This is a genomic window from Caulobacter sp. 602-1 (genome assembly GCF_003931565.1).
Classification (GTDB): Bacteria; Pseudomonadota; Alphaproteobacteria; order Caulobacterales; family Caulobacteraceae; genus Caulobacter.
The window spans coordinates 110,977-163,716 of sequence record NZ_RRYI01000009.1 but is presented as its reverse complement, the minus strand read 5'-3'; the positions used below and the strand labels follow the sequence as shown (position 1 = coordinate 163,716).

The following is a 52,740-nucleotide window of genomic DNA, read 5'->3' as shown; positions in this document are numbered from 1 at the left end:
CCGGCACAGTGCCTCCGACGAACGCCCGCGTGGAGATTCCCCGATGCGCATCTTCCAACCGATCATGCTGGTCTGCGCCGTGGCCATGTCCTTCGTGGGGGCCCTCGGCATCCCGGGCTGCGCCCGCGCTATCGGCGAGTGCCTGCGCGACCGCCCCGAATTGGCTTAGCCGGGCCTCTAGGCGCTGAACGCTTTCAGCTCAACGGCCGTTTCGCGCGTCAGCTGACGGCGCGCGGTGACGCGGAACGTCGCCAGGAAGCGTTCCAGAAACAGCCAGGTCGCCTCGTCGTGATCCAGGTGGTGGGTCAGAAGGCCGATCGGTTCGTCCCATTGGCCCGCCTTGCGCCTCTGGGCCATCAGTCGCCGCATCCGTGACAGGAAGCGCCAGGTTCCGCGGAACCGGCCGCCGCCTTTCCAGCGCAGCACGTCCAGGTGCGCGTCGAGACGCATGACGCCGTCCCGCACGCTCTTGGCCTGGTCGAAGCCCGAGACCGCGGCGATCGACGAGTCGGGCAGCACCGCGAGCAACTGCGGCTGCAGGTTGTTCCACGGCGGCACGAACAGCGTCGGCCTCACGCCGGCGCGGTGGAAAAGCATGACGGTGGCGCGCAGCTGGGCGCGGACCCAGTCGATGTCGTCGCTGTCGATGATCTCGCCGAAGCCCTGGCCGTCCGGTTGGCGGTTGACATGCCTGAAGCCGTGGACCGCCAGCTCGACGTGCGGCTCGGTCTCGACGCGGCGCGCCAGCCGCGACAGGCTGGGCCCGGCGACGGCCGCCAGGGTCAATGGGGCGTCGTGACGGCGCGACAGAGCCAGCAGCCGCTCCAACGCTTCGGTCGCCCCGCGGGCGTCGTCGTCCCGCCACCACAGGACCGGCGCGTGACCGGCCTTGGTCCAGAGCGCGAGCTCGGATCCCAGGATCAGGCGGAAGGCGAGCGGCGGTCGGGACATGCTGGCGCCGAGCGTTACTGTCCGTTGGCCTTGGCGCGGCGTAGCGGCAGCGGGGCGGGGGCGGTCACCGGACGTCCGCCCTTGGCCGCCTGGGCGCGGGCGCGGGCGCGCAGGATCTCGCGCGCCCTCAGGTTCGACAAGATCGGATAGAGGCCGGCCATCAGCGAGATCAGGAAGCCCAGGTCGCCTTCCTTGTAGCCCTTGCGTGAGACGTAGCACTTGAAGAACCGGCGCACGCCGCGGAAGGCGTCGTCGCCGACGCCCTTGATCTTGCCGCTGTCGGCCAGGTCCTGGGCTTTCAGGGCGGTGTAGCGGCCTAGACGCGCGAACATGTCGGCGATGTCCTCGTCGACCATGTGGTTCAGGGCCGTGTTCAGGCGGCCGCCATAGACGCCGTCCAGCTTGGCGCCCGGGTGGACGCGCTCGGCCTTCCACGACTTGACGCCGCGACGGAACAGGCGGGCGGCCGACGAGGTGCCGAACGAGCCGCCCCAGCCGTGGCGGACCAGTTGGTCGCCGACATAGTTGTCGATCGGGACCTGGTACCAATCGGCGGCGTCGGCGCGCTCGATCGTTTCGCGGACTTCCTGGGCGAAGGCGGGGTCGACACCCTCGTCGGCGTCCAGCTCCAGGATCCAGTCGCCGGTGCAACGGGCGATGCCGGCGTGCTTGCGCGGGCCTTCGATCGGAAAGATACCCGAAACGACCGTGGCGCCGTAGTGGCGGGCGATGGCTTCGGTGCCGTCGCTGCAACGGTCGGCGACGACGACGATCTCGTCGCAGAACGACAGCGCCGCAAGGGCCGCCGGCAGGCGTTGTTCCTCGTTGTGCACGCAGAGCAGGGCCGAAAGCTTGGCCATTACATGTCCTCGGTCGAATGACCACGCCCCCGCGGTCGCTTCGATAGGAAGACGCCGCCGCGCGACAGCGCCCCCAGCCTCCGGGGATGACAAATAAGTAAGTTTTGCAACAAGCTACCCGCGCGGCCGGGCGCGGGGGCGGCTAGAAGTTGGCCGACAGGGCCAGGCTCCACGTCCTCGGACGTTGCGGCGTCACCTGACGGACCTGGCCGAAGCTGAACGGGTTGCCGTAGGCGAAGGTGTCGCTGGAGCTGTTCCAGGGATTGCTGACGAACACGGCCGCGCGCCAGCGGTCGGTCATCACCTGGGCCGACAGCTTGCCGGTATAGTAGCCGCCCATGGTCGGCGAGAAGCGCGGGTCGAAGGTCAGCCGGGACTCGCCGATGTAGCTGGTCTCGGCCGTCAGCATCAGCGTGGCGGCGGCGATCGGGCGCTGATAGGTCACAAGGCTGCCGAACGAGACATCCGGCACGCCGGGCAGGCTGGCGCTGTCGGTGATGCCGTATCCGGGCGCGATCCGGGTCAGTTTCGGTTCGTTGAAGAGAGCATTGGCCTTCAGGGTCAGGCGCGGCGTCGCCTTCCAGCCCGCCTCGATCTCCAGGCCGCGGTTGCGGCCGTCGCCGATGTTGGCGGTGTAGGACAGGCCCGAGGCGAAGTACTGGTCGGTCTGGATATTACGCCAGTCGTCATAGAACAGCGCCGCCCGCAGGCTCACCCGACCGTCCAACGGATTCAGCGTCGCCCCGACCTCGTAGTTGCGCAGATGGTCGGGCCGGAACACCCGCCGCGCCTCGGACGGCCTTGTCAGGCCCCCTGAGTTGAAGCCGCCGGCGCGATAGCCCTCCGAGCTCAGGGCGTAGATCATGCCGCCACGCGCCAGGTCGCGCTGGATCGAGATCTTCGGCGAAAAGCCGCTGAACGAAGCCGCGCGGTCCAGGTCGCGCGTCTGGCCCGGTGGGGGCGCCAGGACGTAGGAGCGGGTGTGGACGGTGGTCTTGAACGCCCGCCCGCCCAGCGCGACCTTCCAGTCGCCGCCCAGGTCGTAGGTCGCCTCGCCATAAAGGGCGTACTCGTTCAACCGGTCCTTGCGATTCTCGTCATAGTAGCTGCGGCTGACGGCGCCCGAGCGGGCCCGCAGATCGGCGTCGCCTTCCTCGATGCTGGTGGCCAGGAAGCCGCCGATCATCCAGCGCAGTCGGCCGATGGCCGGCGCGGTGTAGATCATGTCCTCGATCGCCATCCGCACACGGGCGGATTCGTCGTAGACGCCCAGCTCGAGAGCCTCTTCCGAAAACTCGCTGAGCGAGACGGTGGCGTCGTAGCGGCTGGCGTAGCGGTGGGTCACGTAGCCGGTCACCGACTCGAACTGGCCCCAGTCGCCCGAGCCGCTGATCTTGACCGAGGTCTGGGACAGGCGGTTGCGGTGGATCTCGCGCACCTGATTGGCGCGGCGCGGGCCGCCGGGGGCCAGGGTGACGTACTGGGTGTCCTTGGACGAGACGCTCTGCAGGGCCGAGCTCAGCTTGAGTTGCCAGTCGCCCAGGGTCGCGCGCCAAGCCGCCCGCCCGCCGCGGCGCGTGGTCTTGTCGACGTTGGACAGGCGCAGGTTGACGTCGTCGAGATAGCCGCCGTCGACGTCGTAATAGACCGCCGCGCGCAGGGCCGAGACCCGGCCGATCGGCGCGTTGATCACACCCTCGGCGCGATAGCTGTTCGAGCCGGATTCGGTGGTGGCGATGGTCGAGCCGACCGAGGCCGAATAGCGTCCCAGTTCCGGCTGGCGCGTGACGATGCGATAGATGCCCGACAGGGACCCGCCGCCGTAGAGCGCGCCTTGCGGCCCGCGCATCACCTCGACCCGGTCGACGTCGATCAGTCTCAAGTCCGGGTCGGGGGCGTTGTAGTTCACCGGGATGTCGTCGAGATAGGTGCCGACCGTCGACTGGGTGCGGCCCGTGAAGGTGCCGTCTGACAGGCCCCGCAGCAGGATCTTATTGCGCGCCGCGCCCAGGTTGGTGGTCATGAAGCCGGCCGTCTGGCGGGCCACCGAGCCGGTTTCGCCCACCCCGGTGTCCTGCAGTTGCGGCGAGCCGATGACGCTGACGCCGCCAGCCAGGGCCCCGAGGCGCGGCGAGCGCTTGCCGGCGTTGATGACCAGCGGAGCCAGGGGCGCGATCGGCTCGGGCGCGACGACGGCCGGCCGGGCGGCGACCACGGGGCGCGGCGCTGGCGGAGCTGGCCGGGCGGCGGAGAAGCGAACCGTGCGGGCGTCGACGAAGCTGTAGGCGCAGCCCTTGCCCTGACTGACGCGATCCAGGGCTTCGCGCAGGCTGAAGGCGCCGACCAGTGGGACGCCGGGGCCCTTGCAGGCCTCGACGCCGCCGATGGTCGCGCCCATGCGGACGCCCAGTTCGATCAGGGTTTCGGCGGCGGTGGGCTCGCGGATGTTGAGTCGGACGCGCGATTCCGCTGCAGCGGCTTCATGCGCGCTGGCGCCCAGACCCAGAAGACTGGCGGCGAGCAGGAGCGAAGCCCGATTCAGGGTCGGGCCCGGTCAAGGACGTCAGTCGGGAGCGGACGGCCTTCCGCGCAGGACAATCGAATCATCGCTCGGCGTCGCCGAAATCGGCATGAGGCTGGTCAGGCGACGGACCATCGCATCCTGACCATCCACGATCAATACGCCGGAGAAACGAAGATTGGCCGTGTTTTCACCTTCAAGGCGAAGCGGGCGGTCGAAATAGTGGTTCATGTCCGCGACGATCCGCGTCAGCGGCTCGTTGCGGTAGATCAGGCGGCCCGAACGCCAGCCCACCTGATCTGCGGCCACGACGCCGCGCACGCTGACGCCCGAAGCGCCCTCGACATGTTCCAGCATCTGGCCCGGGCGCAGCCGCACGGGAGTGTCGCCACTGTCCGTAGAGACCTCGACCAGACCGCGCAGCACGGTGACCGTGAGCTGCCCATCGCGGCGGCGCACGTCGAACTTGGTGCCGAGCACGCGCACGGTCTCGTCGCCGGCGGTGATCAGGAATGGGCGGGCGGCGTCGTGCGCCACATCGAACAGGGCCTGGCCTTCGTGCACGGTCACGCGACGCGCGTCCTTCTCGAGGCGCACGGACAGGTGCGAGTCGGTGTTCAGGTCGATGTGGCTGCCGTCGGCCAGCGCGATGGCGCGGTTCTCGCCCTTGGCCGTGGTGTAGAGCGTGTCGGACGCCGGCAGGATCTCGCCCCACGGCGCGACGACAAGGGCGACGGCGGCCGCGGCGCCCGCGGCGCCCAGACCACCCAGCCAACGCCAGTCGATCATGAACGCACGCTTCGCCGCGGCGCGCTTCGGCTCGGCCAATTCCCCCCGGACGGCCGCGCCTCGCTGGAAGATCTCCTCGTCGACGGCCTGGATGGCGTCATACGCCTCCCGCGCACCGGGTTCGTTGAGCCAGGCGTCAAACGCCAGCCAGTCGGTCTCTTCGACCTCCGGCCGCTGCAGTCGGGTCAGCCAATCGGCCGCCTCTTGCAGATGTTGCGCTGACCGGCTCATCCGGTGGTGCTCCGACGAGGATCCATCATCCCCCTGCGAATAGACGGCGCCGTGCAGGCCCGGCCCCCATGTGACCCTGCATAAATCAACGGAGCCGCCTCGTCAGGGTCTTCAAGGCGGAGCTTATGTGCTTTTCCACCGTACTGACGCTGATGCCCATGCGTCGTGCGGTTTCCACGTGGCTGTGCCCCTCTAGTTTGTGCAGCCGGAAGGCCTGACGGGTCTTTTCAGGCAAGTCCTCGACGGCCTCGACCAAGGCCTTGAGCCGCTGACGGCTGGCGACAACCTCGTCGGCGGAAGGTTCGTCGGCGACCTCGTGACCGGCCACGACGGTCGTGGTGACGTCGCGCCAGTCGCTGTCGCGCGTCCCCGAACGCTTCTGGCTGCGCAGGCGGTCAAGCATCAGGTTCGAGCCGATCCGGTGCAGCAGGGCCGAGGGATTGTCGACCGGGCCGACCGCTTCCATGCCGCTGATGCGGAGATAGAGATCCTGGACCAGGTCCTCGGCCTCGGCGCGGGAGCCCAGGCGCGCAGAGAAGAAACGCACCAGATTGGCGCGTTTTTCCTCGTACAGGCCCAGCAGCGCGACCTTGTGCGAGTCCGTCACGGCCAAAAGATCACCCACGTCCGCCAAAAACCACCCCCTTCACGGCGCAGCACTATCCATCTTTTTGGCGGAATGACGATCGTTTGTTGCGAGCGATCCTCAAGTCAGGATTTGGCGGTACGAGGACCTTCGAAGCCGTCTAAGTCCAACAAAAAGCTCAAATATCAGCGGTTTTCATGGTTAAGCCTCGCGGCCTGAACGACGCCGTCTCCGACGACCGGCGGAAATGCCTGGATTTATGTGGCGAAATGTCGCGGCGCGGGCGGGGCGAGGCGGCGCCGTCTCTGGCGTATCGAGATCCTGGAGCGAGATGGGCCCGCCTTACTCCTTGTCCGGTCTCAGCAGCTGGGGGAGGACGGCGTCGAAGACCCCCATGCGCCTCCGGCTCCGGGAAAGCTGGACGGGACGGCCGGTCTCTGTGGCGGCGCGCGGGGGCCTCCCAATGCGACCAACGTCGGCAATGTTATCCATTGTAAAATCAGAGCCAGGATTCCTGGCCGGCGCCGAGTTCTTGCCGTCTAAGTACAAAAAATGATGGGGGGAGCGCGGAGCATGGAGCAGTCCAGCATGACGGCGCCGACGGCCGCGACCGTCGGCCACCGGTTCCGATCGCGTCGCCTTCGCCTCGGCCGGTTCGTCGTAGCCGTGGTCTTGGCGGTGCTGAGCTGGGCGGTGATCATCCTGGTCTGGTGCGCCCTGAGCGCTTGGCTCGCGTGACCTTCGGGGCGCGCGGCGCTATCATTCTCCATCTGAACCACCGGGGGCGAACGACCATGCGCGCAAGCGGTTTTCTGCTGGCCGGAGTCTGTCTGACGCTGCTCGGCGCTTGCGCCTCGCCCCGGGCCGTGGGGCAGGGCGACGTCACCGGGTTGAAGGGCCTGGCCCCCTATTCCAGTTCGGCCGACGGCGCCGATGCGGCCTTCGCCAAGGCGGTCCAAGCGCGGGCGATCGACGCCTTGGGCGGAAGCGGCGGCGGCAAGCCTGCCTACCTCGTCCAGGTCGGCGTGGCGGTGGCGCCTTTGAGCGTCGGCGTCTCCAGCGCCGCCGGACCCCTCGACGACAAGGCCTGGCGCAGCCCGGCCGAGGACCGTCCCTGGTGGCGGCCGTGGCGGGGCAAGGGGCCGGCCCGCACGGTCACCCTGGCGGTGGTCGAGGCTGGCACGGGCAAGACCGTCGCCTGGTCCTCCATCCGCGTGCGTAAGGACGAGCCTGCGGCCGTCGCGGACCTGCTGGTCGCGGCCCTGCGGCCCTCCACCAAGGGTTAGTTCGCCGGCCCAACGGTATGACGCGGCAGGCGGACGGTGAACTCCGCCCCGACGCCCGGCGCGCTGCGGCACGAGACCTCGCCGCCGTGGCGGGTGACGGCCGCCTGTACGAAGGCCAGGCCCAGGCCCACGCCATTGACCGCGAAGTCGTGACCCGGCCGCTCGAAACGCTGGAAGGGCCTGAAGGCGGTGGTCGCCTCCTCGCGCGAGAACCCCGGACCCTGGTCGGCGATGGCGACATTGGCGGTCGGGCCGCTCGCCGAAGGCTGTTCCGAAAGACTTACGGTGATGGTCGAGCCTTCGGGGCTGTACTTCACCGCGTTTCCCAGCAGGTTGACCAGGGTGCGGGCTAGAACGCCGCGATCGCCCAGCACGGTCAGCGGCGTGTCGCCGCCGACCTGCTCGATCCGGATCTTGCGCTGCAGCGATTGCGGCCAGACCTCGTCGATGGCCTCGACGGCGATGTCGGCCAGGTCGACCGGCTCCAGATGAACCGGGGTCACCTCGGCCCGCGCCAGCTGCACGAAGCCGTCGGCCAGGGCCAGGGTGCGCTTGGCATAGGCGGCGATGCGGTCGGACAGTTCGGTCGGGACGCCGGGCGTCGTGGCCAGCAGGGCCAGGATCGAGGTCTGCGGCGAGCGCATGTCATGGGTCAGGAGTTGCAGGGCCTGCTCGCGTTGGCGCATGGCGGCGGTGAGGATCGAGATATCGGCCAGGCGGACGATCCAGCCGGCCGGCGCGTCGGTCTCGTCCCTGCGGAACACGGTCTGCAGCTGGAAGGCGCGGCCGTCGGGCAGGTGCAGGTCGATCGGCTCGTGCCGCTCGGTGGCCAAATGGTGCGGGTTGGGGGGCCAGTCCAGCTCGAAGCGATGACCCAGCGGCTCCAGAGCGTTGATCAGGTCGGCCAGGGACGAGCCCGTCAGCTGAATCTGGCTGGGCTTGAACAGGGCCTGGGCGGCGGCGTTGGCGGCGATCACCCGGCCGTGGGCGTCGGCGACCAGGGTGGCGTCGGGCAGGCTGAACAGGGCGTCGGCCGAGAAGCGGCGCAGGTCGTCCATGCGCGTGATCGCCTCGCCCAGGTTCGAGGCCTGACGCGACACGACATCGCTTTCGAAGTCGGCTGGAGCGGTTCCGCGCCCGCGTCCGCGCACGATGCCACGCACGCGCGCCAGTTCGCGGCTTAGCAGGTCGTTGACGCGACCTAGCTGTCCCCAGCCCCAGAGCAGGGCGATGATCTGCAGGCCCAGCACGGTGGCGATCGGCGACAGCCAGATCTGGCCCAGCCAGAACATCGCCGCCGAATAGGCCAGACCGACCAGGCAGAGGCCGATCGTCAGCGCCAGGTTGGCGCGCGGCGGCAGGACCAGGAACCCGACCATCAGCAGCCACAGCAGGGTGAGCGTGAAGGCCGCGCGGCTCCACGGGCCCGCCGGCTTGACCATCAGCCCGCTGCGCAGGCCGTCCAGGATGCTGGCCTGCAACTGCACGCCGGTCATGCTGGCGGCGTCGGGCGTCACCGGCGTCGGGAACGCGGGACCCAGGCCCGGAGCGGTCAGGCCCACGAACACCGTGTGGCCGGCGATCAGCGACGGCGGCGCCTCGCCGGCCAGCACGCTGGAAAAGCTGACGTGGCGATAGATCGACGGCGGGCCGGCGAACGGGATCAGCAGGGTCTCGTCGAAGCCGCGCGTGACGTCGCGCGCCCCGACCGGACGGGTGGCGCGGTGGACAACGGTGACGAGATCGGGACTGAGGCTGACGCCGCTGATTTCGAACGGGGCCATGCGGCGCACGACGCCGTCGTCGTCGAAGCGAACATGGGCCAAGCCGACGCCGGCCGCGCCCTGGGCGATGGCGGGCACCGAGCCCACGACTCGCGGCGGGGCGCCCGCGCCCGCGTCGGCCAGAAACTGCGGCAGGTAGACCCGACCTGAACGCTTGATGGCCTCGCCCAGCGCCTGATCTTGGGCTGGGTCGCCAGCTTCGCTGAACAGGACGTCGTAGACGATGGTCCGCGCGCCGGCCTCGGTCAGCCGGTCGACCATTCTGGCGTGGATATCGCGCGACCAGGGCCAGGCGCCCAGCTGGGCCAGGCTGCGATCGTCGATGTCGACGATCAGGATCGAGGGATCGGCCGGCCGGCCGTTGGCGCGGGCCAGGATGTCGTAAAGCACGTTGTCCAGCCGCTTGGGCGGCATGACGGCGAAAGCCACCATGACCAGGCTGGAGACGATGGCCAGCAGCAGCCAGGACAGCAGCCGCCCGCTCGGGCGCGGCGCGCGGGGCGCGGCGTGCGTCACTTCCCGATCTGCAGCTGCTGCAGCGTCCCGACCTTCTCGGTCACCGCGCCATCCTTGAAGCGCACGGCGGCCACGCGCCAGGAATAGCTCCCGGGCGGCAGGTCGGTCAGGGTCAGCTGGGGCTCGGTCAGGCCGGGCTGGTCCACGACCGCGACCTTGGCCTCGGCGTCGGAAAACAGCTGGAAGCGATAGTTGCGCACGCCGTCGCCCGCCGCGCTCCAGCGGAACAGGAACTTGCGATGCTTGCCCTCGCGGCTGTCGGACGGCGCGCCGGCTTCCAGCGTGTTGAGGTCGCGGTCGAAGCTGTAGTCGGACGGGAAGCCTTCCAGGCCGCCCGGGTCGATCGCGGTCAGGCGGACGAAATAGGTGCCGTTCTCCAGTTGGCTGAAGTCGGCGGTGGGGCGCTCGCGGGTCGTGGTCTGAGTTCTGGCCTCGGCGAAGATGTCCACGAAGCCGGCGTCGCGGGCCAGCAGCAGACGATAGGCGGCCGCGCCCGGGACAGGTTCGACGGTGAAGCGGACGATCGCCTCGTTCTGGGTCTGGCCGCCGGGACCCATCTTCGGTCCGGGCAGGAGCTCGACAGGCCCGCCGACACCGCTGGCCGAAGCGCTGACGCCGAAGCCCGCCGCCACCGGCGGTCCGCCGGTCGCTACCTGGCCAGCGTCGACGCCGACCGCGCCTTTCAGGACTTCCGTCTGAGCCCCATCCCCATTGACTCCGACCCGAAACTCGGTGCCGCGCACCGCCGAGACCGAGACTGGGGTGCGCACCTCGAACCGGGCCCCCGGCGTCTCGGTCGGCGTCGCCGAGATCGTGCTCTTGCCCTGGTCCAGCTGGAACACCCGCTGGGGCGCGTTGTTGATCATCACCTGGCGCAGCTTGGAGATCCGCACGCGGGTGTTCGACGGAAGGGTGACGCGCGAGGCGTCCTCCAGCTCGAAGGTGGCGAAGGCTCCGGGGCCGGTGCTGATCACCTGGCCCTCAGACAGCGGCATGCCGACCCGCGCCGGTGCGCGCTGGCCGTTGGTCTCGACGGTGACGGGGCCGGTGAACGCCGACAGGCTGGCGGCGATCGGCGTCGACTTCAAAAGGTTCGGGTCGATGTTCAGCTGCGAGCCGGGCCGCAGGCGGGTGGGCTGGGCCACCCGATTGGCCTTCTGCACCGCGCGGTAGTCGCCAGGTCGGTTCATGTAGCGGCTCGCGAGCCCGATCAGCGTATCGCCCGGCTTGACCACATAGGCCACCGGCGGCTCCGGCGCGGCGGTTTGGGCGTTGGCCGCGCTCGCAAGCATCAGCCCGGCCAGAAAAAGGACGCCCGCCCCCGCAGCCCTGGTCATGTCTACTCTCCCCCGCCCGCCGCCTCGGGATCACAGGCCTCCAGACGATAGCCGAAACCGTAGACCGTGCTGAGTCTGAAACCGTTGGTTGGCCGCAGATGCAGCTTGGCGCGCAGGCGCGAGACGTGCGCGTCCAGGGTGCGGGTCTCCAGATCGGGCCGCTGACCCCAGATGCGCCGCAGCAGGTACTCGCGCGACAGGGGGCGGGACAGGTTGTTGAAGAGCAAGGACGCCAGCTGGAATTCCTTGGGCGTCAGGGCCTCGACATGGCCCGCCCAACTGGCCGTCTGGGCGCCTGGGTCCAGGCGATAGGGGCCATGCTGCTCGACCTGGGGCGAGACCGGCGGCCGGTGGATGCGACGGGCCACGGCGTTGACGCGGGCCAGCAGCACCTGGGGCTGCAGCGGCTTGACGATGTAGTCGTCGGCGCCGGCGTTCAGGCCTTCGACGAGGTCCGCCTCGACCGAGCGGCTGGTCAGCAGCAGGACCGGCGGGGCGGTGGTCGGATCCTCGCGCAGCAGGCGCAGGGTCTCGACACCGGACAGCTCCGGCATGTTCCAGTCGAGAATGATCAGGTCGAACGTCTGCTTGCGCAGCTCGGCCAGAAGACGCGAGGGCGTCGTGAAACTGGTGCAGACAAAGCCTGCAGGATCCAGAACCGAAGCGACAAGCGCATTATGGCTTTGGTCGTCGTCGAGCAGGGCGACTTTCATGCGCTCACTTATACTGGGAAGTGGCGCGTCCCGCGGGGGAGCGGAACGCGCCGCGGGACGCCCGATGTCGGTGGGGTGACGAACAGGCGACCAGCTATTCATTGTTATCGCGCCCCGCCCCCGGTTGCTCGCCTTCAGGCGGCATTTTTACAATGCTTTACAGTCGGGTCGAGCGAGCATTCATGCGGCGACCCGGATGATCGAACCCAACTTGGGCGCGAGATCGCCCGTGGGGCGAACCTCGACGCCGGAAAGCCCCAGCCAGGACGCCATCAGCGCCAGCTCCCCGGCGAGCCGTTCCGCGGTCGCGTCATCGGCGTCAGGCTCGGCGTGGGCGGCCAGGACCAGCAGCTTGCCGGCCTTGCGATCGGCCTTCAGGTCGACGCGCGCGGTGATCGCCTCGTCCTGCAGGAACGGCAGCACGTAGTAGCCGTGGGTGCGCTTGTGGGCGGGGGTATAGATCTCCAGCCGCACGCGGACGCCGAACATCCGCTCGGTGCGCTCGCGGAACCAGATCAGGTTGTCGAACGGCGAGAGCAGGGCGGCGGTCTTCACCGCCCGCGGCCGCCGCGCCTGCGGCCACAGATAGGCCGGCTGCTCCCAGCCCTTCACGGCGACCGGGATCAGGGTCCCGTCGCCGACCAGCGCGGCCACGCCGTCGCGAGCATCGGTCACGCCGAGCCGGAAGTAGTCGCGCAGGTCCCGCTCGGTGGCCACGCCCATGGCGCGGGCCGAGATCTTCAAGAGTTCGCGGCAAGCCTCGGCGCGGCTGGGCGTGGGAGTCTCGGTGATCGCCTTGGGCAGCACCTTCTCGGGCAGGCCGTAGACGCGCTCGAAGCTGTTGCGGCGCGTGGCGGTGGTCAGGCGGCCGGTCCAGAACAGGCATTCCATGGCCCGCTTGCCTTCGCTCCAGCCCCACCAGCCGCCTTCGCCCTTGGCGCCCAGCTCCAGTTCGGAGGCCGCCAGAGGGCCGCGTTCGGCGACGGCGGCCAGGGCCTGGTCGAGGAAGTCCGCGTGGCTGCGCAGGAAGGCGGCGACGTTCTTCCAGACCCCGACGCCGTCGAGGGCGTCCTGCATCCGCCAGCGTAGCAGGGGGTGGGTCGAGAGCGGCGTCAGCGAGGCCTCGTGCGCCCAGTATTCGGCGAGGTCCGGCGTCTTGCCCCAGGCCATCGCCTCCAGCAGCGACCGGTCATAGGCCCCCAGGCGCGAGAACAGCGGCAGATAGTGCGAGCGCGAGACGACATTGACCGAGTCGATCTGCACGACGCCCAGGCTCTCGATCGTCGAGAGCAGGCGGCGCCTGTCTGGATTGGCGGGACGGGGCCGCGCGAAGCCCTGAGCCGCCAGCGCGATGCGTCGCGCGTCCTTCGCGGAGAGGGTCTCGACCATGGCGCCAGTTGAACTTGCGTCGGGACCGGGCGCAAGGCAGTGAGACCGCTAACACTCTAGGGAGCGGCCTTCATGACCGTCATCGAAAGGGGCTCGGCCCGCCTGGCGCTCGCGCCAGAGGTCGGCGGTGCGATCGCCAGCTTCACGATCGGCGACCGCCACGTGCTGCGGCCGATGGCGGCCGGCGCGACCGACGCCCTGGCCTCGGCCTGCTTTCCGCTGGTCCCGTTCTGCAACCGCATCCCGAACGGACGCTTCACCTTCGAAGGGCGTGAGGTCGTGCTGCCTCCGAACCTCGGGACCCATCCGCATCCGCTGCACGGCCAGGGTTGGCGCAATGCCTGGACGGTTGAGAAGGCTGAAGGCGGCGAGGCGCTGCTCTCCTACGAGCACGCGGCGGACGCCTGGCCCTGGGCCTACCGCGCCGAGCAGCGGTTCGCGGTTGGCGAGACCGGTCTGCGCCTGGAACTGTCGGTCACGAACACCGGCCCCGACGCCATGCCGGCGGGCCTGGGTTTCCATCCCTACTTCCCGGCGCGCGACGCTGAGACCCTGACGGCGACCAATGATGGCGTCTGGATGATCGACGAGGACGTCTTGCCGACCGTGCGTCACGCCGGCGTCTGGGGACCGGACTGGGCGAAGGGGGCGAGCGTGGCGGGTCACGACCTGATCGACCACTGCTACACGGGCTGGGACCAGCGCGCGGCGCTGCGAGCTCCCGGCCAGCCCGACACGACCATCACCGCCTCTCCGGAGTGCCGCTGGCTTCACGTCTATGTTCCGCCGGACCAGGGCTTTCTGTGCGTCGAGCCCTGCGCCAGCCGCCCCAACCCGTTTGGGGCCGGGGAGACCGGCATGGTGACGCTTCAGCCCGGCGAGAGCCGGTCGATCTGGATGGAAGTGGCTAAGGCGTGATCCCGGCCTGGGCTTTCAGCCTGCTCACCATGTCGTTCGACATGTAGCCGTCGGCCGGCAGCTGCTGGCTCTGCTGCCAGGCGCGCAGGGCCTTGCGGGTGCCGGCGCCGATGACGCCGTCGGCCGGGCCTGGGTTGAAGCCGACCCGGGCCAGGGCGATCTGGGCGGCCATGCGGTCCGACATCGACAGCGGGGTCTCGACTGGCCACGGCGTGACCGGGGGCGCGCCACCGCCGAAGCGATCGGCCAGCAGGCCGATGCCCAGGGCGTACGAGGTCGAGTTGTTGTAGGTGCGGATCGCGAAATGGTTGGGCAGGGCCAGGAAGGCCGGTCCCGCCGCGCCCGCAGGCAGAAGCAGCATGGCCGGCGAGGCCGCGTCCGCCGCCGTCCAGGGCAGGCCGTCCGCGCGGCGCACGCCGCGGGCTTCCCACCAGGCGGGAATCTGTTTCTCGACCTCGGTCACCGAATAGTCGAAGCCGGCCGGCAGGATCACTTCCTTGGCCCAGCCCGCACCGGGTTTCCAGCCGCCCTTGGCCAGGAGGTTGGCGGCCGAGGCCAGGCTATCGGCGTCCGAGCCCCAGATGTCGCGGCGGCCGTCGCCGTCGAAGTCGACGGCGGTCGAGCGGTAGCTGGAGGGGAGGAACTGGGTCTGGCCCATCGCCCCGGCCCACGAGCCGCGCAGCTGGGCGCGGGTGACCTCGCCCGAATCGATGATCTTCAGGGCGGCGATCAGTTCGCCCTCGGCCCAGGCGCGGCGGCGGCCATCGGCGGCCAGGCTGACCATCGAGCGGACGACGTCGAAATTGCCCTGCAACTGGCCGAACGCCGACTCCATGGCCCAGACGGCCAGCAGGATGTCGCGCGGCACGCCGTAGCGGGCCTCGATGGTCGGCAGGTAGGTCAGCTCTTCACGCTTGCGGCGGCCCACGGCCACGCGGTCGTCGCTGATCACGCCCTTGATGTAGTCGCCCACCGGCTTGGAGAACTCCGGCTGGCGGCTGTCCAGGCTGATGACCTTGGGATCGGGCGTCACGCCAGCCAGCTCGCGGTCCAGCAGGGCGGGCGACAGGCCCTGGGCGATGGCGCGGCCCCGGAAGTCCCGCAGCCAGGTGTCGAAGGCCAGCTCGCCCGCGGGCACGGGCGTCGCCGGAACCGGCTGCGGCGCGGCCGGAGTCTGGGGCTTGGGCGCGGGTTGCGGCGGGGTGATCGCCGTCAGCGGACCTTGTGGAGAGGTGTCCGCGCAACCGGCGAGCAGGAGAACGAGAAAGACGCGACGATCGATGGCCATGCGGGGGAAGCTACCGGGGTTCGAGTAAAGCCTTCAATCACAAGCGCGCCAGACGGGTGAAGTTCCCGCGAAATCCCCACGCGCATTTGGGCGAAAGGGCGTCGAGCGCATTGACTCCGGTCCGCGTCCTGCTTATACGCACCGCCTCCGAAACACCCGGAAGTTCTGGCCGTATTCTGCGCGCCCGAACCTCTCCGCCGCAGTACAGAGACCGGTCATGAAGGTTCGCAGCTCGCTGAAGTCGCTGAAGGGTCGCCACCGCGACTGCAAGATGGTGCGTCGCAAGGGCGTCATCTACATCATCAACAAGACCGACCCGCGCTTCAAAGCCAAGCAAGGCTAATGACTTTGTCGCGTCCCAGAGCCGTTCTCTGGGATGTCGGCAACGTCATCGTGCGCTGGGATCCCCGCGCACTGTACGCGAAAATGTTCAAGGAACCGGCCGATCTCGACCGGTTCCTTTCGCATGTCTGCACGCTGGATTGGCATGTCGAGCACGACAAGGGCGTTGGCTTTCCTGAGAACGCCGCGCCACTGATCGCGCGCTTCCCCGAGCATGAGGCCGAGATCCGGGCCTGGGACGAGCGGTTCCACGAGATGCTGTCGGGGCCGATTCCCGAAACGGCATCCGTGATCGAAGCCCTGGCCGCCCGTGACGTGCCGCAGTTCGCCCTGACCAACATGCCCCAGAGCAAGTGGCCTGCGGTCCAGGCCATGTCGCCGGTCCACTTCGGTCATTTCCGCGACGCGATCGTTTCGGGCGACGAGCAGGTGATCAAGCCGGATCGTCGCATTTACGAGATCGTGCTGGAGCGCACGGGGCTGCGGGCCTCCGACCTGCTGTTCATCGACGACAGCGCCGCCAATATCGCGGCGGCCATGGACATCGGCTTCCACACCCACCACTTCACCGATCCGGCGCAGCTGCGCGCCGCCGTCGAGCGGCACGGCCTGCTCTAGTTCCCAAGTCAGGGAGATCTCGCATGAACGTCGGTTTCGTCGGTCTCGGCGCCATGGGCGCGGCCATGGTCCGCAACCTGTTGGGCAAGGGCGTCCAGGTGACGGTGTGGAACCGCTCGCGCGGCGTCGTCGACGAATTGGCCGCCGAGGGCGCCACGCCGGCCGCCAGCGTCGATGAGGCCTTCGCCGCCGACATCGTCCTGACCATGCTGGCCCACGATCAGGCCATGCGCGAGGTGCTGCTGGACAGCGGCGCGCTGGCCAAGGTCCGCAAGGGCGTCGTCCACGTCAACCTGGCCACCATCTCGACCGCCCTGGCCGCCGAGCTCTCGACCCTGCACGCCGAGCTGGGCCTTGGCTATGTCGCCTCGCCCGTGTTCGGCCGTCCGCCCGTCGCCCAGGCGGGGGGCTTGAACGTCCTGGCCGCTGGCGCGCCCGAGGCCGTGGCCGTGGCCATGCCGGTGCTGGAACTGCTGGCCGCCAAGGTCTGGCCGCTGGGCGAGGATCCTGTCCGCGCCAACGCCCTGAAGCTGGCCGGCAATTTCATGATCGTCTCGGCCATCGAGAGCATGGGGGAGGCCGTGGCGCTGGGCGAGGCCTATGGCGTCGAGGCGCCCGAGCTTCTGGACATGCTGTCCAGCACCCTGTTCGCCGCCCCGATCTACAAGATCTACGGCGCCATGATCGCCGAGCGCCGCTACACCCCGCCGGGCTTCGCCGCCGAGCTCGGCCTCAAGGACGTGCGCCTCGTCCTGGACGCCGCCGAGGCCAAGGGCCTGTCCATGCCGCTGGCCGATCTGGCCGAGGCCAGCCTGGAATCCCTGCTGGGCGGCGAGGAGAAGAACCTCGATCTGGCGGCCCTGGCCGAGATCGCGCGCGGACGTGTGGAAGGCCGCTGAATCGCGCTTCCCAGCGGCGCGCGTTCGCACTAGGTTCCGCGCCTCCTGAATTCCAGCCTCTCGCGAGACCTGAGCATGGCCGACGACGCCGTTCCCCACGCAGACGTTCTGAACTCGACCGCCCAGGGTCAGCTGAAGTCGATCATCGATCGCGTCGAGCGCCTCGAGGTCGAAAAGACCGAGATCATGGAACAGATGAAGGAGGTCTATGCCGAGGCCAAGGGCAATGGCTTCGACGTGAAGATCCTCAAGAAGGTGGTCCGCCTGCGCAAGCAGGACCGCGCCAAGCGCCAGGAAGAGGACGCGATCCTCGACCTGTACCTCTCGGCCATCGGCGAGATCTAAGTTTTTCAGGTGCGCTGGCGCGCGGGGTCGGGAATAGTCCTGGCGACATGCGCGCCAAGCCGCCCGATCCGAAAGAACAGGCCAAGAAGGCCGCGCTGAACGCCCTCAAGCGGGCGCGCCGCGCGGCCGAGAAGTCCGGTGTCGAGCTCTCCGAGTGGGAGGGCGAGTTCCTGACCAGCGTCGCCCAGCGCGTCGAGACCTATGGCCGGGCCTTCGCCGACCCCGAAAAAGGCGCGCGCGGCCAGGCCCTGTCGGGCAACCAGGCCATCAAGCTCAAGGAAATCGTCCGCAAGGCGAAGGGCGAAGCCAAGCCCATGAAGCGCGGCAAAGGCTTCGCGCGGCGCGGCCGTCCCGAGCCTGAAAGCGACGAAGGCTGATCCCGGCCCGATCAAGCCAGGGATTATCGCACGCATTCCGAGCGTAGCGGTGTCACGAGAACAGATGACAAAAACAGCCTGAAGTTTGTCTCAAAGACTTACCAAAAACTACTGTTCGTCGAACCGCGTTAAGGTCCTGGTAAGGATCTCGGTCGAAAATGTGAATAATTGTAAAGAGTTAAATACTCATCGCTGTGAGGGTTCTGGGTCGCGGGCGGGTCGCGGCTCCAGCCTCGACGCACGCGGGCGATAGCCTGGATCGGCGTCGAGCGAACCCCACGGCTTCGTGGATCAAGGACAATGGCGACGACCTATCAATATCTGCTACGCCGCAAGGCGGAGCTGGAAACCCGCATGGTTGAGGCTCAGAAGCGCGCCCAGGCGCCGTTCGAGGGCGAGCTACGAGCGATCATCGTGGCGCTGGACGCCCTCAAACAGGCCGGAATGTCCGAGCGGCTGTCCGCCGGCGAGCCGGCGCCGTTCGCGCCGCCCGCTCCGGGCAAGCGCGGCCGACGGGGGCGCTCCACCCGCGACATGATCCTGATAATCTTGACCCAGGCGCCGGGCTTGAATGAGGCGGAGATCGCCCGTCAGCTGGATCACCGCTGGAGCCGGCCGGTGACCCCGACCCAGGTCGGACGAGAGCTGGAGCAGATGGAGATCGAGGGTATGGCCCGGCGGTCCGGCGCGGGATGGATCCGCATCGAGGAGGCGCCCCAGAACGCCGAAGAGCGGCCAAGCTTCAGCCTGGCCGCTCCCGGACACTAGTTCGGTCTTGAACGCCTCAGGCGCGCGCCGGCTTCGCCGACATGGCCGGGCGCGCCGGCTTCAGCAGCGCCTTCAGGCGCTGTTCGCGCGAGACGGGGCGGAAGATCATCAGAGTCGCCATCAGCCAGCCTCCTTCATGTCGACCTCGATGCCCTGCTCGCGAACCTTGCGATAGAGGGTCGAGCGACCGATGCCGAGGCGGCGGGCGACTTCGCTCATGTGGCCGGCATAGACGTCGATGGCGTGCTGAATAAGGTCGCGCTCGATGTCTTCCAGCGTCCGCAGGTGACCGCGGTCGTCGAGAATCCGCACGGGCGCCTCGGCCGCGCCCGTCGGGGCGGCCATGGCCGCGTGAGCGGCTTGCAGCAGGGCGGCAGGCGGCGGCGCGGGCGGGGTCGAAACAGCCTCGACCGGCGCGGCCAGACCCGAGATGGCGGGGAAGTCGTAGGGCTGCAGATAAGGCGCGTCGGCCAGCACGATGGCGCGATAGACCGTGTTCTCCAGCTGGCGGACATTGCCCGGCCAGTCAAAGGCGGTCAGCAGTTGCAAGGTCTCGGGCGAGGCGCCGATGACGCGCTTGCCTTCCTCCACGTTGAAGCGGCGGATGAACGCCTCGACCAGGGCCGGGATATCCTCGCGACGCTCGCGCAGGGACGGAGCCTCCAGCGGGAAGACGTTCAGGCGGTAATAGAGATCCTCGCGGAAATGCCCGGCCGAAACGGCCTGCTGCAGATCGCGATTGGTGGCCGAGACGATGCGGACATCGACCTTCAGCGAGCGCTTGGAGCCGATCGGATCGATCTCGCCCTCCTGCAGCGCGCGCAGCAGCTTGACCTGGACGTCCAGCGGCAGTTCGCCGACCTCGTCCAGGAACAGGGTGCCGCCGTCGGCTTCCTTGAACTTGCCCAGATGCTTGTCGCTGGCGCCGGTGAACGAGCCCTTCTCGTGGCCGAACAGGATCGACTCGACGAGGTTTTCGGGAATGGCGCCGCAGTTGACGGCCACGAACGGCTTGCCGGCGCGATCCGAGGAGCCGTGCACCGCGCGGGCGATCAGCTCCTTGCCGACGCCGCTTTCGCCGGTGATCAGCACGGGGATGGCGCTCTTGGCCGCCCGCTCGCCCATGCGCTTGACCATGGTCATGACCGGCGAGGCGCCGATCAGATCCGCGAAGGTGGTTTTGCCGCCGGCCCGCTTGGTCAGGCGCTCGACCTCGCCCTTGAGGTCGCCGATCGACAGGACGTTGCGGATCGAGACGGTGATGCGCTCAGGGCTCGCCGGCTTGATGAAGAAGTCGGCCGCCCCGGCCTGCATGGCCTTGACCACGGTGTCGACGCCGCCGCTGGCGGTCAGCACGATCACGGGCTGGGTGAAGCCGCGGGCGCGCATCTCCTTCAGCGTCTCCTGGCCGGTCAGGCCAGGCATGACGAGATCGAGCAGGATGACGTCGGCCGGCGCGCCCGATGTCAGGTGCGCGATCGCCGCGTCGCCGCCTTCGGCGTGTGCGACCGCGAACCCGTCGCGTTCGAGCACCGCCTGGATCAACCGACGTTGTGTCGGGTCGTCATCGACGACTAGGACCGTTTTGGTCATAGGGCATATCCACCAGAACCGGCCATGCCCACATGGAGCACGGCTCTTGTTGGTTCAGAGTGATACAGCCCGCGGGTAAACACCGGCTTTCGCAGACGTGTCGCGAAGCTTAAGGTTTAGCCTTAACAGGACCTTACCGGGGAGCGGGGCGTGGCGGGCGCCGAACGGCCGCGGGCGCCGGCCCCGGCCCCGGCCTTGCCGGAAGTCCGCGGCGCGACGGGCGAGCACGGACGGTGCGCGTTCGAGGTCGACGAACTGGCTGGACTTTTGCGACAGGCCTGGAGGATCGTGGTCCCCAGGTGATCGCCAGGTAGTACGAGGTCTAGGGGCATGTTCGTTGGACACTACGCGGCGGCCCTGGCCGCCCGGGCGGCCGAACCGCGCGTCCCACTGTGGACCTATGTCCTGGGCTGCCAGGCCATCGACATCGCCTGGAGCGGGCTGATCCTGGCCGGCGTCGAAAGGGCGAGCGTCGATCCCAGCCTGCCGGGCAGCACCCTGGTGCTGAGTCACATGCCCTATACCCACAGCCTGCCGGCGGCGGTGCTGTGGTCGGTCGCGGTCGGGGCGGGGCTGATGGCGCTGCTGAAGCTGCCCAGGCGCGCCGGCGTGTTCATCGGCCTGACGGTGTTCTCGCACTGGGTGCTCGACTTCCTGGTCCATCGTCCGGACCTGCCGCTTCTGTGGAATGGGCCGATGGTCGGCTTGGGTCTCTGGAACCATCCGCTCCCCGAGGAGGTGCTGGAGATGGGCCTACTGGCGCTGGCGGGCGCGGCCTGGGGCTGGCGGCGCGGCCAGGAGGGCCAGGGCTGGAAGCCGGCCTTGGCCTTCCTCGCCTTCCTGCTGTGCCTGCAGGTCGTGCCGATGCTCTCGCCGCTGGGCGAGGGGCGGTTGTCCCTGGGCGGCTCGCCCCTGGTCGCCTACCTCGTCGCCTGCGTCGCGGCCTGGATGGCCGAACCGACCGTGGCCAAGCCAGGCGTCGGCAGGGCCTGACGCCCGAAGCCTGACGTCCTCGTGCATTGCGCGGACGGGGGCGCAGCGCCTATCTGCTAGGCCATGAACGCCCCTTTCAAGCCCGACGCCCCGCCCGAATGGAACCTGGCCGACCTCTATGTCGGCCGCGACGACCCCCGGATCGAGACCGACCTCGCCGCCGCCAAGGCCGCCAATGACGAGCTCGCCACGCTGGAGGGGATGTTCCTCGAGGCTCGCAAGGAGCCGGCGCGCCTGGGCGTGCTGCTGGATCGCGGGATCACGCTCTACGAAGCGGCCACCAACGGCCTCTGGAGCGTCGGCGCCTATGCCAGCCTCGAAGCGGCCGTCGCCCGCGACGATCCCGCCTGGGCCAAGTTCGAATCCGACCTGCGAGCCCGCTCCTCGCAGATCGCCGCCGAGAGCCTGTTCTTCACGCTGGAGCTGAACCAGCTGGAAGACACCGAGATCGCCAAGGCGCTAGAGGCCCATCCCGACGCGGCTCGCTGGGCGCCGTGGCTGCGCCGTGTGCGTCTGTCGCGGCCGCACGAGCTGTCGCCGGAACTGGAGCGCTTCATTGTCGACAAGAGCCCGGCCGTCGCCAGCTGGGTGCGACTGTGGGACGAGACGCTGGCCAAGCTCGTGGCGAAAGCCGGCGACGAGACCCTGACCCTGCCCGAGGCCCTGAACCGCCTGTCGGACCCCGACGTCACGCGGCGCAAGGCCGCCGCGGACGGACTGGCCAAGGCGTTGGAAGAGCGCGCCTCCACCCAGGCCCTGGCGCTGAACACCTTGGCCTTCGAGAAGCAGGTCGAGGACCGCTGGCGCCGCTATGACACCCCCGCCCAGTCGCGCCACTTGGCCAACGAGGTCGACGGCGACGCGGTCGACGCCCTGGAACAGGCGGTGGTAGAGGCCTATCCGCGTCTGTCGCACCGTTACTACGCCCTGAAGGCCAAGGTCATGGGTCGCGACAGCCTGGACTACTGGGACCGCAACGCCCCGCTGACCGCCGCCGCCCCGCGCGCCTACGCCTGGGACGAGGCGCGAGGCATGGTGCTGGAGAGCTTCCAGGACCTGGCGCCGAAGTTCGCCGACGTCGCCCGGGTGTTCTTCGACAAGCCGTGGATCGACGCCCGGCCGCGTTCCGGCAAGCAGTCCGGCGCCTTCGCCCACCCCGTGACCGCCGACCGCCATCCGTTCGTGTTCATGAACTATATGGGCGAGCGGCGGGACGTCCTGACCCTGGCCCACGAGCTGGGCCACGCCGTCCACCAGACCCTGTGCCAGCCGCTGGGCACCCTGCTGGCCGATACGCCCCTGACCCTGGCCGAGACGGCCTCGATCTTCGGCGAGGGCCTGGTGTTCGATCGTCTTCTCGCCGAGGCCACGCCCGAGGACCGCAGGAGCCTGCTGGCCGGCAAGATCGAGGACGGGCTCAACACCGTGGTTCGCCAAATCGCCTTCCACCGCTTCGAACGCCGCTTCCACGAGGCCCGCCAGGAGGGCGAGCTGTCGCCCGACCAGATCGGCGGCCTGTGGCTGGAGGTGATGGGCGAAAGCCTAGGCCCGGCCGTGAAGCTGAACGCGGGCTACGAGCACTACTGGGCCTATGTCAGCCACTTCTGCCACGCGCCGTTCTATGTCTACGCCTATGCGTTCGGCGACCTGCTGGTGCGCGGCCTGATGGAAAAACGCCGCGAAAATCCCGTGAAATTCGCGCCGCTCTATGAGGATCTGCTCTCGGCTGGCGGTACGCGGACCTATGTCGAGGCGCTGAAGCCGTTCGGCCTGAACCCGCGCGACAAGGCGTTCTGGGCCGCCGGCTGCGCGCAACTGGAGCGGCTGGTGGACGAGTTCGAGGCGCTGGTGACCTGATGGGGGATGACGCCCGCGACCCCGAACGCGACCGCCTCTCCGGCCGGATCTCCCGCTTCGCCAAGGTGGGCGCGGGGCTGTCCGGCGCGGCGGTGTCCTACGGCGCCAACCGCGTTTTCGCCGGCGACGACGCCAACGCTCGCAACGCCAAGGCGCTGAAGGCGGCGCTGGGCGGGCTGAAAGGGCCGCTGATGAAGGCGGCCCAGATGTTCGCCACGGTGCCGGACCTGTTGCCGCCCGAGTTCGCCAAGGAATTCGCCGAGCTTCAGACCAACGCGCCCGCCATGGGCTGGCCGTTCGTGCGCCGGCGCATGGCGGCCGAGCTGGGGCCGGACTGGCAGGGCCGGTTCGCGAGCTTCGAGCACGAGGCCGCCGCCGCCGCCTCGCTGGGCCAGGTCCACCGCGCCACGACTCACGACGGCCGGGCCATCGCCGTGAAGCTGCAATATCCCGACATGCAGAGCGCGGTCGAAAGCGATCTGGGCCAACTGCGGGCGCTGATCGGCCTGTTCAAGCGCATGGACGGCTCGATCGACCCGTCGGAGATGATCGTCGAGATCGGCGACCGCCTGCGCGAGGAGCTGGACTACGAGCGCGAAGCCAGGATGATGTCCGTGTACGGAAACTTCTTCGCCGCGCGCGAAAACATCCGCACGCCGACGCCCGTTCCGGAGCTGTCGACCGGCCGCCTGCTGTCGATGACCTGGCTGGACGGCCAGGGCCTGCTGGCCTTCAAGAGCGCCCCGCAGGAGACCCGCGACCGCATCGCCGCCCTGTTGTTCGAGGCGTGGTGGAGCCCGATGACCCATCTGGGGATCATTCATGGCGACCCGCACCTGGGGAACTACAGCTTCGGCGGCGAGGAGGCGGCGCATCTGAACCTGCTCGACTTCGGCTGCATCCGCGTGTTCCCGCCGACCTTCGTGGCCGGGGTGGTGCGGCTGTATCGCGCCCTCTCCAACGACGACCGCGCCGAGCAGGTCGAGGCCTATCGCACCTGGGGCTTCCAGGGGCTGACGGACGAACTGGTCGACACGCTGAACGTCTGGGCGCGTTTCATCTATGGTCCATTGCTGGACGACCGGGTCCGCACGGTGGCCGACGATGTCCCGCCTGGCGAGTACGGCCGCCGGGAGGCCTTCAAGGTGCGCCAGGCCCTGAAGGCGGTGGGCGGGATCACCATTCCGCGCGAGTTCGTGTTCATGGACCGCGCGGCGATCGGACTGGGCGCTGCCTTCCTGCACCTGGGGGCCCGCCACAACTGGCGGGCGCTGTTCGAGGCGTCGCTGGAAGGGTTCTCGGAGGACGGCGTCGCCGAGCGGCAGGCGAAGGCGCTCTCCGAGGTCGGCCTCTAATTCTTGTCCTCCCGGACAGCCTCTGCGAGGCTTCCGGGAGGACAAGATTAGTGTTCGTATTCCTGGAGCAACGCCTCCAGTCGCCGCTGCTCGGGCTTCATCACCCAGTAGAACCGCAGGGTGTTCCAGCCGAAGCTGGCCGCCAGCGCGCCGCCGCACAGGGCCAGGGCCTGCATTCCATTCGCGCTGTCCATCTTGCCGTCGCGTTGCAGGCGCTCGATGGCGAACCACATCGGCAGGATGAACACCGGCGCCATCATCCAGAACACGTGATAATTCCGCCGCGCCGCCTGATTGCGGGCCAGCAGGCCGGCCAGGGTGTCGCGCATCGGCTGGCCGGTGTCGCGGGTGCGGGCCCGGAAGCCGTTCCAGAACACCGCGATCATCACGATCCAGCACACGCCCAGCATCGCCACGCCAGCCCAGCCGTGAAAGTCGTCGCCGCCGCGCAGAACGGCCGCGCCGGCGACGAGCGTGAACACGGCCATGGCCGCGAACGGTATGGCGCTCAGCAGGAATTCCGTCCTGCGACGGGTCTTCAAGGTGGTCATCAACGCCTCCATCAGTCGGGCCTGCTGCTCTTCGGAGGGGCGGTTGGCCTCGGACCGCCAGACCTGTTCGAGGCGCTCAAAGTCCATCGGCGTCCTCCTTCACTTGGGTCGCGAGCCGTTGGCGCAGGCGGGTCAGCCGCGCGCCGACATTGCTCTCCGTCAGCCCGTGCAGCCGGGCGATCTCGCCATAGGCCACGCCGTCCAGCGACAGCAGGATCAGCGAGCGCTCGACCGGCGCCAGGGTGCGGATGGCCGCGTAGAGCCGCTCCAGCAGGGGACCTTGGGGGTCATCGCCGGAGTCGCGGATCAGCAGTTCGGCTTCGATCGACACCCCGCGCAGTCGTCGCCGGGTCTCGCTCCGTCGCCAGGTGAGGGCGGCGTTGTGGGCCACCCGATGGGCGAAGGTTCCGGCCGCGCTCTGCTCCCGAAAGCTCGGCCGCGCCTTCCACAGCGCCACCGTCAGTTCCTGCAGCAGGTCATGCTGGTCGCGGGGGGCGGCGAACGCCCGCGCCGTCCGGCGCAGCATCGGCAGATGCGGCCCCAGCCAAGCGGCGAAGTCCCTGTCGATGTCGTGGTCGCTCGCCATCCCCTTGGCCATTCGTCTCCCCGTTTCGGAAGGTTAGATGCCGGCCAGGGTGTCGTCCTTACGGAAGGCTTTTCTTTTTTCAAACGCTCGTTAGCCTGACCTTATGTCCGACGACCTGACAGACGCCCAGACCGCCGCGATCCCCGAAGGCTTCAGCCAGCTGAACTGGTCGCGCGGCTTCGGCCGCCAGATCGGGCCGCTGTTCGAACATCGCGAAGGCCCCGGCCAGGCGCGCCTGGCGTTCCGGGTCGAGGAGCACCACACCAATGGCCTCGGCAACTGCCACGGCGGCATGTTGATGAGCTTCGCCGACATGGCCTGGGGGCGGATCATCTCGCTGCAGAAGTCCTACAGCTGGGTGACGGTGCGGCTGATGTGCGACTTCCTCTCGGGCGCCAAGCTGGGCGACTGGGTGGAGGGCGAGGGCGAGCTGATCGGCGAGGAGGACCTGCTGTTCACGGTGCGCGGCCGCATCTGGGCCGGCGACCGCACGCTCATCACCGGTACGGGCGTCTTCAAGGCGCTCAGTCCCCGCAAGCCGCGCCCCGGCGAACTGGCCTATACGGAAAGCGCCGATGGCTGACGATCAACCCTCGCCAGCCTCGCTGCTGGCCCCCTACCACGGCGAGGCGCCGACCGCCCCGGCCTGGTTCAAGGCCGCCATCGCTCAAGCCCCAGAGCGCTCGACCATCGCGGTCGAGGGCGCGAACATCGAGCTGCTGACCTGGGGCGAGATCGGCAAGCCGGGCCTGCTGTTCCTGCACGGCAACGGCGCCCACGCCGACTGGTGGAGCTTCATCGCGCCGTTCTTCGCCCAGGATTGGCGGGTGGCGGCCATCTCGTGGTCGGGCATGGGCGAGAGCGACTGGCGCGAGGCCTACAGCGCCGAACTGTTCGCGACCGAAATCTTCGCCGCCGTCGAGGCGGCTGGCCTCGAGGCCAGCGGCGTGAAGCCGATCGTGGTCGGTCACTCCTTCGGCGGGTTTCCGACCCTCTATTGCGCCGCGCGCCATCCCGAGCGTCTGCGCGGGGCGATCATGGCCGACAGCAGCATCCAGCCGCCGGAAAAGCGCTGGAAGGGCCCGCCGCCGCGCTCGGGGCAGGGCAGCCGAGTCTACGCCACGCTGGAAGAGGGGCTGAATCGCTTTCGCCTGGCCCCGCCGCAGCCGTGCGAAAATCTCTACATCGCCGACTTCATCGCCCGTCGCTCGCTGAAGGCGGTGGAGGGCGGCTGGACCTGGAAGTTCGATCCGGATCTCTGGCACAATTTCCGGATGCCCGATCTTGGGCAGCTTCTGCCTCAGATCGCTTGTCCGGCGGCCCTGATGTGGGGCGAGCGATCTAACCTGATGCATGCAGAGACGCTCGACTATATGGTGGCGCAAATGCCCAAGGACGTGCTGCTGCTCCCGCTGCCCGACGCCGATCATCACGTGATGATCGACCAGCCCCTGGCCTTCGTGGCCGGGCTCCGTGGACTGCTGGCGAACTGGTCCTGAGCGAGGCGTCGGGGCCCGTTCTCGTCTATGCGCCCGATCGCGGGATCGGCGATCTGATGTGGCATTTGCCGACGATCCGGGCGATCGCGGCCACGACGCCCGAGGGCCGGGTCGTGCTGGTCGCGCGACCGTCCAGCCGCGCCGCCGAGGTCCTGACCGTCGAGCCCAGCGTCGCGCGCGTGCTGTACGCGCCCCACTACAAGGGCAAGCTGAAGGGCGTGCGCGAAGTCATCGACTTCTATCGCATCTGCCGCGCCGAGAGGCCGCGCGCGGTATGGATTCTGGAGAAGATCGACCGTCCGGCCATCGCCGCCGCGCTCGCTGGCGCGCCCGAGCGACGGGGCTTTGGCCTTGGGCACGGACAGGAACGGTTCCTGACCACGGGCCCCTACCTGCCCAAGTCGATGCGCTCCGCCCACCGGCTCGACAAGCTAGCGGCGTTCGAGGCGGCCCACGGCCTGGTCGTCGACAGTCGGGAGCCGGAGCTGAGGCTGGATCCCGAGGCGCTGGCGGCCGTGAAGACCAGGTACGCCGACAAGCCTGGTCCCTGGCTGACCCTGGGCATTGGCGCCAGCGAGCCCGCGCGCACCTGGCCGGCCGAGAGGTTCGCCCAGACGGCGTCGCGGCTCTCGGACCTGTTCGGCACGGTGTTTTGGGTCGGCGGTCCGCACGAGGCGCGGGTCGCCACGGCCGCGATCGGCGATCTTCCCAACAACGTGGTGGCCTGCGACCTGACGCTGGACAAGTCAGCGGCCCTGATCGCGCTGTCGGCCGGGTTCCTTGGCAACGATTCGGGCGCGCTCAACGTGGCCGCCGCCGTCGGCACGCCGTGCGTGGGCCTGATGGGCACCGCGCCGGTGCCGGCCTATTCCCGCTGGCTCTCGCGCCTGGACGGCGGCGAGGGGCGAATCTCCGACATCACGGTCGGCCAGGCTGTCGACGCCGTGCGCGCCCGCTTCGTATCGGAAGCCTGGGGCAATACGCACGCTTGAGCCTTAGCGCCCCCCGTTGTATCGGGCGGGCTCGGTATTCTCTCTTTGCTTCCAAGGACGACACATGGCCGGCGATTATCACCGCGGTGAGATGGACATTCACGAACAAGTCGCGACCTTCGCGGCGTTCAACAACATGACGAAGTGGGGCTCGCTGGCCGTCGCCACCCTGCTGCTTTTCATCACCCTGCTGTTCTGCACTGCGGCTGGCTTCATCGGCAGCGCCATCGCCGCCGCGCTGCTGCTGGCCGCCGGGATCTTCTTCCTGCGCGACAAGCCGGCCTCGACCCACTGACACCGGTGGACATCGGCATATTTTCTCCCTGAGCTGCGTCTTGAGCCTCGACAAGAGGCAAGACTATCCCCTACAGAGCGCCTCATGCTGCTGAGCAAACAGCGCTCTGGGGAGGGGTATGCCGATGGCCGTTATCGCCGTCACGAAAGAGACCCGCGCGAACGAAACGCGGGTCGCGGCCACGCCTGAAACCGTCAAGAAGCTCGGCGCCGCCGGCTTCTCGGTGGTGGTCCAGGCGGGGGCGGGGACGGCCGCGTCCTATCCGGACGCCGACTACGAGGCGGCCGGCGCCAAGATCGCCAAGACGGCCAAGGACGCCCTCAAGGACGCCGACGTTCTGTTCAAGGTGCGCGCGCCCGAGGCCGCCGAGATCGCGGCCCTGAAGAGCGGCGCGATCGTCGCCGCCGCGCTCAATCCCTACCAGGACAAGGAAACGCTGGACGCCCTGGCCAAGGCCGGCGCGACCGCGATCGCCATGGAATTCATTCCGCGCATCACCCGCGCGCAGGTGATGGACATGTTGTCGTCCCAGGCCAACCTCGCCGGCTATCGCGCTGTGATCGAGGGCGCGGAGGCCTACGGCAAGGCCCTGCCGATGATGATGACCGCCGCGGGCACCGTCGCCGCGGCCAAGGTCTTCATCATGGGGGTCGGCGTCGCCGGCCTGCAGGCCATCGCCACGGCCCGCCGCCTGGGCGCGGTGGTCACCGCCACCGACGTGCGTCCGGCCACCAAGGAACAGGTCGAGTCGCTGGGCGCCAAGTTCCTGGCCGTCGAGGACGAAGAGTTCAAGAACGCCCAGACCGCCGGCGGCTACGCCAAGGAGATGTCCAAGGAATACCAGGCCAAGCAGGCTGAACTGGTTTCCAGCCACATCGCCAAGCAGGACATCGTCATCACCACGGCCCTGATTCCCGGCCGTCCCGCGCCGCAGTTGGTCAGCGCCGCCCAGGTGGCGTCGATGAAGCCGGGCTCCATCCTGGTCGACCTGGCCATCGAGCAGGGCGGCAATGTCGAGGGCGCCAAGCTGAACGAGGTCGTCGTCACGTCGAACGGCGTGAAGATCCTCGGCCACGCCAACCTGCCCGGCCGCATCGCCACGGACGCCAGCGCGCTCTACGCCCGCAATCTGGTGGCGCTGGCGACCCTGTTCACGACGAAGGAGGGCGCGTTCGAGCCCAATTTCGAGGACGAGATCCTGCGGGCCGCCGTCGTCACCCGCGGCGGCGCGATCGTCCACCCGAACCTGAAGACCGCCTAAGCGCACAGCAACAGAAGGGAGGCTCCCATGGAAGCCGTCGACCCCACCGTGTTCCGTCTGGCGATCTTCGTGCTCGCCATCTTCGTGGGCTACTACGTCGTCTGGAGCGTGACGCCCGCGCTGCACACGCCGCTGATGGCCGTCACCAACGCCATCTCGTCGGTGATCATCGTCGGCGCCCTGCTGGCCGCCGCGGCCCACGGCGCCAACAGCGACCTGGCCGGCGGCGCCGTCGCCGGCTCGACCTGGATCTCCAAGGGGGCCGGCACGCTCGCCGCGGCCTTCGCGGCGGTCAACATCTTCGGCGGCTTCTTGGTCACCCAGCGCATGCTGGCGATGTACAAGAAGAAAGAGAAGAAGTGAGCGGACGGGATCAGGGGGAAATCACATCATGAACGCCAATCTCGCCGCCATTCTCTACATCGTCTCCGGGGTGCTGTTCATCCTCGCGCTGCGTGGCCTTTCCAGTCCCGTGACCAGCCAGACGGGCAACCGTAACGGCATGATCGGCATGGCCATCGCCGTTGGCACCACCCTGGCCACCCTGTGGAGCCAGGGCGCGCTGGACGTCGTGACCCTGGGCCTGATCCTGGGCGGCGTCGCCGTCGGGGGCGCCGTTGGGGCGGTCATCGCCCGCAAGGTCGCCATGACCTCGATGCCGCAGCTGGTCGCCGCCTTCCACTCGCTGGTCGGCATGGCCGCCTGCCTCGTGGCTGTGGCCGCCATCTATACGCCCGCCGCCTACGGCATCGTGGGCGAGGACGGCGCCATCCACTTGAACAGCCTGATCGAGCTTTCGCTGGGCCTGGCGATCGGCGCCATCACCTTCACCGGTTCGGTCATCGCCTTCGCCAAGCTGAACGGCAACATGGGCGGCGCGCCGATCCTGCTGCCGGCCCGTCACCTGCTGAACATCGTCATCGCCCTGGCCATCGTGGCCCTGGTCGTGGTGCTGGTGGTCAGCGGCGGCGCGGCCATCTGGGCCTTCTGGGGCATCTTCGCCCTGTCCCTGCTGATCGGCGTCACCCTGATCATCCCGATCGGCGGCGCGGACATGCCCGTCGTCGTGTCGATGCTGAACAGCTACTCGGGCTGGGCGGCGGCGGCCCTGGGCTTCACGCTGGAAAACACCACCCTGATCATCACCGGCGCGCTCGTCGGGTCGTCGGGCGCGATCCTGTCCTACATCATGTGCAAGGGCATGAACCGCTCGTTCGTCTCGGTGATCCTGGGCGGCTTCGGCGCCGACGCCGCGGCGGCCGGCCCGGGCGGCAAGGTCGAGAGCCGTCCCGTCAAGCAGGGCAGCGCCGACGACGCGGCCTTCATCATGAAGAACGCCAGCAAGGTCATCATCGTCCCGGGCTACGGCATGGCCGTCTCCCAGGCCCAGCACGCCCTGCGCGAAATGGCCGACAAGCTGAAGGAGGAGGGCGTCGAGGTGAAGTACGCCATCCACCCCGTCGCGGGTCGGATGCCGGGCCACATGAACGTGCTGCTGGCCGAGGCCAATGTCCCCTATGACGAGGTCTTCGAACTGGAGGACATCAACAGTGAGTTCTCGACGGCCGACGTGGCCTTCGTGATCGGCGCGAACGACGTCACCAATCCGGCCGCCAAGACCGACCCGACCAGCGCCATCTTCGGGATGCCGATCCTGGACGTCGAGAAGGCCCGCACCGTCCTCTTCGTCAAGCGCGGCATGGCCTCGGGCTATGCCGGCGTCGAGAACGAACTGTTCTTCCGCGACAACACCATGATGCTGTTCGGCGACGCCAAGAAGATGGTCGAAGGCATCGTGAAGGGGCTTTAGGCTTCTCACCGTTGGAAACGACGAAGGCCCTGGCGGTGACGCTGGGGCCTTTTTCGTGCGCGCTCTTTCCGGTTTCCGAACGAAACAAAGGCCCCAGGGTTACCTGGAGCCTCTGTCGCGGGGTGTGGGGGAGTGGGTGTTTTGGTTGGTCGTGCTCAAGCTCACTTGGCGGCCAGCTCGACCGCGTTGCTGCGGGCGGCGAAGGCCAGGGCCTTGCGTTGCTGCTTGGGCAGTTGAGCGTTCACTTCGCGATGGACGTCGGCGACACAGGCGCCCAGCGAAACCTCCAGGCCTTGGCTGCTGCGTTGCTTGGCGTGGCACAGGGCCTGACCGGCGGTGTCGATGCGGGCCTTGAAGATCGCGGCTTGCGACGGGCTCGACAGGTCCAGGTCGGCGAACGAGACGGTGACGACCGGTTCGCGCTCGGCGGCGTTGGCGGCTTGGGTCAGGCCCAGCACCGGCACGGCGGCGAGGCTCAGGCTGGCGACGGTGGTCAGGCTCATGATGAACTTGCGCATTTGAAGTATTCCCTCTGGCTGGGCGCTATTCGCTGCGCCGATGAATACTGTTTATTGCCGAGGGCTCGCGAAGTCTCGTTACGTCTCATTCATGACGTGCAATTAAAGAAGTGTCCTGAGTTTAATGAAATGAAGTTTCTGTAATATTTTACGATTACATGACGCTTGTTGATTGAATGTCGATGCGATCGCGGCATGGTAAGCGAATGGTTAAGCCGCGCCCTGTTTTCGCCCCATGCGACATTCATACACCCCGGCCATTCACCATCCCGAAAGGTCAAGCATGAGAGCTAGACGCGCGAGGCGCGGTCCTCTTCTTGACCGAATGTCCGAGAGGAAAGCGGTTTGATCCCCAAGAGCCTGGTTGTTCAGTCGCCGCACGCGCGCGTCGCCTTCTTCACCATGCTGGGCGTCGCGGCGATGGCGGGGGCGCTGAACGGCGCGGCGGCGCTGGGCGAGTGGGTGTCCCGTGCGGCCCCCGTCTCGAATCCGAAGCCCGCCATCGTTCCCACCGCGCCGACCGTCGAGGAGGAGCCGGCAGCAGAACCCCCTCCGCCAGCCTACCGGTTCGACGCGCCGCTGCCCGGCCGGGTCGTCAACTCGCCGTTCGGCCTGCGCCAACTGCCCTGGGAAGAGAATGGTCGCCTGCATCAGGGCGTCGATATCGCCGCTCCCAGCGGCGCGGCGGTCAAGGTCGCGGCCGACGGCGTGGTCAAGGCCACGGGCCTGTCGCCGACCTACGGCCGTTATGTCCAGGTCATGCACAAGGGCGGGCTGACCACGATGTACGCCCACCTCGCCGGCCCGGCGAAGGGCGTCAAGCGCGGCGTCTATCTGCGTCGCGGCGAGACCGTCGCCTATGTCGGCAATTCGGGCCGCTCCACCGGTTCGCACCTGCATTTCGAGATCCGCAACGGCGACAAGGCTCTCAACCCCAGCTTCTTCCTGGGACGCAGCTTCGCTGAGGCTGACGACCTGCCGCTGAAGGCCGCCAGTCGGGTGTCCAGGAAAGTGCGCCTCGCCACCGTCTCCAAGTGGCCGAAGGGCGTGACCCAGGCCGGCAAGAACGGGATCACCGTCACCCGCGTCAAGGGCGGGCGCGTGCGCGCCACGATCCCGGTGGTCGGCGGCTCGATTCCCAGCGTCGCGGGATAAAACTCCGCTCAGAGAGCATCGTGTTCTCGACGCGTCACAAAGCGTTACTACATAGAACGCCATGATCCAGTTTCTCGGCCGTGGCGTCGCGGGCTTCGCGCTCCTGCTCTTATCCTATGTCGCGGTCGGCGGGCTGATGAGCGCCTCGGGGGCGACCAAGCCGCGCGGCCAACTGGTCGAGATCGAGCCTGGACGCAAGCTGCGGCTGGTCTGCGAGGGGCCTCGAAGCGACCGCCCGGTGGTCTGGCTGGAGGCCGGCGCCTTCGGCTTCGCCGCCGACTGGGGCGCCGCGCAGGAGGCCCTGACCGCCGCTGGCTGGCGGTCATGCGCCTATGACCGCGCCGGCATGGGCTATTCGCCGAAGGGCCCCAGCCCGCGCGACGGCATCGCCATTGTCGCCGACTTCGAGAAGCTGGTCGCCGCCTCGGGCGAGCCGGGCCCCTACATCCTGGTCGGCCACTCGATGGCCGGCCTGCGCCTGCGCCAGTACGCCGGGCGCAATCCGGACAAGATCGCCGGCCTCGTGCTGATCGACGCCGCTACGCCCGAGGCCGCCCAGAACCCACGCATGAAGGGCTTCATCGAGGCCTTCGCCAGCATCTCCAAATGGGCCGCGCGCGGCGCTTCGATCGGCCTCTACAAGCCGCTGGTGCACACCCGCCTGGGCGACAAGATCGACCTGCCTCCAGCCGCCAAGGCCGAGAAGGGCTGGGCCTTCGCCAATGGCCGCCACAACCGCACCTCCGCCGAGGAGGTCGGACTGTGGCATGAGGCCTCGCAGCAGGCCGGCGAGCAGCCGGCCTATGATCCGAAGTGGCCGGTCGCCGTGCTGACCGCCGGACCTGTGAAGGGGCGTGAAAGCTGGAAGGACCTGCAGGCCGCCCCGGCCCGCGCCTCCCAGCATGGCATGATCGACCACGTCGAGGCCGCCACCCACACCCTGCTGATCGGCCGCCGCTTCGCCGACCATATCGTCCGGGCCGTCGCCTTCGTGGCCGACGCTCGCCAGAAGGGCTGATACAACTTCCACGAAGTCGATTCGGGGAGGTCGTCATCATGGTCAGCGCCGTCAGCCTGGAGGGCGTCAGCAAGACCTATGACGATTTCCACGCTGTCCAGGACGTCAGTTTCGAGGTCCCCGCCGGCCGGATCACCGGCTTCCTGGGCCCCAATGGCGCGGGCAAGACCTCGACCATTCGCATGATCCTGGGCCTGTTGCCGGTCAGCGCGGGCAGGATCACGGTGCTGGGCGCCGGCGACGCCACCAAGGTCCATGAGCGGATCGGATTCCTCCCCGAGGAGCGCGGCCTCTACAAGCGGATGACCCCGATCGATGCGATCGCCTTCTTCGCGGGGCTGAAGGGCGTGCCGGAGGCCGAGGGCCGCAAGCGGGCCAGGGCGATGCTGGAGGCGCAGGGCCTGGGCTTCGCCATGAAGCGGCCGATCAAGGACCTGTCAAAGGGCATGGCCCAGAAGGTCCAACTGATCTCGGCCCTGGCCCACGAGCCCGAACTGGTGGTGCTGGACGAGCCGTTCTCGGGTCTCGATCCCGTCAACCAGCAGGCCCTGGAGACGATGATCCGCGACATCGCCGCGCGCGGAGCCACGGTGCTGTTTTCCACCCACGTCATGCAGCACGCCGAGCGCCTTTGCGACAAGGTCGTGCTGATGGCGCGGGGGCGCAAGGTGTTCGACGGCGACGTGGCGACGGCCCGCCGCGCCGCGCCCCGGGCGCTGGTCCTCGAGGGTGAGCTGTCGGCCGAGCAGGTCATGGCCTTGCCGGGGCTGGGCGCGGTGACGTCCGAGCCGCTGCCGGACGGCGGGTGGCGTCACGTGGCGGTTCTGCCGGAGACGAGCGCCGGCCAGGACGCCCTGAAAGCCGCCTTCGCCCGGGACCTGGCCCTGCGCCGGTTCGAGCTCAAGGAGCCCAGCCTGCATGACGCCTTCATCGTCCTGACGGGAGACCGGGCATGAGCCGCCTGCTGAAGATCGCCCGCCGGGAATACCTGGCCTATGTCCGCACCGTCGGCTTCTGGCTGTCGATCATCGCCCTGCCGCTGGTCATCGGCGTCAGCGCCACCGCGCCCCTGATGATGATGAAGACCGCCAAGCCCGAACGACTGGCCATCATCGATCTGACGGGCCAGAACCTGGGGCCCGCCGTCGCCAAGGCGATCGTCGAGGACCAGAGCCGCGCCTCGGCCCGCGCCCTCCGCGCGGCGGCCCTGTCGGCGGCCGGTCCCAAGGCCCAGGAGGCGGTCGGCAAGGCCCAGGCCAAGGGCGGCGAGGCGGCGGGACGGGAGGCCCTGGCCGCCTTCAACCCAACCGCCGCGGCGCGCTTCAAGCCGCCGCGCGCCAAGGCGATCGTCCTGCCGGCGTCTCCCCAGGCCCAGGCCGCAGCGACGCCGCGTGAGGCGGGGCTGGTCGCGCGTCGCGACGTCGCCGACAAGCGTCTCGATTCGGTGCTGATCCTCAGCGGTCGCGACGACGCCGTCGTCATGGACCTGTGGAGCCGCAATCTAGGCGCGCCAGTGCTGGAGAACGACCTGCGCCAGGCCGTGAGCGGACTCATGCGCGAGCGCGCCCTGGCCCGCGCCGGGGTCTCGGCCCAGGTTCTGAAGGCCGCGGACGGTCTCAAGCCGGCCTTCAACAGCCTGTCGCCCAAGGCCGCTTCGGGCGAGAAGGTCAGTCTGCGCGACCGTCTGCCAGCCATTGTCGGCTTCGCGGCCGGGATGCTGCTGTGGTCGATGGTGCTGACCGGGGCCAGCATCCTGCTCAACAGCGTGATCGAGGAAAAGTCATCCAAGATCCTCGAGGTGCTGCTGTCGTCGGCCTCCGTGCCCGAGATCATGGGCGGCAAGATCCTGGGCGTGGCGGGCCTGACCCTGACCGTGCTGGGAATCTGGGCCATGGCCGGCTGGCTGGCCCTGATCAACTTCGCGCCCGGACTGGCCGGAGACCTCGCGGCCGTGCTGCTGGGCAAGGGCCTGGTGTTCTATTTCGGCGCCTATCTGGTCGGCGGCTATCTGATGTACGCGGCGCTGTTCGCGGGCATCGGGGCCTTCTGCGAGAGCCAGCGCGACGCCCAGACCCTGCTGGGGCCGATCATGATGGTGATGACCATTCCGGTGGTGTTCATGAGCCAGGCCATCCGCTCGCCAGACGCGCCGATCCTGAGCGCACTGTCCTGGTTTCCGCCCTTCACGCCGTTCCTGATGCCGGCGCGCATCGCCAGTGATCCGCCGCTGGTCCAGGTGGTCGGGACCACGGTTCTGATGGCCGCGACCGTGGCGGCGATCATCGCCTTCTCGACGCGCGCCTTCCATGTGGGGGCCTTGGCGACGGGAAAGGTGAACCTGAAGACCCTGATCGGCCTGATCCTGAGGAAGCAGGCGGGGTAGGACCTGGACCCCAAAACGACGAAAGCCGCGCGGATCGCCGCGCGGCTTTCGAAATCTTCGAAGCTGAAGAGGCCTGGTCTTAACGACCAGCCGGCTTCTTCGGCATCGGCAGCAGGCCTTCGCGCTGGGCGCGCTTGCGGGCCAGCTTGCGGGCGCGACGGACGGCTTCGGCCTTTTGGCGCGCGCGCTTTTCCGACGGCTTCTCATAGTGCACGTGCCGCTTCATTTCGCGGAACGAGCCTTCGCGTTGCATCTTCTTCTTCAGAGCCTTCAGGGCCTGATCGACGTTGTTGTCGCGGACGAAAATCTGGACCAGGGGTATCTCTCCATTCGACAGCCCGACCAATATTCCCAAGTCCCTCTTGAGGGGCCGGGCGGGCGAACAAAACCGGGTAACCTGAGAGGGGTTCTCCCAGGCGATGAGGCGGGGCTGATAGCAGAGCGAAGGGCCGCTGTCCATGCGCGACGCGGCCTAAACACCGGTATAGACTCGGATTCATGATGCAAACCGCTCAGACCTCCGGCGAGACCGCCGGCCAAGCTTCCGATCAAACGGCTTCTTCGTGGGCCGACGCCGCCGAGCAGCGCGTGCTGGACGAGGCCCTTCGCCTGGCCCCGAGGGCCGGCTGGAACGCCGGTCTGGTCAGTCGCGCCCTTGCGGCGGCGGGTTTCAGCGACGCCGAGGGCCAGCTCCTGCTGCCCGAAGGCCCGCGCGACCTGGCCGCCCTGCTGTCGCGACGCCATGACGCGGTCGCGCTAGGCAAGTTGCGAACGTTCGATCTGGCCGCGTTGAAGATACGCCAGAGGATTCGCGAGGGCGTCATCGCCCGCCTCGACGCGGCCCAGGAGAATGCCGATGTGCTGCGCCCGCTGGCCGCCTTCATGGCTTTTCCCACCAACCTGCCGCTGGCCCTGCGGCTGACCTGGCAGTCGGCCGACGTGATCTGGCGGTGGGCCGGCGATGTGGCGACCGACGAGAACCACTATTCGAAGCGGGCGATTCTCTCGGGCGTCCTGATCTCGACACTGGCGGTCGACATGGCCTCTGGCCGCGCCTCGGCGCTGTCGCACCTGGATGCGCGCATCGACAACGTCATGGCCTTCGAGAAGTGGAAGGCGGGTCTCAAGCCAATGGATCTGGCCAGCGAGATGGTCTCGGCCCTGGCTCGGATGCGATACGGAAAATAGGGGGGCTCAGCCCCCGAACGCCGCCACCAGGCGTTCGAAGTGGGCTTGCACCGGGCGCGGCGCCTCTTCGTTCGGCGATTCCACGTACATGCGACGGTCCAGGTGGCGGACCCGCTCATAAAGGCGCTCGGAGCGCTGCAGCAGGTTCATAAGGCCGAAGGGCAGTTCCTCGACGGCCGGCGGTTCGCCCGCGGCCTCCTCGCCCAGGCGATAGCTTTCGGCGCATGCGGCTTCCGGCGGCATCTCCCCCTCGCGCACCGCGCGCTGCACCAGCAGCCACGAGGCCACCTGCATCAGACGGGTGGTCAGGCGCATGCTCTCGGTGGCGTAGCCCAGGGCGGCGTTGCGGGAGAGGATCTTGCTGTCATGCCGGCCGGCGCCATCGAGATAGGCGGCGGTCTCCTCGACCAGCTGCATGCCTTCCTCGAACGTGCGGTCGAACAGTTCCGATCGCGCGAAGTCCTGGATCACTCCAGCACGCCAAGGCGTGTCCGCGAACGCGTTCACTTCGGTCATAGCTACCCAATGCCCCTCGAAAGGCCGCGAGGACGTCTCGCTTGGCGGAGGGAGTGCAACCCCCGTGCCAGAACGCGCCGTCCCGTTGCGACCCACCCCCTTCGATCGACCATACTCACGAGCGTCAGAAGACGGATGACCGCTTAAGACGTCAGTAACCTCACCGAAACCTTAAAATAAGCCTTAGTCCAGACGACCAAACAGCGCATTGGCGGCGTCGCGGCCGGCCTTTTTCTTGGCGAGCTGGGTCTTGGTGCGCTCAATTTCGGCCTGCAGGGCCGCGATGCGCTCCTCCAGTTCGGCGACGCCGTAGACCTCCAGGTCCTCGTGAGTCGTCTCGCTCAAGGCGTGTCCGTTGAAGGCGCGAGGTTCGGCGGGCTCTTCGAACATCGGCTTATCTCCCTTTTCCGTCGGCCATCTGACGCCTACCTAGGGTCCAAGGCAAGCATGAGAGGGACCCCGGGCATGGCCGGAACGATGACCGCGATCGCGATCGAAGGCGGCAAGGGCGCGGCCGAGGCGCTGAAGCCGGTGGAAGTCCAGCGCCCCGAGGCCGGGGCTGGGCAGATCCTGATCAAGGTCGCGGCCGCGGGCGTGAACCGCCCCGACCTCCTGCAACGCATGGGGTTCTACCCGCCGCCGCCTGGCGCGCCCGAGACCTTGGGTCTGGAGGTCGCGGGCGAGGTCGTGACCGGTTCCGGCCGCTGGAAGGTCGGCGACAAGGTCTGCGCCCTGCTGGGCGGCGGCGGCTATGCCCAATACGCGGTGGTCGATGCTCGCCACGCCCTGCCGATCCCCAAAGGCCTGGATCTCGTCCACGCCGCGGCCCTGCCCGAGACCGTCTTCACCGTCTTCGCCAATGTGTTCGAGCATGGCGCCCTTAAGGCCGGCGAGACGCTGCTGGTTCACGGTGGAACGTCCGGAATCGGAACAACCGCGATCGCCATGGCCAAGGCGGCCGGCGCCAAGGTCATCGCCACGGGACGCGGCGCCGACAAGAAGGCCAAGGCCCTGGAGCTGGGCGCCGATATCGCCATCGACGCCAAGGCCGAGGACTTCGCCGCGATCGTCAAGGCGGCCGGCGGCGCCGACGTGGTGCTCGACATGGTCGGGGCCAGCTATTTCGACAAGAACCTCGAGGCCCTGAACGTGGGCGGCCGCATCGTCTACATCGCCAGCCTCGGCGGCCCCGTGCTGGAAGTGCCGGTGATGAAGATCATGCAGAAGCGGGCGGTGATCACCGGCTCGACCCTGCGGCCCCGCTCGGTCGACGAAAAGGCGCGCCTGGCGGCCGAGGTCGAGCGCGTGGTCTGGCCGTGGATCGAGGCAGGGCAGGTCAGGCCGCTGATCGACGCGACCTTCCCGCTCGCGGACGCCGCCAAGGCGCACGCCCACCTCGAAGCCGGGGAGCACGTGGGCAAGGTCGTGCTGACGGTCTAGCGCCGGAATCTAGACTGCGGATTCACGCAAGGCTCTGGCTTTGCTTTCGTTTGCTTGATCCCCGTTCCCTTTTTCCGAGAACCGGATTATAGCGTTCGTCAACATCCCGCCCGGCCGAAAGGCCGGGCGCCGTCATTTCTGGAGGACCGCATGTCCGACATTCTGATGCCCAAGGCGACCGCCGTCTGGCTGGTGGACAACACTTCGCTGAGCTTCGAGCAGATCGCCGATTTCTGCGGCCTTCACCCGCTGGAAGTGCGTGGCATCGCCGACGGTGAAGTCGCGCGCGACATCCGCGGCGCCGATCCCATCGGCAACGGCCAGCTGACCCGCGAAGAGCTGGACAAGGCCCAGGCCAACGACGCCTATCGCATGAAGGCCCAGGTCAGCCGCCACGCCGAGCTGCTGAAGCCCCAGAAGAAGGCACCGCGCTACACCCCGGTGTCGCGTCGTCAGGACCGTCCTGACGCCATCGCCTGGTTCCTGCGCCACCACCCGGAAGTGACCGACGCCCAGATCTCGAAGATCCTCGGCACCACCAAGGCTACGATCGAGCAGGTCCGCGGCCGCACGCACTGGAACGCCGCCAACATCAAGCCGATCGACCCGGTGACCCTGGGCCTGGTGGGCCAGCTGGAGCTGGACGCCCTGGTCAAGAAGGCGGCCGAGAAGAAGGCCAAGGACGACCTGAAGAAGGGGATCCTGCCGGAAGACCCGACCCTGCGCCCCGCCTCGGAGGCCGGCCAGTTCGAGCCCGAGGTCGAGGAAGAGGAAGAAGACTTCCGCGCCAAGCGCGGCGACCTCAAGGCCGAGGACGTGTTCGGCCAGTCGTCGGGCTATGTGGACGAGGAAGACGAGGACTAAGCCTCGCTTCCGAGCTGAAAAAGCAGAGGCCCCGCTCCTTCCGGAACGGGGCCTCTCGTTTTTCGGCTGCTTCTCAGCAGCTAGTGAAGTCGCGCCCTAAGGCCCTCGATCTCCTCCTTCAGCCGAAGCTTCTGCCGCTTAAGCTCCCTAAGCATCGTACCGTCACAACCGGGTCGATTGGTCTCCTCCTGGATCTTGCGATCGAGCCCCTCGTGACGGGTCCCAAGCTCGCGGATACGGGATTCGATGGCCATGGCTCTCGGCTCCTTGCTGTTGGAGAAGAAAGTGAACACCCGCTGCGCGGCGCTGTCAGATCACATATGATTGCAAGCGGCTCCGCTTGACGTGGCCGAGTTTGCTCCCAAGACGGACGAAAATTTACCATGACGGACGTTTTGAAGGCCGCGGATCGCCCCAGGCTGGTCGTTGGAATTTCAGGGGCTTCCGGCGTGGTCTACGGCGTCCGGACCCTGGATGCGTGCCGCGAACTGGGCGTCGAGAGCCACCTCGTCGTCTCCAGGTCGGCGGTGCTGACCCTGCAGCAGGAGACCGGCCAGTCGGTCGCCGAGCTCAACGAGCGGGCGGATGTTGTCCATCGCGTGAGCGACATTGGGGCGGCCATCGCCTCGGGCTCGTTCCGGACCCTGGGCATGGTCATCGCGCCGTGCTCGGTGCGGACGATGAGCGAAATCGCCACCGGCGTAACGTCCTCGCTGCTGACCCGGGCCGCCGACGTGACGCTGAAGGAGCGGCGGACCCTGGTGCTGATGGTGCGCGAGACGCCGCTGCACCTGGGTCATCTTCGGACCATGACCAAGCTGGCCGAGATGGGCGCGGTGATCGCTCCGCCGCTGCCGGCCTTCTACGCCAAGCCCGCCTCGATCGCCGAGATGGTCGACCAGTCGGTGGGCCGGGCGCTGGATCTGTTCGACCTCTCCTGGCGGCCGGTGAAGCGCTGGGGCGAGGACCTGGAGACCATCCGGGAGACCCTCTCCGGCAAGGATGCTCAAGGCGAGGAGGGTTAACGCCGATGCGGCTGTGGGACTGGGCTCTGGAGGTCTATGCGCGTCAACCTGTCGCGGAGGCCTGTCTGCACCTGCAGGACGCCCACGGTCAGAACGTACCCTACCTGCTCTGGGCCGCCTGGATGGCCGGGGAGGGGCGCACGGCCGACCTGAAGGACGCCGCCAGGACGATGCGGACCTGGGACGCCGAGGTCGGCGCGCCCCTGCGCGGCGTGCGCCGGGCGCTGAAGCCCTCGCGGCCTCCGGTCGATGACGTCGCCAGGGAGGCCTTGCGAGACGCCGTGAAGGCCGTCGAGCTCAAGGGCGAGCGGGTGCTGATGGAAAGCCTGGAGGCTCTGAGCGGTCCTCCGGGCGCGCCAGTCCCGGTGCTGGACGGTCTCGTCGCGGCCGCCGCGGCCTCCGGCGACCCGCCTCGCCGCGCCGCTTTGGAAAAGCTGGCGGCCGCGCTTGAAAAGTCCACGTGCTGAGCGCCTTTACGGCTCGTCAGCCTTTGCTATCTAAATCCCTATTGGGGCCCACCTGAGATATGTTCATGAACGACGATGATCCGTCGGAAGACACCGACATCGCGATCGAACGTCGCCTCGCCGACCTGCGCGAGGATCACAAGGATCTCGACGACGCTATCCGGGCCTTGGAAGAGCGCTACCAGCCCGACATGCTGCAGATCGCCCGGCTGAAGCGCAAGAAGCTGGCCCTCAAGGACGAGATCGGCCGTCTGGAAGACCAACTGACCCCGGACATCATCGCGTAGAGGTCGGACAGGCCGCCTCGAAATCCGGAGCGCGTCTGGCGACCCACGGTCGCGAACGCGTCAGGCGGCGATCTCGGTCTCGGTCGCTTCCAGCTCGCGGACGGTCCGCAGCAGGCGACCCGGGGTAATCGGCTTTTCCAGCCGCGCGTCGGCGTGCTGATCGTCCTTCAGCAGACGCGCGTCCACGGCCGAGGCCATCAAGGTCATGGCGCCGGGGCGGGCCTTGCGCACGGCGCTGACCAACTCGCCGCCGCTCATGCGCGGCATCGCGTGATCGGTGATCACCAGGTCGGGCTTGAACCGGTCCAAGGCCTCATAGGCTTCCTGGCCGTCCCGACACAGCAGGACGTCAAACCCCGCCTCGGTCAGGGTGATTTCGTAGATCAGCGAGAGGACAGGGTCATCCTCGGCGATCAGAATACGCTGCATCCGTCCCACGCCCAGTCATGCTTAACAGACTATGAAGATCTGTTACCGCGACCGACGGGGGCCGTCGCCGTGCGATAAGGTCGCATTCCCTTGAGTTGTCGTCAGGCTTGCTTCCGCTTGCGGACGAACATGGCCGCGTCTGCTTCGGCGAGGGCCTCTTCGGGATCCGCGCCGGGCTCGATCTCGCGCACGCCGTAGGAGATGTGCAGCGGGGCCGACCACTCGCCGAATTCGACCGGCGCGGAACGAACCGCGTCGGCCAGGCTCTGGGCCTTGGACACCGCAGTCTCCTTGTCGGCTTGGGCCAGCAGCACGGCGAACTCGTCGCCGCCCATGCGGCCCACCACGTCGCTCTCGCGGACATTGGCCAGCAGGCGCTTGGCCACCGCCTTCAGGGCCTCGTCGCCAGCGGCGTGGCCGAAGCGGTCGTTGACGGCCTTGAAGTTGTCGAGGTCGAAGAACACCACGCTGGCCGGCGAACCGTAGCGCTGGGCGAAGGCGGAGACGCGCTTCATCTCGCGCAGGAACGCCCGGCGGTTCAGCACCGGCGTCAGCACGTCCATGTCGGCCTGAGCCTGAGCCTCGTTGAGACGCAGCTTCAGCATCGCGACCTCGTTCCGCAGGTCGTCGATTTCGGTCATCAGGGTCTGCAGGGCCTCGATGACCTTCGGAGTCATGTCGGCTTCCGTCAGGCCCAGGAAGGCGGCGCTGTCCGGAGCCGTCACCTCGCGCGCCGTGACCTGAGCCCCGGCGCGCGCGAGGGCGCGCTTGCGGATGGCGGCGAAAGGTTCGGTCCGGGCGCCGGAGATCTTCATGACTTCACAGGGAATCGTTAAGGCACAGCTACAGCAAGGTTAACGGGAACGCCGTTCGACGCAATTGGGGGCGCCGATAAGCCGCAGGCGCGAAAGGACGCGCCCACTCTAAAGGCGGCCACGGAACGTTTTGTGTCGTTTTGGGCTTGCCGGCGCCGGCGGAGGCGCATACGGGGCGGCTTTCCGACGCTCGCCGAAAAAGAGACGACGCCGATGACCCAGACCCCTCCGCCCGTCGCCATCATCATGGGCAGCCGCTCGGACTGGCCGACCATGAAGGGCGCCGCCGACGCGCTCGACGCCCTGGGCGTGGCTTACCAGGCCAAGGTCGTCTCGGCCCACCGCACCCCCCAGCGCCTGTTCGACTTCGCCACCGGGGCGGAAGCCGCCGGCTACAAGGTGATCATCGCCGGCGCCGGCGGCGCGGCGCATCTGCCGGGCATGGCGGCCTCGATGACCAACCTGCCGGTGCTGGGCGTGCCGGTGCAATCCAAGGCGCTCAGCGGCCTCGATTCCTTGCTGTCGATCGTCCAGATGCCGGGCGGCGTGCCGGTGGCCACCCTGGCGATCGGCGAGGCCGGAGCCAAGAACGCGGGCCTGCTGGCCGCCCAGATCCTGGCCCTGTCGGACTCGGCCTTGAATCAGCGCCTGTCGGCCTTCCGCGCCGCCCAGACCGACAGCGTCGCCGAGAGCGTCGAGGACTAGGACCCTATGGCTGAGTTTCCCCTCGTTCCCGGTTCGACCATCGGCATCCTCGGCGGGGGGCAACTGGGCCGCATGCTCGCCCAGGCCGCCGCCCGGCTGGGCTTCGATGTCGTCATCCAGGATCCGGAAGAGAATTCGCCCGCCGGCCGGGTCGCCGCCCGCCAGATCGTCGCCGCCTATGACGACCGCTGGGCGCTGAAGCGTCTGGCCGAGGCCTGCGACGTCGTCACCTACGAGTTCGAGAACGTTCCGGCCGACACGGTGGCGGAACTGGCCGCCCTGGGCGCAATAGTCTCGCCGGGCGCCAAGGCCCTGGCCGCCGCCCAGGACCGCGTGGTCGAGAAGAGCTTCCTGGCCGAGATCGGCGTGCCCACCGTGGCCTTCGCCCCGGTTCAGGACAGCGAGAGCCTGGCCGCCGCGGTCGCCAAGATCGGCGCGCCGTCGCTGCTGAAGACCCGCCGCGATGGCTATGACGGCAAGGGCCAGGCCTGGATCCAGAAGGCGGTCGACGCCGAGGCGGCGTTCGAGAAGATCGGCCGGCGCGCGGCCATCCTCGAGGCCCCCGCCGACTTCGGCCGCGAGCTTTCCGTGATCGCCGCCCGCGGCCGCGATGGCGAGATCGCCTGCTATCCCCTGTCGGAGAACCACCACGAGGGCGGCGTGCTCAAGCGCACCGTGGCCCCCGCCAAGGTCACGCCGGCGACCCGCGACCAGGCCGAGACCATCGCCATCAAGATCCTCACGGCGCTCGACTATGTCGGGGTGATCGGGGTGGAGCTGTTCGAGCTGGCCGGCGGCAAGCTGCTGGTCAACGAGTTCGCCCCGCGGGTCCACAATACGGGCCACTGGACCCAGGACGGCTGCGAGGTCGACCAGTTCGAGCAGCATATCCGCGCCGTCGCCGGCTGGCCGCTGGGCCCGACCGCCCCGCACCACCATGTCGAGATGACCAACCTGCTGGGCGGCGACGTCGAGGCCTGGCGCAAGCTTGCCGCCGAACCGGAGACCCGCGTCCACCTCTACGGCAAGGGCGAAGCTCGGCCGGGGCGGAAAATGGGGCATGTGAACCGGCTGCGGCCGCTGCGGGACTAGGTGGCGGCGGTGCGCCGCCCTTGCGGGGCTTGGCGGTCGCCGGGAAGCGCCTAAGGTCGAGCGACGAATCTTGGCCTTGGGGATACGCCTTGTCGCCCACGCTCGAAACCGAACGCCTGATCCTGCGGGTCCCGGTCCAGGACGACTTCGACGCCGGCTGGGCCGAGTTCCACGGCGATCCCGAGTGCATGCGCTACCTGGGCGGCGCCATGCCGCGCAGCATCGCCTGGCGCGCCATGGCCCAGGTGGTCGGCATGTGGCCGCTGCGCGGGTTCGGGACCTTCTCGGTGATCGAGAAGGCGACCGGTCGCTGGGTCGGTCGCTCCGGTCCCTGGCAGCCGGAGGGCTGGCCGGCGCGGGAGGTCGGCTGGATGCTGCACCGATCGGCCTGGGGTCGGGGTTACGCCACCGAGGCGGCCGGCGCCTGCCTGAAGTTCGTGTTCGAGGATCTGGGCTGGACGTCGGTGGCCCACATGATCCACCCGGACAATCTCGCCTCTCAGGCCGTCGCGGCCCGACTGGGCTCTCGGCTGATCCGCATGGTCGACCTGCCGCCGCCGATGGACGTGGCCGGCCCGACCCAGATGTGGGGCCAGGACGCGCCTTAGTCGCCGTCGTCGGGCGCGGTCAGGTCGGACGGGTCGAACGCGTAGTCCAGCAGGTCGCCCGGCTTGCAGCCGAGGGCCGCGCACAGCCGGGCCAAGGTGCGGAAGCGGATGCCCTTGACCTTGCCTGAGCGGAACAGGGACAGCTGGGTCTCGCTGAGACCGACCTCCTGGGCCAGGTCGCGGGCTTTGAGGCCCTTGGCGACGATCAGGGCGTCCAGGGTGACGCGAACGGGCATCAGATCATCTCGTCGAGTTCGGCCTGCGCCGCCAGGGCCTGGTCCATGACCCGGCCCAGCAGGAAGAGGGCGCCGCCGATCATGCCCAGCGTCATGCCGGCCACGTCGAAGTTCAGATAGCTGCCCTTGGTGAAGCCGACCAGTCGCATCAGGTTGCTGACGATGAAGACGCTGGCCACGCCGCCGACGCCGAGAGCCAGGCCCACCCGGCGCAGGGCCGAGGGTAGGGCGGCCTGGATCAGTCGTCCCTTGGCGATCTGGCCCATCGCCCGGCCGATCGACCACACGCCGAACAGGTAGCAGACGGCCGGCGCGTTCTGGATCGTCACCGCCAGCATGATGTCGGGCCGTAGCGGCCTGTGCTTCACCAGCGCGTAGAGGAGCGGAAAGCCCCAGGCCATCAGGGCCAGCAGCAGGCCGACGCTGACGACCATGAACACCGCCAGCCAGCGGAACTGGCGGCACATGCGGCGGAATTTCTCGACGTCCTTGGCGTTCATGGCGGCCTCCCAACCTGTCGCATCTTTAATCTTGACTTAAAGACGACCGCTTCGCAACTTTATATCTGACTTAAACGAAAGTGAGCGCCGCCGCATGTCCGTCGCCATCGAAACCGAAGGCCTGTCCCGTCGTTTCGGCCCCCGCCTGGCGGTCGACGGCGTCGCCATGACCGTGCCCGAGCGGGCCGTGTACGGTTTCCTCGGCCGCAACGGCGCGGGCAAGACCACGACGCTGAAGATGGTGCTGGGCCTGATCCGTCCGACATTCGGTGCGGCCAGGGTCTGTGGCCTGGACGTCGCCCGTGACCGGATCGGCGCGGCGCGCAAGGTCGGAGCCTTGCTGGAGGCGCACGGCTTTTACGGCAACCTGACCGGCCGGGAGAACCTAGCCTTGACCGCGACCTTGCTGGGCTGCCCGACCCGCGAGATCGATAGGGTGCTGGAGGTCGTCGAAATGCGCCCCGACGCAGGCCGCAAGGTCGCCGGATACTCCCTGGGGATGCGCCAGCGCCTGGGCCTGGCCCGCGCCATGCTGGGCGCGCCGCCGGTGCTGGTGCTGGACGAGCCGACCAACGGCCTGGATCCGGACGGCATCGCCGACATGCGCCGCTTCCTCAAGAGCCTGCCCGAGCGCACCGGCGCCACCGTGCTGCTGTCCAGCCACCTGCTGGGCGAGATCGAGCAGACCGCCACCCACGTCGGCGTCGTCAATGACGGCCGGCTGGTGCTGGAGGGCGAGCTTTCGCGGCTCAAGGCCGACCTCGCGCCGGAGATCGTGTTGCGCACCGGCGACGATGCGCGATCCGCAGCGCTGCTGCGCGGCCATGGTCTGAACGTCCGCGTCGCCGACAGCCTGACCGTCGCCCTGGACCTCGGCGACGCCGTCGACCCGGCCGTGGCCGGGCTTACCGCCCTGCTGGTCGAGGCCGCCGTCCCGGTCTTCGCCATCGGTCCCCGCGCCCGGTCTCTGGAGGATATCTATCGCCGCGTCGCGGTCCCTACCGTCCGTCAAGCCGAGGCCGCCTGATGCTCGCCGCCCTGTCCGTCGAATTGCGCAAGCTGAACCGCTCGCTGGCCGCCGTGCTGGCCGTGGCCGCGCCGTCGCTGATCGCGATCTTCGCCTTCTTCAACCTGCTGCGCGCCGACAAGGCCCCGCCCTGGGCGATGTTCCTGCAGGCCTCGACCGGCATCTGGGCCTATTTCATGCTGCCGATGAGCGTGACGGCCCTGACCGCCCTGGTCGCCCATATGGAGCACGGACCGCGCAGCTGGGATCATCTGCGCGCCTTGCCGGTCCCGCGCTGGCGACTCTACGCGGCCAAGGCGGTCTGCGTGATCGGGATTGTCGTCATCATGACCGCCCTGAACCTGGTGCTGACCTTCGGCGCGATGTCCCTGGCCGGGACCATCAAGCCGGCGGTGGCGCCAATCGGCGATCCGGATCTTTCCCGCTTGGCCCTTCTGAACGCCAAGGTCGTGGCGGCGGCCCTGCTGCTGATCGCCATTCAGTTCTGGACCGCCGTGCGCTTTTCCAGCTTCGTGCCGGCCCTGGCGCTGGGCATCGGCGGGACCTTCTTCTCGGTGGTGGCGACCTCGGCCAAGGAGGGGGTGTTCTTCCCCTGGCAGATGCCGGTCAACATGCTGGCCAGGGAGGCGTGGCGCATCGACACGGCCCTGGCGCTGGGCGGCGGACTCGGCCTGGTCGCCCTGATCGCGGCCATCGCCCATCTTGCGCGACGCGAGGTGTTGTAACCCTGCGCCAGGCTCTCTAGGTCCTCTTCAGACGAGGAGGTGGACCGCATGACCGAACAGGCGCTCATCGGATTGATCGGCGGCATGAGCTGGGAAAGCTCGGCCCAGTACTACCGGCTGATCAACGAGGCCGTGCGCGAGCGCGTGGGCGGTGTCGCCTCGGCCCGGACGCTGATGTGGTCATTCGACTTCGCCGAGATCGAGCGCCTGCAGCACGCCGGCCGCTGGCCCGAGCTGTCGCGCCGCCTGGCCGACGCCGCCCGGGCGCTGGAGGCGGGCGGGGCCGATTTCCTGGTGCTCTGCACCAACACCATGCACCGCGAGGCCGACGCCATCGAGGCGGCGGTGCGGATCCCGCTGTTGCACATCGCCGACCCGACGGGCGAGGCGATCAAGGCGGCCGGCCTCACGACCGTGGGCCTGCTGGGCACGGCCTTCACCATGGAGCACGACTTCTATCGCGGCCGGCTCGAGCAGAAGCACGGCCTGACCGTGCTGACCCCGGAGACCGAAGACCGCGCCGCCGTACACCGGATCATCTACGAGGAGCTGGTCGCCGGGCAGGTGATCGACGCCTCGCGCGAGGCCTATAAGGCGGTGATCGCGCGACTGGTGGAGCAGGGCGCCCAGGCGATCATCCTGGGCTGCACCGAGATCATGCTGCTGATCGGCCAGGCGGATAGTCCCGTGCCGGTGTTCGACACCACGACCCTGCATGCGATGGCGGCGGTGGACCGGGCGTTGGGATGACAAGCGTGTAGGCGCTGCTACGGTGCCCCCGCTCAAGTTGCGGAGTTTCCCGAATGCGCCCCTGTTCAGTGTCGGGCCTCGCCCTGCTCGCCAGCCTCTCGATCCTGGCGGCGACGCCCGTCCTGGCCCAGACCACAACATCCTACGACTCGGTAGACCCCTTTATCGGCACGGGCGGCGATGGCCACACCTTCCCCGGCGCGGTCGTGCCGTTCGGCATGGTGCAGCTGAGCCCCGACACCGACATCCTGCCGTTCAAGCAGAGCTACGCCCGCGCCGCCGGTTACCGGTTCGGCGACCCGACCATCCTGGGCTTCTCGCACACCCACTTCTCGGGCGCCGGCCACTCGGACCTCGGCGACATCCTGCTGACCCCGGTCGCCGGCGAGGCCAAGCTGGAGCCGGGCGAGGCCGACAAGCCGGGCTCGGGCTACCGCTCGCGCTACAGCCACGACACCGAGGTCGCTCAGCCGGGCTACTACGCGGTGACCCTCAGCGACAGCCGCGTGCGCGCCGAACTGACCGCCGGCCTGCGCACCGGCCTGCATCGCTACACCTTCCAGAAGGGCGACCGCGCCCAGGTGCTGATCGACCTGCGAAGCTCGATCTACAACTATCCGGGCAAGGTGCTGTGGTCGCGCCTGCGGGTGTCGCCGGACGGCGTGGTCACCGGCTATCGCGAGACGCGCGGCTGGGCCCCGGGCCGCAAGCTGTTCTTCGCCATCAAGTTCGACCGTCCGCTGGTCGGGCAGTCGTTCCGCAACACCGAGAAGGACGTGCCCTATAACGGCTTCGCCCAGCCGGGGCGCACGCCGGAGGACCGGGCCCAGGTCCAGGGCCGCGCCCTGGTCGGGGTGTTCGACTTCGGCCAGATCGACGGGCCGCTGACCGTGAAGGTGGCGCTGTCGTCGGTCAGCGAGGACGGGGCGATCGCCAACCTGGCCAGCGACGAGCCGGGCTTCGACTTCGACGCCCAGCGCGCCCGCGCCAGGACCGCGTGGGAACAGGCCCTGGGCGCGGTCGACATCGAGGCCCCGGCCCCGATGAAGAAGACGCTCTACACGGCGCTCTACCACACCCTGCTGGCCCCCAGCGTCTATGCCGACGCCGACGGCCGTTACAGGGGCCCCGACGACCAGGTGCACGAGGGCAAGCTGGACGGCCGCCCGTTCACCTTCCACTCGACCTTCTCGCTTTGGGACACCTTCCGGGCCGAGCATCCGCTGCTGACCCTGATCCAGCCGGCCGACTACACCAACGACGTGGTCAATTCGCTGATCGCTTCGCAGAAGCAGAGCCCGTACGGCATCCTGCCGGTCTGGCAGTTCCACGGCCAGGAAACCTGGACGATGATCGGCTACCACGCCGTGCCGGTCATCGCCGACGCCTGGATGAAGGGCATCCGCGGCTATGACGGCAAGGCGGCCCTGGACGCCATGGTCAAGAGCGCCACCTACGCCCCGTATGGCGGCCTCGGCGACTACATGAAGCTGGGCTACGCGCCGATCGACAAGGAGCCGGAAGCCGCCTCCAAGACGGTCGAATACGCCTATGACGACTGGACCATCGCCCGCATGGCCAAGGACATGGGCCAGGACGATGTCGCCAAGACCTTCGAGAAGCGGGCGTCCTACTGGCGCAACAGCTTCGATACGAAGACCGGCTTCCTGCGGGCTCGCAAGAGCGACGGGACCTTCCGCGAGCCGTTCAACCCGACCGCCATCAACTACGGCTCGGACTATACCGAGGGCAACGCCTGGCAATATTCCTGGTTCGCGCCGCAGGACCTGGGCGGGATCGTCAAGACCCTGGGCGGCGACGCGGCGACGGTCAAGAAGCTGGACGCTATGTTCGACTTCGACAATTCGAAGATCGACTATTCGCACGCCGAGGACATCGCCGGCCTGATCGGCCAGTACATCCACGGCAACGAGCCCAGCCACCATGTGGCCTATATGTACAACTACGCCGGCGCCCCATGGCGCACCCAGGCCCGCCTGACCCAGATCATCAAGACCCAGTACAGGCCGACGCCCGACGGCCTGTCGGGCAATGACGACCTGGGCCAGATGTCGGCCTGGTTGATGTTCACCAGCCTGGGCTTCTATCCGGTGACACCGGCCTCGAACGAATACGCCATCGGCCGGCCGTTCGTGGAAAAGGCGGCGCTGAACCTGCCGAACGGCAAGCGCTTCACGGTGCGCGCCGAGGGCATGGCCGACGACAAGCCTTACGTTTCCAAGGTGACGCTGAACGGCAAGCCGCTGACCCGGGCGTTCCTGAAGCACGACGAGATCGTGGCCGGCGGCGAGCTGGTCTTCACGATGAGCGCCACGCCGAACAAGAGCTGGGCGACGAAGGTGGCGGATCGGCCGACGTCGCTGACGGCGTATCGGTAGCTAAACCCAGCTTTTCATCCCGGCCGCGGCGGAGCGGAGAGCCGGGACCCAGGGGCGCCCGCACCGCGCCGCCCCCTGGGTCCCGGACAAGAATTGGAACTAGTAAGGCAGCCGCTCCGGCGGCGGCGGGGCGGTCGGCGCCATGGTCTCCGCCGCCTTCGCCGCCGCGTCCAGTTCCGAGGCCGCGCGCGCGAATTCCGCCGACAGGGTCTCGTAGTAGCCGTTGCGCGGATCCGGCTCGGTCTGCGGCGCGGGGTCGGGCAGCAGCCAGGCGAAATCGCGGACCGCCAGGGTCTGGTGGGCGGTCATCATGAAGCGGCGCCAGATGCTGGCCGGGATGTCGCCGCCGACCACCTTGTTCATCGGCTTCTCGTCGTCGTTGCCGACCCAGACGCCGGTCACATAGTCGGGCGTGAAGCCGACGAACCAGGCGTCGCGCCAGTTCTGGCTGGTGCCGGTCTTGCCCGCCGCCGGACGGCCGAAGGCGGCGCGCTTGGCCGTGCCCTCGGTGACGACCTTCTTCATCATCTTGACCATGATGCTGGCGTGTCCGACGTCGTAGACGCGGCGCTCGGCCTGGGGAGGCTGGTGCTGGAACAGCGCCTGGCCGTCCTGGGTGGTGACCGTTTCGATGACATAGGGCTCGATCCGGACGCCGCCCTGCTGGAAGACCTGGAAGCCCGAGGTCAGCTGCAGCAGGCTCACCTCGTACGAGCCCAGGGCCACCGACAGGTCGGGGACGGGCGGCAGGGTGGTGATGCCGAAGCGGCGGACCAAGTCGCCGATCGCCGCGCCGCCGGCCTCCTGGCCCAGCTTCACGGCCACGGTGTTTATCGAGTTGATCAGCGCCCGCTCGACGGTCATCGGACCGCGATAGCCGCCGCTGTAGTTTTCGGGGCTCCAGTCGCCGAACCTGACCGGCTCGTCGACGCGGATGTCGGTGGGCAGCACGCCCTTCTCGACGGCGGCGGCGTAGACGAACGGCTTGAAGGTCGAGCCCGGCTGGCGGCGGGCCTGGACGGCTCGGTTGAACGGGCTGTCGCCATAGTCCGTGCCGCCGACCATGGCCCGGATGGCGCCGTCGGCGGACAGTGACAGCAGGGCCGCCTGGCGCGCGCCCGAACGGGTGGTCTCGGTGGCCATGGTCTGGCGCACGACCTCGGCGCCCTCGCGCTGCAGCAGCGGGTCGATGGTCAGGCGCACCACCAGGTCCGGCGCGTTCTGGCCGGCGATCTTCACGGCCTCGGTGGTCGCGTAATCCAGCACCCAGCCGTAGTCGCCCT

General features: G+C 68.5%; 61 protein-coding genes and 1 pseudogene (1 of these 62 only partly in view). 38 read left to right on the top strand and 24 right to left on the bottom strand.

The window, feature by feature from the left end; translation table 11 throughout:
• Positions 1-43: 43 nt before the first annotated feature.
• Positions 44-169 (top strand): hypothetical protein, encoded by a 126-nt coding sequence (locus tag EIK80_RS22325; RefSeq protein WP_099581400.1) that lies wholly within the window; start codon positions 44-46, stop codon positions 167-169.
• A gap of 8 nt (positions 170-177) precedes the next feature.
• Here EIK80_RS22325 and EIK80_RS22320 read toward each other — a convergent pair whose 3' ends face one another.
• The 5 genes from EIK80_RS22320 to EIK80_RS22300 form a co-directional block, all read right to left on the bottom strand.
• Positions 178-951, bottom strand: a complete 774-nt coding sequence (locus EIK80_RS22320) for a polysaccharide deacetylase family protein (RefSeq protein ID WP_125159207.1) — start codon at positions 949-951, stop codon at positions 178-180.
• A gap of 14 nt (positions 952-965) precedes the next feature.
• Complete coding sequence (locus EIK80_RS22315; RefSeq protein WP_125159206.1) at positions 966-1,811, bottom strand: glycosyltransferase family 2 protein; 846 nt, start codon at positions 1,809-1,811, stop codon at positions 966-968.
• Between the two features lie 142 nt (positions 1,812-1,953).
• The gene (locus EIK80_RS22310) at positions 1,954-4,209 is read right to left on the bottom strand and encodes a TonB-dependent receptor (protein WP_125159205.1); all 2,256 of its coding nucleotides are present in this window, start codon (positions 4,207-4,209) and stop codon (positions 1,954-1,956) included.
• A 165-nt stretch (positions 4,210-4,374) separates the two neighbouring features.
• Positions 4,375-5,352, bottom strand: coding sequence for a FecR domain-containing protein (locus EIK80_RS22305; RefSeq protein WP_125159204.1), 978 nt, complete (start codon positions 5,350-5,352; stop codon positions 4,375-4,377).
• Positions 5,353-5,437: 85 nt separating this feature from the next.
• The gene (locus tag EIK80_RS22300) at positions 5,438-5,959 is read right to left on the bottom strand and encodes an RNA polymerase sigma factor (RefSeq protein WP_233586912.1); all 522 of its coding nucleotides are present in this window, start codon (positions 5,957-5,959) and stop codon (positions 5,438-5,440) included.
• Between the two features lie 552 nt (positions 5,960-6,511).
• Between EIK80_RS22300 and EIK80_RS26170 the strand changes: the two genes are divergently transcribed.
• Together EIK80_RS26170 and EIK80_RS22295 are read left to right on the top strand one after the other, a co-directional pair.
• Positions 6,512-6,676: a hypothetical protein gene (locus EIK80_RS26170; RefSeq protein ID WP_158624744.1), complete on the top strand. Its 165-nt coding sequence runs from the start codon at positions 6,512-6,514 to the stop codon at positions 6,674-6,676.
• A gap of 56 nt (positions 6,677-6,732) precedes the next feature.
• A complete protein-coding gene (locus EIK80_RS22295; RefSeq protein WP_125159203.1) occupies positions 6,733-7,224 on the top strand; it encodes a hypothetical protein in 492 nt (163 codons plus the stop codon).
• Here the strand turns inward: EIK80_RS22295 and EIK80_RS22290 are convergent.
• The 4 genes from EIK80_RS22290 to EIK80_RS22275 all read right to left on the bottom strand — a co-directional run bounded on the left by EIK80_RS22290 (position 7,221) and on the right by EIK80_RS22275 (position 12,963).
• Positions 7,221-9,524 carry a CHASE2 domain-containing protein gene (locus tag EIK80_RS22290; RefSeq protein WP_233586911.1) on the bottom strand — a complete coding sequence of 768 codons (2,304 nt, stop codon included), beginning with the start codon at positions 9,522-9,524 and terminating at the stop codon, positions 7,221-7,223. The two genes, EIK80_RS22295 and EIK80_RS22290, sit on opposite strands and share 4 nt — an antisense overlap.
• Positions 9,521-10,861: a FecR domain-containing protein gene (locus EIK80_RS22285; protein ID WP_125159202.1), complete on the bottom strand. Its 1,341-nt coding sequence runs from the start codon at positions 10,859-10,861 to the stop codon at positions 9,521-9,523. Before EIK80_RS22285 ends, EIK80_RS22290 begins: the two co-directional genes overlap by 4 nt.
• 2 nt (positions 10,862-10,863) lie before the next feature.
• Positions 10,864-11,676 (bottom strand): response regulator transcription factor, encoded by an 813-nt coding sequence (locus EIK80_RS22280; protein WP_199743591.1) that lies wholly within the window; start codon positions 11,674-11,676, stop codon positions 10,864-10,866.
• A 78-nt stretch (positions 11,677-11,754) separates the two neighbouring features.
• Complete coding sequence (locus EIK80_RS22275; protein WP_125159200.1) at positions 11,755-12,963, bottom strand: winged helix-turn-helix domain-containing protein; 1,209 nt, start codon at positions 12,961-12,963, stop codon at positions 11,755-11,757.
• A 72-nt stretch (positions 12,964-13,035) separates the two neighbouring features.
• Here EIK80_RS22275 and EIK80_RS22270 point away from each other — a divergent pair, with 72 nt between their 5' ends.
• A complete protein-coding gene (locus tag EIK80_RS22270) occupies positions 13,036-13,881 on the top strand; it encodes an aldose 1-epimerase (protein ID WP_125159199.1) in 846 nt (281 codons plus the stop codon).
• Here the strand turns inward: EIK80_RS22270 and EIK80_RS22265 are convergent.
• On the bottom strand, positions 13,871-15,169 hold the full coding sequence (locus tag EIK80_RS22265) for a lytic murein transglycosylase (protein WP_125159198.1): 1,299 nt from the start codon (positions 15,167-15,169) through the stop codon (positions 13,871-13,873). The two genes, EIK80_RS22270 and EIK80_RS22265, sit on opposite strands and share 11 nt — an antisense overlap.
• Positions 15,170-15,386: 217 nt before the next feature.
• On the opposite strand from EIK80_RS22265, the gene ykgO reads away from it, so the two are divergent.
• The 6 genes from ykgO to EIK80_RS22235 all read left to right on the top strand — a co-directional run bounded on the left by ykgO (position 15,387) and on the right by EIK80_RS22235 (position 18,518).
• Entirely contained in the window at positions 15,387-15,512 is a 126-nt protein-coding gene (ykgO, locus tag EIK80_RS22260) for a type B 50S ribosomal protein L36 (protein WP_004616427.1), read from the top strand.
• Positions 15,512-16,129, top strand: a complete 618-nt coding sequence (locus EIK80_RS22255; RefSeq protein ID WP_125159197.1) for an HAD family phosphatase — start codon at positions 15,512-15,514, stop codon at positions 16,127-16,129. Before ykgO ends, EIK80_RS22255 begins: the two co-directional genes overlap by 1 nt.
• A gap of 23 nt (positions 16,130-16,152) precedes the next feature.
• Complete coding sequence (locus EIK80_RS27075) at positions 16,153-17,028, top strand: NAD(P)-dependent oxidoreductase (RefSeq protein WP_125159196.1); 876 nt, start codon at positions 16,153-16,155, stop codon at positions 17,026-17,028.
• A 75-nt stretch (positions 17,029-17,103) separates the two neighbouring features.
• Positions 17,104-17,373, top strand: a complete 270-nt coding sequence (locus EIK80_RS22245; RefSeq protein ID WP_125159195.1) for a DUF2312 domain-containing protein — start codon at positions 17,104-17,106, stop codon at positions 17,371-17,373.
• 47 nt (positions 17,374-17,420) lie between these two features.
• Positions 17,421-17,750: a hypothetical protein gene (locus EIK80_RS22240; RefSeq protein ID WP_125159194.1), complete on the top strand. Its 330-nt coding sequence runs from the start codon at positions 17,421-17,423 to the stop codon at positions 17,748-17,750.
• 300 nt (positions 17,751-18,050) lie between these two features.
• Positions 18,051-18,518 carry a hypothetical protein gene (locus EIK80_RS22235; RefSeq protein WP_125159193.1) on the top strand — a complete coding sequence of 156 codons (468 nt, stop codon included), beginning with the start codon at positions 18,051-18,053 and terminating at the stop codon, positions 18,516-18,518.
• Positions 18,519-18,534: 16 nt separating this feature from the next.
• Here the strand turns inward: EIK80_RS22235 and EIK80_RS26755 are convergent, their stop codons facing one another.
• Complete coding sequence (locus tag EIK80_RS26755; protein ID WP_370450253.1) at positions 18,535-18,627, bottom strand: hypothetical protein; 93 nt, start codon at positions 18,625-18,627, stop codon at positions 18,535-18,537.
• 11 nt (positions 18,628-18,638) lie between these two features.
• On the bottom strand, positions 18,639-20,111 hold the full coding sequence (locus EIK80_RS22230; RefSeq protein ID WP_125159192.1) for a sigma-54 dependent transcriptional regulator: 1,473 nt from the start codon (positions 20,109-20,111) through the stop codon (positions 18,639-18,641).
• A gap of 150 nt (positions 20,112-20,261) precedes the next feature.
• Here EIK80_RS22230 and EIK80_RS26165 point away from each other — a divergent pair, with 150 nt between their 5' ends.
• The 4 genes from EIK80_RS26165 (at position 20,262) to EIK80_RS22215 (ending at position 24,316) form a co-directional block, all read left to right on the top strand.
• A complete protein-coding gene (locus tag EIK80_RS26165; protein ID WP_158624743.1) occupies positions 20,262-20,414 on the top strand; it encodes a hypothetical protein in 153 nt (50 codons plus the stop codon).
• A 27-nt stretch (positions 20,415-20,441) separates the two neighbouring features.
• Complete coding sequence (locus EIK80_RS22225) at positions 20,442-21,104, top strand: hypothetical protein (protein ID WP_125159191.1); 663 nt, start codon at positions 20,442-20,444, stop codon at positions 21,102-21,104.
• 63 nt (positions 21,105-21,167) lie between these two features.
• Positions 21,168-22,961, top strand: coding sequence for a M3 family oligoendopeptidase (locus tag EIK80_RS22220; RefSeq protein WP_125159190.1), 1,794 nt, complete (start codon positions 21,168-21,170; stop codon positions 22,959-22,961).
• Positions 22,961-24,316 (top strand): AarF/ABC1/UbiB kinase family protein, encoded by a 1,356-nt coding sequence (locus EIK80_RS22215; protein ID WP_125159189.1) that lies wholly within the window; start codon positions 22,961-22,963, stop codon positions 24,314-24,316. The genes EIK80_RS22220 and EIK80_RS22215 overlap by 1 nt, the downstream gene beginning before the upstream one ends.
• Before the next feature lie 47 nt (positions 24,317-24,363).
• Here the strand turns inward: EIK80_RS22215 and EIK80_RS22210 are convergent, their stop codons facing one another.
• Both EIK80_RS22210 and EIK80_RS22205 read right to left on the bottom strand, forming a co-directional pair.
• Positions 24,364-24,954, bottom strand: coding sequence for a hypothetical protein (locus EIK80_RS22210; protein WP_125159188.1), 591 nt, complete (start codon positions 24,952-24,954; stop codon positions 24,364-24,366).
• Positions 24,944-25,453, bottom strand: coding sequence for an RNA polymerase sigma factor (locus EIK80_RS22205; protein WP_125159226.1), 510 nt, complete (start codon positions 25,451-25,453; stop codon positions 24,944-24,946). Before EIK80_RS22205 ends, EIK80_RS22210 begins: the two co-directional genes overlap by 11 nt.
• A gap of 103 nt (positions 25,454-25,556) precedes the next feature.
• Between EIK80_RS22205 and EIK80_RS22200 the strand changes: the two genes are divergently transcribed.
• From EIK80_RS22200 to EIK80_RS22170, 7 genes are all read left to right on the top strand, one after another.
• Complete coding sequence (locus tag EIK80_RS22200) at positions 25,557-26,036, top strand: PaaI family thioesterase (RefSeq protein WP_125159187.1); 480 nt, start codon at positions 25,557-25,559, stop codon at positions 26,034-26,036.
• Positions 26,029-26,952: an alpha/beta fold hydrolase gene (locus EIK80_RS22195; RefSeq protein WP_125159186.1), complete on the top strand. Its 924-nt coding sequence runs from the start codon at positions 26,029-26,031 to the stop codon at positions 26,950-26,952. The genes EIK80_RS22200 and EIK80_RS22195 overlap by 8 nt, the downstream gene beginning before the upstream one ends.
• Positions 26,953-27,008: 56 nt before the next feature.
• The gene (locus EIK80_RS22190) at positions 27,009-27,944 is read left to right on the top strand and encodes a glycosyltransferase family 9 protein (protein ID WP_125159185.1); all 936 of its coding nucleotides are present in this window, start codon (positions 27,009-27,011) and stop codon (positions 27,942-27,944) included.
• A 64-nt stretch (positions 27,945-28,008) separates the two neighbouring features.
• Positions 28,009-28,239: an aa3-type cytochrome c oxidase subunit IV gene (locus EIK80_RS22185; protein ID WP_125159184.1), complete on the top strand. Its 231-nt coding sequence runs from the start codon at positions 28,009-28,011 to the stop codon at positions 28,237-28,239.
• A 118-nt stretch (positions 28,240-28,357) separates the two neighbouring features.
• Positions 28,358-29,500 carry a Re/Si-specific NAD(P)(+) transhydrogenase subunit alpha gene (locus EIK80_RS22180; protein ID WP_199743590.1) on the top strand — a complete coding sequence of 381 codons (1,143 nt, stop codon included), beginning with the start codon at positions 28,358-28,360 and terminating at the stop codon, positions 29,498-29,500.
• Between the two features lie 27 nt (positions 29,501-29,527).
• Positions 29,528-29,863 carry a proton-translocating transhydrogenase family protein gene (locus tag EIK80_RS22175; protein ID WP_099581343.1) on the top strand — a complete coding sequence of 112 codons (336 nt, stop codon included), beginning with the start codon at positions 29,528-29,530 and terminating at the stop codon, positions 29,861-29,863.
• A 28-nt stretch (positions 29,864-29,891) separates the two neighbouring features.
• Positions 29,892-31,310: an NAD(P)(+) transhydrogenase (Re/Si-specific) subunit beta gene (locus EIK80_RS22170; RefSeq protein ID WP_125159183.1), complete on the top strand. Its 1,419-nt coding sequence runs from the start codon at positions 29,892-29,894 to the stop codon at positions 31,308-31,310.
• Between the two features lie 161 nt (positions 31,311-31,471).
• Here EIK80_RS22170 and EIK80_RS22165 read toward each other — a convergent pair whose 3' ends face one another.
• Complete coding sequence (locus EIK80_RS22165) at positions 31,472-31,828, bottom strand: UrcA family protein (RefSeq protein WP_125159182.1); 357 nt, start codon at positions 31,826-31,828, stop codon at positions 31,472-31,474.
• Positions 31,829-32,173: 345 nt separating this feature from the next.
• Here EIK80_RS22165 and EIK80_RS22160 point away from each other — a divergent pair, with 345 nt between their 5' ends.
• From EIK80_RS22160 to EIK80_RS22145, 4 genes are all read left to right on the top strand, one after another.
• Positions 32,174-32,983, top strand: a complete 810-nt coding sequence (locus EIK80_RS22160) for a M23 family metallopeptidase (RefSeq protein WP_233586909.1) — start codon at positions 32,174-32,176, stop codon at positions 32,981-32,983.
• Positions 32,984-33,044: 61 nt separating this feature from the next.
• Positions 33,045-34,001 (top strand): alpha/beta fold hydrolase, encoded by a 957-nt coding sequence (locus tag EIK80_RS22155; RefSeq protein ID WP_125159181.1) that lies wholly within the window; start codon positions 33,045-33,047, stop codon positions 33,999-34,001.
• Positions 34,002-34,039: 38 nt separating this feature from the next.
• Positions 34,040-34,957, top strand: a complete 918-nt coding sequence (locus EIK80_RS22150) for an ABC transporter ATP-binding protein (protein ID WP_125159180.1) — start codon at positions 34,040-34,042, stop codon at positions 34,955-34,957.
• A complete protein-coding gene (locus tag EIK80_RS22145) occupies positions 34,954-36,384 on the top strand; it encodes an ABC transporter permease (RefSeq protein ID WP_125159179.1) in 1,431 nt (476 codons plus the stop codon). Before EIK80_RS22150 ends, EIK80_RS22145 begins: the two co-directional genes overlap by 4 nt.
• A 79-nt stretch (positions 36,385-36,463) precedes the next feature.
• On the opposite strand, the gene rpsU is transcribed toward EIK80_RS22145, so the two are convergent.
• Positions 36,464-36,700: a 30S ribosomal protein S21 gene (rpsU, locus tag EIK80_RS22140; RefSeq protein WP_125159223.1), complete on the bottom strand. Its 237-nt coding sequence runs from the start codon at positions 36,698-36,700 to the stop codon at positions 36,464-36,466.
• A 185-nt stretch (positions 36,701-36,885) separates the two neighbouring features.
• On the opposite strand from rpsU, the gene EIK80_RS22135 reads away from it, so the two are divergent.
• Positions 36,886-37,572: a COQ9 family protein gene (locus tag EIK80_RS22135; RefSeq protein ID WP_370450252.1), complete on the top strand. Its 687-nt coding sequence runs from the start codon at positions 36,886-36,888 to the stop codon at positions 37,570-37,572.
• A 6-nt stretch (positions 37,573-37,578) separates the two neighbouring features.
• On the opposite strand, the gene EIK80_RS22130 is transcribed toward EIK80_RS22135, so the two are convergent.
• Both EIK80_RS22130 and EIK80_RS22125 read right to left on the bottom strand, forming a co-directional pair.
• The gene (locus EIK80_RS22130; RefSeq protein WP_125159177.1) at positions 37,579-38,088 is read right to left on the bottom strand and encodes a DUF1465 family protein; all 510 of its coding nucleotides are present in this window, start codon (positions 38,086-38,088) and stop codon (positions 37,579-37,581) included.
• Between the two features lie 183 nt (positions 38,089-38,271).
• On the bottom strand, positions 38,272-38,478 hold the full coding sequence (locus EIK80_RS22125) for a DUF1192 domain-containing protein (RefSeq protein WP_125159176.1): 207 nt from the start codon (positions 38,476-38,478) through the stop codon (positions 38,272-38,274).
• Positions 38,479-38,553: 75 nt separating this feature from the next.
• On the opposite strand from EIK80_RS22125, the gene EIK80_RS22120 reads away from it, so the two are divergent.
• Together EIK80_RS22120 and EIK80_RS22115 are read left to right on the top strand one after the other, a co-directional pair.
• The gene (locus EIK80_RS22120) at positions 38,554-39,528 is read left to right on the top strand and encodes an NAD(P)H-quinone oxidoreductase (protein ID WP_125159175.1); all 975 of its coding nucleotides are present in this window, start codon (positions 38,554-38,556) and stop codon (positions 39,526-39,528) included.
• Between the two features lie 150 nt (positions 39,529-39,678).
• Positions 39,679-40,392: a DUF1013 domain-containing protein gene (locus EIK80_RS22115; RefSeq protein ID WP_125159174.1), complete on the top strand. Its 714-nt coding sequence runs from the start codon at positions 39,679-39,681 to the stop codon at positions 40,390-40,392.
• Positions 40,393-40,472: 80 nt separating this feature from the next.
• Here EIK80_RS22115 and EIK80_RS22110 read toward each other — a convergent pair whose 3' ends face one another.
• The gene (locus EIK80_RS22110; protein ID WP_125159173.1) at positions 40,473-40,646 is read right to left on the bottom strand and encodes a YdcH family protein; all 174 of its coding nucleotides are present in this window, start codon (positions 40,644-40,646) and stop codon (positions 40,473-40,475) included.
• Positions 40,647-40,775: 129 nt separating this feature from the next.
• Here EIK80_RS22110 and EIK80_RS22105 point away from each other — a divergent pair, with 129 nt between their 5' ends.
• The 3 genes and pseudogenes from EIK80_RS22105 to EIK80_RS22095 all read left to right on the top strand — a co-directional run bounded on the left by EIK80_RS22105 (position 40,776) and on the right by EIK80_RS22095 (position 42,171).
• A complete protein-coding gene (locus tag EIK80_RS22105) occupies positions 40,776-41,417 on the top strand; it encodes a UbiX family flavin prenyltransferase (RefSeq protein ID WP_125159172.1) in 642 nt (213 codons plus the stop codon).
• Positions 41,395-41,884 (top strand): annotated as a pseudogene (locus EIK80_RS22100) (TIGR02444 family protein). The gene EIK80_RS22105 and the pseudogene EIK80_RS22100 overlap by 23 nt, the downstream one beginning before the upstream one ends.
• 65 nt (positions 41,885-41,949) lie before the next feature.
• The gene (locus tag EIK80_RS22095; RefSeq protein ID WP_125159171.1) at positions 41,950-42,171 is read left to right on the top strand and encodes a YdcH family protein; all 222 of its coding nucleotides are present in this window, start codon (positions 41,950-41,952) and stop codon (positions 42,169-42,171) included.
• Positions 42,172-42,231: 60 nt separating this feature from the next.
• Here the strand turns inward: EIK80_RS22095 and EIK80_RS22090 are convergent, their stop codons facing one another.
• Entirely contained in the window at positions 42,232-42,600 is a 369-nt protein-coding gene (locus EIK80_RS22090) for a response regulator (protein ID WP_125159170.1), read from the bottom strand.
• 101 nt (positions 42,601-42,701) lie between these two features.
• On the bottom strand, positions 42,702-43,415 hold the full coding sequence (locus tag EIK80_RS22085; protein WP_125159169.1) for a GGDEF domain-containing protein: 714 nt from the start codon (positions 43,413-43,415) through the stop codon (positions 42,702-42,704).
• A 213-nt stretch (positions 43,416-43,628) separates the two neighbouring features.
• Here EIK80_RS22085 and purE point away from each other — a divergent pair, with 213 nt between their 5' ends.
• From purE to EIK80_RS22070, 3 genes are all read left to right on the top strand, one after another.
• Positions 43,629-44,120: a 5-(carboxyamino)imidazole ribonucleotide mutase gene (gene purE / locus EIK80_RS22080; protein ID WP_125159168.1), complete on the top strand. Its 492-nt coding sequence runs from the start codon at positions 43,629-43,631 to the stop codon at positions 44,118-44,120.
• Positions 44,121-44,126: 6 nt separating this feature from the next.
• The gene (locus EIK80_RS22075; protein WP_125159167.1) at positions 44,127-45,212 is read left to right on the top strand and encodes a 5-(carboxyamino)imidazole ribonucleotide synthase; all 1,086 of its coding nucleotides are present in this window, start codon (positions 44,127-44,129) and stop codon (positions 45,210-45,212) included.
• Between the two features lie 89 nt (positions 45,213-45,301).
• Entirely contained in the window at positions 45,302-45,820 is a 519-nt protein-coding gene (locus tag EIK80_RS22070; RefSeq protein WP_125159166.1) for a GNAT family N-acetyltransferase, read from the top strand.
• On the opposite strand, the gene EIK80_RS22065 is transcribed toward EIK80_RS22070, so the two are convergent.
• Together EIK80_RS22065 and EIK80_RS22060 are read right to left on the bottom strand one after the other, a co-directional pair.
• Positions 45,817-46,056, bottom strand: coding sequence for a helix-turn-helix transcriptional regulator (locus tag EIK80_RS22065; protein ID WP_099581283.1), 240 nt, complete (start codon positions 46,054-46,056; stop codon positions 45,817-45,819). The two genes, EIK80_RS22070 and EIK80_RS22065, sit on opposite strands and share 4 nt — an antisense overlap.
• Positions 46,056-46,556 (bottom strand): DUF2975 domain-containing protein, encoded by a 501-nt coding sequence (locus EIK80_RS22060; RefSeq protein WP_125159165.1) that lies wholly within the window; start codon positions 46,554-46,556, stop codon positions 46,056-46,058. Before EIK80_RS22060 ends, EIK80_RS22065 begins: the two co-directional genes overlap by 1 nt.
• A gap of 94 nt (positions 46,557-46,650) precedes the next feature.
• On the opposite strand from EIK80_RS22060, the gene EIK80_RS22055 reads away from it, so the two are divergent.
• The 4 genes from EIK80_RS22055 to EIK80_RS22040 are packed head-to-tail and all read left to right on the top strand — an operon-like array spanning position 46,651 to position 51,457.
• The gene (locus EIK80_RS22055; RefSeq protein WP_125159164.1) at positions 46,651-47,583 is read left to right on the top strand and encodes an ABC transporter ATP-binding protein; all 933 of its coding nucleotides are present in this window, start codon (positions 46,651-46,653) and stop codon (positions 47,581-47,583) included.
• Positions 47,583-48,308, top strand: coding sequence for an ABC transporter permease (locus EIK80_RS22050; RefSeq protein WP_125159163.1), 726 nt, complete (start codon positions 47,583-47,585; stop codon positions 48,306-48,308). The genes EIK80_RS22055 and EIK80_RS22050 overlap by 1 nt, the downstream gene beginning before the upstream one ends.
• Positions 48,309-48,356: 48 nt before the next feature.
• The gene (locus EIK80_RS22045) at positions 48,357-49,058 is read left to right on the top strand and encodes an aspartate/glutamate racemase family protein (RefSeq protein WP_125159162.1); all 702 of its coding nucleotides are present in this window, start codon (positions 48,357-48,359) and stop codon (positions 49,056-49,058) included.
• Positions 49,059-49,111: 53 nt separating this feature from the next.
• Complete coding sequence (locus EIK80_RS22040; RefSeq protein ID WP_125159161.1) at positions 49,112-51,457, top strand: GH92 family glycosyl hydrolase; 2,346 nt, start codon at positions 49,112-49,114, stop codon at positions 51,455-51,457.
• A gap of 99 nt (positions 51,458-51,556) precedes the next feature.
• On the opposite strand, the gene EIK80_RS22035 is transcribed toward EIK80_RS22040, so the two are convergent.
• Positions 51,557-52,740: the 3' portion of a PBP1A family penicillin-binding protein gene (locus tag EIK80_RS22035; RefSeq protein ID WP_125159160.1), read on the bottom strand. Its footprint extends 1,036 nt past the window's final position; 1,184 of the gene's 2,220 nt are visible here — the last part of the coding sequence; its start codon lies beyond the right edge, outside the window; the stop codon is at positions 51,557-51,559.

Excerpts from the sequence above, each read along its gene's own strand:
- EIK80_RS22295 (WP_125159203.1), top strand. The coding sequence starts at position 6,733 with ATGCGCGCAAGCGGTTTTCTGCTGGCCGGAGTCTGTCTGACGCTGCTC.
- EIK80_RS22185 (WP_125159184.1), top strand. The coding sequence starts at position 28,009 with ATGGCCGGCGATTATCACCGCGGTGAGATGGACATTCACGAACAAGTC.
- ykgO (WP_004616427.1), top strand. The coding sequence starts at position 15,387 with ATGAAGGTTCGCAGCTCGCTGAAGTCGCTGAAGGGTCGCCACCGCGAC.
- EIK80_RS22175 (WP_099581343.1), top strand. The coding sequence starts at position 29,528 with ATGGAAGCCGTCGACCCCACCGTGTTCCGTCTGGCGATCTTCGTGCTC.
- EIK80_RS22325 (WP_099581400.1), top strand. The coding sequence starts at position 44 with ATGCGCATCTTCCAACCGATCATGCTGGTCTGCGCCGTGGCCATGTCC.
- EIK80_RS22165 (WP_125159182.1), bottom strand. The coding sequence starts at position 31,828 with ATGCGCAAGTTCATCATGAGCCTGACCACCGTCGCCAGCCTGAGCCTC.
- purE (WP_125159168.1), top strand. The coding sequence starts at position 43,629 with ATGACCCAGACCCCTCCGCCCGTCGCCATCATCATGGGCAGCCGCTCG.
- EIK80_RS27075 (WP_125159196.1), top strand. The coding sequence starts at position 16,153 with ATGAACGTCGGTTTCGTCGGTCTCGGCGCCATGGGCGCGGCCATGGTC.
- EIK80_RS22095 (WP_125159171.1), top strand. The coding sequence starts at position 41,950 with ATGAACGACGATGATCCGTCGGAAGACACCGACATCGCGATCGAACGT.
- EIK80_RS22110 (WP_125159173.1), bottom strand. The coding sequence starts at position 40,646 with ATGGCCATCGAATCCCGTATCCGCGAGCTTGGGACCCGTCACGAGGGG.
- EIK80_RS22270 (WP_125159199.1), top strand. The coding sequence starts at position 13,036 with ATGACCGTCATCGAAAGGGGCTCGGCCCGCCTGGCGCTCGCGCCAGAG.
- EIK80_RS22310 (WP_125159205.1), bottom strand. The coding sequence starts at position 4,209 with ATGGGCGCGACCATCGGCGGCGTCGAGGCCTGCAAGGGCCCCGGCGTC.
- EIK80_RS22125 (WP_125159176.1), bottom strand. The coding sequence starts at position 38,478 with ATGTTCGAAGAGCCCGCCGAACCTCGCGCCTTCAACGGACACGCCTTG.
- EIK80_RS26170 (WP_158624744.1), top strand. The coding sequence starts at position 6,512 with ATGGAGCAGTCCAGCATGACGGCGCCGACGGCCGCGACCGTCGGCCAC.
- EIK80_RS22075 (WP_125159167.1), top strand. The coding sequence starts at position 44,127 with ATGGCTGAGTTTCCCCTCGTTCCCGGTTCGACCATCGGCATCCTCGGC.
- EIK80_RS26755 (WP_370450253.1), bottom strand. The coding sequence starts at position 18,627 with ATGATCTTCCGCCCCGTCTCGCGCGAACAGCGCCTGAAGGCGCTGCTG.
- EIK80_RS22135 (WP_370450252.1), top strand. The coding sequence starts at position 36,886 with ATGCAAACCGCTCAGACCTCCGGCGAGACCGCCGGCCAAGCTTCCGAT.
- EIK80_RS22115 (WP_125159174.1), top strand. The coding sequence starts at position 39,679 with ATGTCCGACATTCTGATGCCCAAGGCGACCGCCGTCTGGCTGGTGGAC.
- EIK80_RS22210 (WP_125159188.1), bottom strand. The coding sequence starts at position 24,954 with ATGGACTTTGAGCGCCTCGAACAGGTCTGGCGGTCCGAGGCCAACCGC.
- EIK80_RS22245 (WP_125159195.1), top strand. The coding sequence starts at position 17,104 with ATGGCCGACGACGCCGTTCCCCACGCAGACGTTCTGAACTCGACCGCC.
- EIK80_RS22195 (WP_125159186.1), top strand. The coding sequence starts at position 26,029 with ATGGCTGACGATCAACCCTCGCCAGCCTCGCTGCTGGCCCCCTACCAC.
- EIK80_RS22085 (WP_125159169.1), bottom strand. The coding sequence starts at position 43,415 with ATGAAGATCTCCGGCGCCCGGACCGAACCTTTCGCCGCCATCCGCAAG.
- EIK80_RS22265 (WP_125159198.1), bottom strand. The coding sequence starts at position 15,169 with ATGGCCATCGATCGTCGCGTCTTTCTCGTTCTCCTGCTCGCCGGTTGC.
- EIK80_RS22240 (WP_125159194.1), top strand. The coding sequence starts at position 17,421 with ATGCGCGCCAAGCCGCCCGATCCGAAAGAACAGGCCAAGAAGGCCGCG.
- EIK80_RS22275 (WP_125159200.1), bottom strand. The coding sequence starts at position 12,963 with ATGGTCGAGACCCTCTCCGCGAAGGACGCGCGACGCATCGCGCTGGCG.
- EIK80_RS22060 (WP_125159165.1), bottom strand. The coding sequence starts at position 46,556 with ATGAACGCCAAGGACGTCGAGAAATTCCGCCGCATGTGCCGCCAGTTC.
- EIK80_RS22055 (WP_125159164.1), top strand. The coding sequence starts at position 46,651 with ATGTCCGTCGCCATCGAAACCGAAGGCCTGTCCCGTCGTTTCGGCCCC.
- EIK80_RS22220 (WP_125159190.1), top strand. The coding sequence starts at position 21,168 with ATGAACGCCCCTTTCAAGCCCGACGCCCCGCCCGAATGGAACCTGGCC.
- EIK80_RS22180 (WP_199743590.1), top strand. The coding sequence starts at position 28,358 with ATGCCGATGGCCGTTATCGCCGTCACGAAAGAGACCCGCGCGAACGAA.
- EIK80_RS22230 (WP_125159192.1), bottom strand. The coding sequence starts at position 20,111 with ATGACCAAAACGGTCCTAGTCGTCGATGACGACCCGACACAACGTCGG.
- EIK80_RS22045 (WP_125159162.1), top strand. The coding sequence starts at position 48,357 with ATGACCGAACAGGCGCTCATCGGATTGATCGGCGGCATGAGCTGGGAA.
- EIK80_RS22040 (WP_125159161.1), top strand. The coding sequence starts at position 49,112 with ATGCGCCCCTGTTCAGTGTCGGGCCTCGCCCTGCTCGCCAGCCTCTCG.
- EIK80_RS22120 (WP_125159175.1), top strand. The coding sequence starts at position 38,554 with ATGGCCGGAACGATGACCGCGATCGCGATCGAAGGCGGCAAGGGCGCG.
- EIK80_RS22150 (WP_125159180.1), top strand. The coding sequence starts at position 34,040 with ATGGTCAGCGCCGTCAGCCTGGAGGGCGTCAGCAAGACCTATGACGAT.
- EIK80_RS22285 (WP_125159202.1), bottom strand. The coding sequence starts at position 10,861 with ATGACCAGGGCTGCGGGGGCGGGCGTCCTTTTTCTGGCCGGGCTGATG.
- EIK80_RS22205 (WP_125159226.1), bottom strand. The coding sequence starts at position 25,453 with ATGGCGAGCGACCACGACATCGACAGGGACTTCGCCGCTTGGCTGGGG.
- EIK80_RS22215 (WP_125159189.1), top strand. The coding sequence starts at position 22,961 with ATGGGGGATGACGCCCGCGACCCCGAACGCGACCGCCTCTCCGGCCGG.
- EIK80_RS22090 (WP_125159170.1), bottom strand. The coding sequence starts at position 42,600 with ATGCAGCGTATTCTGATCGCCGAGGATGACCCTGTCCTCTCGCTGATC.
- EIK80_RS22280 (WP_199743591.1), bottom strand. The coding sequence starts at position 11,676 with ATGAATAGCTGGTCGCCTGTTCGTCACCCCACCGACATCGGGCGTCCC.
- EIK80_RS22255 (WP_125159197.1), top strand. The coding sequence starts at position 15,512 with ATGACTTTGTCGCGTCCCAGAGCCGTTCTCTGGGATGTCGGCAACGTC.
- EIK80_RS22320 (WP_125159207.1), bottom strand. The coding sequence starts at position 951 with ATGTCCCGACCGCCGCTCGCCTTCCGCCTGATCCTGGGATCCGAGCTC.
- EIK80_RS22130 (WP_125159177.1), bottom strand. The coding sequence starts at position 38,088 with ATGACCGAAGTGAACGCGTTCGCGGACACGCCTTGGCGTGCTGGAGTG.
- EIK80_RS22225 (WP_125159191.1), top strand. The coding sequence starts at position 20,442 with ATGTTCGTTGGACACTACGCGGCGGCCCTGGCCGCCCGGGCGGCCGAA.
- EIK80_RS22190 (WP_125159185.1), top strand. The coding sequence starts at position 27,009 with ATGTGGCATTTGCCGACGATCCGGGCGATCGCGGCCACGACGCCCGAG.
- EIK80_RS22200 (WP_125159187.1), top strand. The coding sequence starts at position 25,557 with ATGTCCGACGACCTGACAGACGCCCAGACCGCCGCGATCCCCGAAGGC.
- EIK80_RS22105 (WP_125159172.1), top strand. The coding sequence starts at position 40,776 with ATGACGGACGTTTTGAAGGCCGCGGATCGCCCCAGGCTGGTCGTTGGA.
- EIK80_RS22235 (WP_125159193.1), top strand. The coding sequence starts at position 18,051 with ATGGCGACGACCTATCAATATCTGCTACGCCGCAAGGCGGAGCTGGAA.
- EIK80_RS22145 (WP_125159179.1), top strand. The coding sequence starts at position 34,954 with ATGAGCCGCCTGCTGAAGATCGCCCGCCGGGAATACCTGGCCTATGTC.
- EIK80_RS22170 (WP_125159183.1), top strand. The coding sequence starts at position 29,892 with ATGAACGCCAATCTCGCCGCCATTCTCTACATCGTCTCCGGGGTGCTG.
- EIK80_RS22315 (WP_125159206.1), bottom strand. The coding sequence starts at position 1,811 with ATGGCCAAGCTTTCGGCCCTGCTCTGCGTGCACAACGAGGAACAACGC.
- EIK80_RS22305 (WP_125159204.1), bottom strand. The coding sequence starts at position 5,352 with ATGAGCCGGTCAGCGCAACATCTGCAAGAGGCGGCCGATTGGCTGACC.
- EIK80_RS22065 (WP_099581283.1), bottom strand. The coding sequence starts at position 46,056 with ATGCCCGTTCGCGTCACCCTGGACGCCCTGATCGTCGCCAAGGGCCTC.
- EIK80_RS22050 (WP_125159163.1), top strand. The coding sequence starts at position 47,583 with ATGCTCGCCGCCCTGTCCGTCGAATTGCGCAAGCTGAACCGCTCGCTG.
- EIK80_RS22155 (WP_125159181.1), top strand. The coding sequence starts at position 33,045 with ATGATCCAGTTTCTCGGCCGTGGCGTCGCGGGCTTCGCGCTCCTGCTC.